Source organism: Salegentibacter haimaensis (genome assembly GCF_054121495.1).
Genome location: NZ_JBSYGH010000001.1, coordinates 648,903 through 693,085 on the forward strand (window position 1 = coordinate 648,903; position 44,183 = coordinate 693,085).

Sequence of the window (44,183 nt, forward strand, 5' to 3'; positions counted from 1 at the left end):
TTGTGGGCTCGCAGGCTCGCTTTTTAGTTGTGGGCTCGCAGGCTCGCTTTATAATTTTAATACCAATATATAATCTTACTGGCTGGTTTTTGCTAAGATCCCGATTGCATCGGGATGAGCGACTTCTACGTCGCCGCTGCGCGCCTCCTTGAATCTGCTCACATACTCAACTTCTTATACTTATTCATCATTTGAACCCCGTGTACCAGGCTTGCGCCTCCTTTAATGGCGGCGCCTACGTGAACGGCTTCCATCATTTCTTCTTTTTCAATGCCGCGTTCCAGGCCGTCTTTGGTGTAGGCGTCTATGCAATAGGGGCATTGTACAACGTGAGATACGGCAAGCGCGATAAGGGATTTTTCGCGGGCAGAAAGCGCGCCCTCTTCGAAGACTTTTCCGTAGTAATCAAAAAATTTTTTACCGAGTTCTTCACTCCATTCAGTGATTTCCCCAAATTTTCTAAGGTCTGCCGGGTCATAATAGGTTTTGGCCATAATTAGTTTTTAGGCTAAATATAGCGTCTTTAGGAGCTATTGCAAATGGGAATCTATTAAAAACTCAGAATTCCTGAGAAAACAAGGATAATGACCAGAACAATAATAGCAATCACTACGAGAAGTAAAGGATTGATATTGGATTTCTTACGTTCTACGGTTGTGGATTGATTTCTTAAATCGGCATCCTGTGCATCTTTCTTAGGTACAGGACTTGAATCTTCGGGTTTTTTGCTCATAATGTTTAATTTTGACCTTATAAGCTGAAGTTAAGCAATTTTTGCCGAAAAGCCTGGTAGATTAACCAGGTACAGGTAAGATTTAATTACTCTTTCGAATATACTTAAGAATTTTTCTGATTAGAAAAATCATCAATCCCAGAACCAGTAAAACTTGCAACCCCAATAAAATATATACAATCTCCATAAGAACAGAATTTTAGACGGGATTTTTAGAGTAACAAGTTGAGGAAATTCATTAAAAAATCTTACGGTTTTTAACACGATTTTTACGCTTTTTTAATATTTTTGAAAGATTGGTTTTTGTAACTAACTCTAACGTTTTTCAAACAGATTTTGCCGAAATTGCCACTATTAGCCACGCTTTAGCGGATTTTTTAAGATCAAATCTTACATTTACCTGACAGTTTTTTTTGTTAAAATATCCCAAAAGCTGTTAATGCTATTTTAATTAATTTATTCAATTGGTTTTCAGTTATTTAATTTGAAGTCCTTATTGTAGTATGAGAATAGACGTAAAAACATTACCTGTTAATGAAATTATACAGGATATTGCCCGGGCATTAAATGCTGAAATTCAAAATGGGGGTGGTGAATTATGGGTTGAAATCCCAGGTAAATCTGGAGAAGGATTTATTAGAGGTTCCAGCTTCGACTCCGGTATTGGTATTATCACCTATAATTGTAAATTCTATGAAGATGTAGAAATACATTTCAGCCTAAATACCGTGCATCCCTTAAAGTTTATCTTTTGTTCTGAAGGAAGCGTAGGTCACTCCTTTCAGGATACCGATGAAATAAACACCATTAATACTTTTCAAAATATCATTGTATCCAGTAGCGGTTACAATGGTCATGTTCTATATTTTAAGGCTAATGAAGCCACGCATGTATCCAGTCTTGAAATAATTAGATCTGTATTTACCCATAGATCCAATTACAATTTCCAGGACCTGGATGAGACTTTAAAATCTCTATTTAAAGATGAGGTTTCAAAAACCCAGTTTTTCTATCAGGGGAATTACAGTATAAAATCGGCCGATCTTATGGAAGAGATCGACACCAAAGATTTTACAGGCTTTTTAAGATCACTATTTCTTGAGGGCAAAGCCTTTGAGATGCTGGTGATTCAAATCGCTCAATATCAGGATGACGAGGCTGAAGATCGCCTGCCCCAGATTCTTCGGAAATCTGATATAGATAAGGTAGATTATGTGGTAAGGCGAATTCAGGGCGATCTGGCAGGTAATTTCACTGTGGAAGCTCTGGCCAAAGAAGCCGGGACCAATGTGAATAAACTTCAGGAAGGCTTCAAATATGTCTTTAATCTAACCGTGAACAAGTATATTCAGCATAAAAAACTGGAAGCGGCCAAGGAAATGTTGATGGATTCCGAAAAGAATATTTCTGAAATTGTTACAGCCATAGGTCTTAATAACCGAAGTTATTTTTCAAAGATCTTCAAGGAAAAATACGGGGTAAACCCCAAATATTTCCTAAAGGCCAGAAAAATGCAGGATTAAGTTTAGTTGGTTTTAAATATTTCAGGTAACGACCTGGGATCAAAATCCCAGATTACCGGAAGCGCAAAATATACGAGACTGCTAATTATAAGGATGGAGATGATATTCATCCAAATTCCCGATTTTATCATATCGGGAATTCGCAAATGTCCCGAACCAAACACCACGGCGTTCGGTGGGGTGGCCACCGGTAGCATAAACGCACAGGATGCAGCCAGGGTTGCGGCAATCATTAGTAAGTAAGGGTGTAGCTCCAGGCCCATAGCCATTGGCGCTAAAATGGGCAGAAGCATAGCGGTGGTGGCCAAATTTGAGGTTACTTCAGTTAAAAAGTTTACCGCCGCCACCAGGATTAAAATAAGGAGAAATAGAGGCAGATTTTCCAGGTTGGTGAGTTGACTGCCAATATACTGAGCCAGGCCTGTGCTGCCAAAAGCTTTTGCCAGGGCCATACCCCCGCCAAAAAGTAAAATGATACCCCAGGGAATTTTCACCGCTTCTTCCCATTTAAGCAAAGCATTATCAGTCTTACCGGCAGGAATGATAAACAAACTAATTGCAGCTGCTATAGCAATTATGGTATCATCTATAAAGGGTAAAAAAGGTTGAATGAGAAAGCTGCGGCTTATCCATAAAAATGCGGTAATAGCGAAAACAACCAGGACTCTTTTTTCCTGCAGACTAATTTTTCCGAGTTTTTCCAATTGTCTTGAAATTTCCTGCTTTCCGCCGGGGAATTTTTTTCCTTCCAGGTTAAAGGCGAAGCGGGTTAAGTATTTCCAGCAAATAAAAAGCAGTAAAACCGAGATAGGGAGACCCAACATCGCCCATTTTAAAAAGCTTATTTCAATTCCGTAGAGTTCTTCGACTATGCCCGCAAACACAAGGTTAGGCGGGGTGCCGATTAATGTTGCGATTCCGCCAATAGAAGCGCTATAGGCGATAGCCAGCATCAGGGCCTTTCCGAAGATTTTATTTTCGTCTTGCGGGGTGTTGGGGTTGTCTTTTAACTCACTAATAATTGCCATCCCGATAGGCAGCATCATTACCGAAGTAGCCGTATTTGAAATCCACATCGAGAGAAATGCTGTGGCGATCATAAATCCCAGAATGATGAACTTTATATTGCTGCCAATGAGATGAATTATATTCAATGCAATACGCCTGTGCAAATTCCATTTTTCAATAGCCACGGCAATGATAAATCCGCCGAGGTACAGGAATACATATTTATGACCAAAAGCCGCCGTGGTGGTTTCTATATCCAGGGCGCCGGTTAGCGGAAACATAGCGATGGGAAGCAAAGCAGTGACCGAAATCGGTATCACCTCGGTGACCCACCAAAGAGCCATCCATATAGTCACAGCAGCCACGTTCCAGGCTTCAGGGGTCATTCCCGAAGGCGGTTGCACAACCTGAAAGACAAAAAATATGAGCGGACCGGCAAGCAGCACTAAAGCCCGGGTAAGCTTATTCATTAATTGGATTTGTGCCGAAAGATATTAAAATATAAAGAAGAGGCGATTTTTAAACTAAAAAACCCGCTTCCATAAGGAAACGGGTTCAATACTAACTTTTAACTTCGTACTTCTAACTTCGTACTTTAGAATTACATCATTCCGGGCATACCTCCGCCCATTCCGGCTGGCATTCCACCGCCTTTTTCGTCTTCAGGAAGATCCATAAGAGCGCACTCGGTAGTAAGAATCATACCAGCAACAGAAGCGGCATTTTCAAGAGCTACACGGGTTACTTTCTTAGGGTCGATAATTCCGGCTTTCATCATATCTACGAAAGTGTCGGTTTTGGCATCGTAGCCAAAGTCTTTATCGCCTTCCATAACTTTATTGATCACTACCGAACCTTCACCACCTGCATTTTCAACGATGGTTCTAAGCGGAGCTTCGATAGCTCTGGTTACGATCTGGATTCCGGTAGCTTCATCGGCATTTTCAGATTTAAGACCTTCAAGGGCAGCTTTTGCGCGAACAAGGGCAACACCACCACCGGCAACGATTCCTTCTTCTACAGCCGCACGGGTTGCGTGAAGGGCATCATCTACACGGTCTTTCTTTTCTTTCATTTCAACTTCTGAAGCTGCACCTACATAAAGAACAGCCACACCACCAGAAAGTTTAGCCAAACGCTCCTGAAGCTTCTCCTTGTCGTAATCTGAAGTAGTAGATTCGATCTGAGCTTTGATTTGGTTAACGCGGTTCTGGATAGTATCATTATCTCCTGAACCATTTACGATAGTAGTGTTGTCTTTATCTATAGCTACTTTCTCGGCAGTTCCAAGCATATCTATAGTGGCATTCTCAAGAGTGAATCCTCTTTCTTCAGAAATTACAGTACCTCCGGTTAGGATAGCGATATCCTCAAGCATTGCTTTTCTTCGGTCACCAAATCCTGGAGCCTTAACTGCAGCGATTTTAAGCGAACCTCTTAGCTTGTTTACTACCAAAGTGGCAAGAGCTTCCCCGTCTACATCTTCAGCAATAATTAAAAGTGGCTTTCCAGATTGAGCTACAGGTTCTAATACCGGAAGAAGATCTTTCATAGCCGAAATCTTCTTGTCATAAAGAAGAATGTATGGGTCTTCAAGATCGGCAGTCATTTTTTCGCTGTTGGTCACGAAGTAAGGAGAAAGGTATCCGCGGTCAAATTGCATACCTTCTACCACGTCTACGTGAGTTTCGGTTCCTTTGGCCTCTTCAACAGTAATTACTCCTTCTTTTCCAACTTTTCCGAAGGCTTCGGCGATAAGTTCACCAATATGATCATCGTTGTTGGCAGAAATTGAAGCTACCTGCTTAATTTTTTCAGAAGAATCTCCAACCTCTTTGGTTTGGCTGGCAAGATTTTCGGTAAGGGCTTTTACAGCCTTATCGATACCTCTTTTAAGGTCCATTGGGTTTGCACCGGCAGCCACGTTTTTAAGACCTTCTTTAACGATAGCCTGAGCAAGAACAGTAGCGGTAGTAGTACCATCACCGGCAAGGTCGTTGGTTTTTGAAGCCACTTCCTTTACCATTTGTGCTCCCATATTTTCAAGAGCATCTTCCAGTTCGATTTCTTTTGCCACAGTTACCCCATCTTTAGTTACGGTAGGAGCACCGAATGATTTGCTGATGATCACATTACGACCTTTTGGCCCTAAAGTTACTTTTACGGCATTTGCCAAAGCATCTACACCACGCTTAATTCCATCGCGGGCTGCAATATCAAATTTTATATCTTTTGCCATTGTAATTAATTTTTGTTGTTTCTGCCTGGGCAGAAAACTTGTTAGTTAATTTTTTATGTATTGAAATTTTTTCCCGGGTGGGAAGAAGAATTAAACTATGGCCAGGATGTCATCCTCGCGCATAATCAAATAATCGGTACCTTCCAATTTAAGTTCGGTACCTGCATATTTTCCATAAAGAACTGTATCGCCCACTTTTACGGTCATTTCGTGATCTTTGGTTCCCTTACCTACGGCCACAACCTTACCTCTTTGTGGTTTTTCTTTAGCAGTTTCAGGAATGTAAATGCCGGAAGCAGTTTGAGTCTCTGCTGCAACAGGTTCGATAACTACCCTGTCTGAAAGCGGTTTAATGTTTAGTCCCATTTTTTAAAATTATTTTGGTTAATGTTCTTTTTAAAACTGGTACTGCCTATTTCTAAAATTATGCCACCCGGAAATTACTGACATTCCCAAACAAAAAATGCCAGCTTGTCATAAGCTGGCATGGTATATATTTTTAAACTAAACTTCTTAGTTTTCCTGATTGTCAGTTTGTGCAGGTTGTTGTTGTTGAACAGGGCTTTGTGTTTCAGGTATTGTGGTCTCTATCTGGTCGCCATCAAATACTCTGGAATCGGCAGTACCGGTACCATCCATAATAGTAACATTAGAAAGCAGGATTAGCACCAATAATAAGGTTGCCAGGGTCCAGGTGCTTTTATCTAAAAAGTCTGATGTCTTTTTTACACCTCCCATTTGCTGGCCTCCACCACCAAAAGAAGAAGAAAGTCCGCCACCTTTAGGGTTTTGAACCATAATTACCACCACCAATAGAAATGCTACGATGACGATTAATGCTAAAAAAATAGTGAATGTACTCATTCTGAATTTGTATTAGTATCCTGAATTTTTTCGATTGCCCGAATTTGGTCCGCAAAGAAACCACTTTTTTCGGGATTTTTCAAAATTAAAATTTTATAAGCCTGAATGGCTTTTTTATAATTTTTTTGCTCCAAATATACTCTGGCCAAAGTCTCGGTCATTAAAGCCTCGGGGGCGATTTTATTCTGTTCGGCCAGGTTGCCTCTGGTGGCTGAATCTCCCGGTTTTAATCTCGGATTTTTTGAAATGAATTCCTCTATTAACCTGAATTTCTCCTTTTGCGGCTCCTTTTTTTCTTCATCCCGCTCAACGGGTTTGGCCGAGGTTAACTTAAGCCATTCGGTGAACGAGTGTGCTTCAGAAGGATTGAAATCCAACGGTTTTCCCAGATTTAAATTCGCTTCGGAAGCAGATTTATCTTCAGGAATTTCTTCCGAAGATTTTTTAGGCTGCTGAAACAATCCGGGGTCCATCACCCGCTCCGATTCAGATTGTTTCATCTTAATCGCGTCGTCTATAGCAATGCTTAGCCTGCCCGAAACTTCCCGGGCATCGATAACTTCAATCTCGTTAATCCTAAGATTCTGGGCGTTGATCTCCCGCGCTACCGAATTTTGATTGAATTCTTTTGAGCTAATAAAATCAAAAAGCACCTCCCTGTCGGTAGTGTAGGCGGCGGTCTTTTTTAAAGCCGAATTATAGCTAAAACTTTCCTGTTCCTTTAATGCTTTTAACCGAATTGCCCTTGCCGCCTGAAAATAGGGCGCTTCCATAATGATTCGTTCCAAAGCCGAAATTTGGTTTGGAGAAACATTAGCCGGATTTTCAAGCAAGTCGAGAAATTCGTTTTTGTCCATAATTTTACCAGTTTGCCAGGGCGGCGTTAAAAACGTCCTGGGTTAGTCGGGTAAAGATTTCATCAAGAGCTGTGTCTAAAACGGGGCCTACGAGTTGAGCGTTGGCATCGTAATCGAAATAAAAGGAAAAGCGTCTTTCAAAATCTTTTTCAGGTTCCAGGTTGTTGTAATATCGCACATTTATTCCGATAGTAAGCCGGTTTTCAGCGGCCCGGTTATCGGCTGTGGCACTCATCGGGGAAATATAATAATTTATAATTTCCCCTTCGAAGATGAGGTCGGCATTATCGTTTACCAGACTAAGCCGGGTTTGGTTTTGAATGAGATCCTGAAGCCTGAGGGTAAAATCCCGGTCTATACCCGGCTCTACCAAATCGGCATTATTCTGAAAGAAATTTACCTGGAAAGTTTGAGCTGCTCCGGTGTCGGCACCGGTAAATGAATAAAATCCGCAACCTGAAAAACTAAAAGCTATCAGTAAAACCGCAAGAAAATTCAGGGTTTTTGTTCGCATCATAGATCGTATTGTTTGATTTTGCGATAAAGGGTGCGTTCGCTTATCCCCAATTCTTCGGCTGCTGCTTTTCGCTTTCCGTTATGGCGTTCCAAAGATTTTTTGATGAGTTCCAGCTCCTTATCCTGTAAAGACAGGGTTTCTTCTTCCTGTATTTCTTCAGCAAAATAATATTTGTCGGTTTCAGGATTGCGTGATGGCTGCGGATGGCTATCTGGAATCTGAAGCACTTCCATTTTATCTTCCAGAATATCTTCGGTCTCCACGTCTTCCTCCTCGTTTCCGTAGATTTTCCTGATTAAGCTCTCGTTTTCGTCCCGAACTTCCTGGACGTTACCGCTGTCGATTAATTTTAAAGTGAGTTTTCTAAGGTCGTTCAGGTCGTTTTTCATATCGAACAATACCTTATATAGAATCTCTCTTTCGTTGCTAAAATCGCTTTCACTCTTTTTGTCTGAAACCACCGCCGGAAGGTTGCTGCCTAGATTTGGCAAATAACCTTCGAGTTCTCTTGCCGTGATCGTGCGATCCTGTTCGAGTACAGAGATTTGTTCAGCGATATTTCTTAATTGTCTAATATTTCCGCCCCAGTGATATTTCTGAAGCACCTTTACCGCCTCTTCCTCTAACTTAATAGTAGGCATCTTGTATTTTAATGCAAAATCTGAAGCGAATTTTCGAAACAGCAGGTGAATGTCTTCCTGGCGTTCCCGTAGGGGAGGCAAGTTGATTTCAACCGTGCTTAATCTATAATATAAGTCTTCTCTAAATCTTCCTTTTTTGATAGATTCGGCCATATTCACATTGGTGGCCGCTACTATACGCACATTGGTTTTTTGAAGCTTAGACGATCCTACCTTCATAAACTCTCCGTTTTCCAGGATTCTTAATAATCTAACCTGGGTAGGCAGGGGGAGTTCGCCAACTTCATCGAGGAAAATGGTACCACCATCGGCTACTTCAAAATAACCGCTTCGGGTTTGTGTGGCTCCTGTAAATGCGCCTTTTTCGTGACCAAAAAGTTCTGAATCTATAGTACCTTCAGGAATGGCCCCACAGTTAACTGCAATGTATTTTCCGTGTTTTCTATGGGAGAGCGAATGAATAATTTTTGGGATGCTTTCTTTTCCCACCCCGCTCTCACCGGTTACCAAAACCGAAATATCGGTAGGGGCCACCTGTATTGCTTTTTCAATAGCGCGGTTAAGCTTGGGGTTATCCCCAATTATACCGAACCGCTGTTTTATAGCTTGAATTGATTCCATAAAAAGCCCCCTATCCCACGAAGGGTGAATTGGCCCCCCGGCTCCCGAAGGGGGAGTGAGGGCAATTAATATTTAAATTTAAGATTTTCATATTTTTTGTTTCAAAAAGAAACTTTTAACTGTGAGTTTGGTTTTAAAAACTCCTCCCCTTTGGGGAGGTTGGGAGGGGCTATTCTACTGCTTCTCCAATTAAGGTTGCGCTGGTACATTCGGTGATCTTCACATTTACAAAATCACCAACTTTATACTTTCCTTTAGGGAAAACGGCTACCGTGTTTTGTGTTGTTCTTCCGCTCCAGTGTTCAGCCGATTTTTTGGATTCCTTTTCGATAAGCACCTCTACGGTTTTGCCCACAAATTGCTGCGTTCTGTAAAGGCTATGCTTTTGCTGAAGGTTTACAATTTCGGTTAACCTGCGTTTTTTAATAGCTTCAGGAACATCATCTTCAAATTTTCGCGCAGCCATAGTTCCGGGTCTTTCAGAATAGGCGAACATAAAGCCGAAATCATATTTTACGTATTCCATAAGCGAAAGCGTGTCCTGGTGATCTTCTTCGGTTTCGGTTGGGAAACCGGTAATCATATCCTGGGAGATAGCACAATCGGGAATGATTTTGCGAATATTATCTATAAGTTCAAAGTATTCTTCGCGGGTATGCAGGCGATTCATTTTTTTAAGAATGCGATCGCTTCCGCTTTGTACCGGCAGGTGAATGTATTTACAAATATTTGGATAAGCCGCCATTACCTTAATCACATCCAAAGTCATATCCTGGGGATTGGAGGTAGAGAACCTTATTCTCATTTTTGGCTGTGCCTCAGCTACCAATCTCAATAAATCGGCAAAATTCGTAGCGGTGGCTTTTTGCATATCGGTGGCGTTTTTGAAATCCTTTTTGAGTCCGCCGCCATACCATAAATAACTATCTACATTTTGCCCCAGCAGAGTGATTTCTTTAAAACCTTTTTCGGCAAGATCATTTACTTCTTCCAGGATGCTTTGCGGGTCCCGGCTGCGTTCTCTTCCGCGGGTAAAAGGAACTACACAAAAAGTACACATATTATCGCAGCCCCGGGTAATCGAAACGAAAGCTGAAACCCCGTTGCTTTGCAAACGAACCGGCGAGATGTCTCCATAGGTTTCCTCTTTAGAGAGAATCACATTTACAGCGTTGCGGCCTTCTTCAACTTCATTGATAAGATTGGGCAAATCTTTATAGGCATCGGGGCCCACTACCAGGTCTACGATTTTTTCTTCTTCCAGGAACTGACTTTTAAGACGCTCGGCCATACAGCCCAGAACGCCAACTTTCATCCCCGGATTTATCTTTTTAACGGCATTGTATTTCTCCAGGCGTTTACGAACGGTTTGTTCGGCTTTTTCACGAATCGAACAGGTGTTTACTAAAACCAAATCGGCCTCTTCGAGGTTTTGAGTGGTGTTGAAGCCTTCTTTAGAAAGAATGGAAGCCACGATTTCACTATCGCTAAAATTCATTTGACACCCGTAGCTTTCGATAAAAAGCTTGCGGCTGTTTCCTTGCTGAGGCTCCATTACCAGGCTGTTTCCCTGTGACTTTTCGTCTATTATCTTCTCCATATTTCAATAAATTTCGCTGGACTTGCCAGGCCTGCAAAGATAGTTCGAAAGCTACTTCTGACAAAGTGACAGAAGATTTTTTTAATTTCCACGCAACCTTTTTGCATTTCGTGCGTCTAACAGGAAATGATTTAAATGAAATTAGCGCTTTCTATTATTGCATTGCTTGTACTTTTATTGCAAATCTTAATGGAAATTTTTCAATGAATTTTATACCCCGGTTTTAAGGTTAATAGATCAAACTTTAGGCACGTTATCACCTATGAGACCGCTAATTGTGCTTATGAAGACCGGGGTTTTTTTTAATAACCAAATATGCTATGAAAAAGAAAAAAGTCAATTGAATCCTTGATTGATTTTGTTTGGTTTTTTGGGACGCTTCGGTTAATCGCCGAAGCGTTTTTATTTTAAAAATTCTGAAAAATTTCGACCTGCTTATAGAAGAAATACCGTGAAAATCGCAGGATTTTGGAGCCTCAAATGTTTTTCTTTTGTTAATGCATGCAGGAGGGTACAAAAAAAATAATATACTTTTGCAGCTAGAAAACACAAGAATATGGCAAAGAATTTAGTGATTGTGGAGTCCCCTGCCAAAGCAAAAACCATCGAAAAGTTTTTAGGTAAAGATTATAAGGTGGCTTCCAGCTTTGGGCATATCGCCGATTTGCCCACCAAAGAGTTGGGAGTTGACACCGAAGGGGATTTTACACCTAAATATATAGTCTCCAGAGATAAAAAGGATGTAGTTAAGAAATTGAAAGGTCTGGCCAAAGATGCCGAATTGGTATGGCTGGCTAGTGATGAAGACCGGGAGGGAGAAGCTATTGCCTGGCATCTTGCCGAAGAATTAAAGCTTAAAAAAGAAAAAACCCGCAGAATTGTTTTTCACGAAATCACCAAATCGGCAATTCTAAAAGCTATAGATAACCCGCGAGGGATAGATTATAACCTGGTAAACGCCCAGCAGGCGCGTAGAGTTTTAGATAGACTTGTGGGTTATGAATTGTCTCCCGTGCTTTGGCGAAAAGTTAAAGGCGGCCTTTCGGCCGGAAGGGTGCAATCGGTGGCGGTTAGATTAATCGTGGAGCGGGAAAGAGAAATCCAGGATTTTACGCCTGAAGCTTCTTTTAGGATAGATGCTGAATTTTCAACCGAAGACGGGAAGAGTTTTAAGGCTAAATTGCCGAAAAACTTCGACACCCGCGAAGAGGCCGAAAAATTTCTTCAGCAAAATCTGGGTGCCGAATTTAAAGTAGGTGAACTAAGTACCAAGCCGGCAAAGAAATCTCCGGCACCGCCCTTTACCACGTCTACCCTTCAGCAGGAAGCATCGAGAAAATTATATTTTTCTGTTAGTAAGACAATGACACTTGCCCAGCGACTTTATGAAGCGGGGCATATCACTTATATGAGAACCGATAGTGTGAATCTTTCTGATGATGCGAGAAAGGGAGCCAAAGCCGAGATCATTAAAGCCTATGGTGAAAAATTCGCCAAATCAAGACAGTTTAAAGGAAAAAGCAAAGGGGCTCAGGAAGCTCACGAAGCCATTAGGCCAACCAGTTTCGAGAACCATAGCATAAACGCCGATCGTGATGAACAGCGGCTTTACGATTTAATCTGGAAAAGAGCGATTGCCTCACAAATGAGCGATGCACAATTAGAACGCACCAATGTAAAGATTGAGGCCAACAAGCACGATAAGTTTTTCACCGCCAACGGAGAGGTGATCAAATTTGAAGGTTTTTTAAAGGTGTATCTTGAAGGCAGTGATGAAGAAGATGAAGAGCAAAGCGGAATGCTGCCGGCTATGAAAGAGGGGCAGCCTTTGGATAATATTTTTATCTCTGCTACCGAAAGGTTTACCAGGCCGCCTTATAGATATACTGAAGCTTCTCTGGTTAAAAAACTTGAAGAGCTGGGGATAGGGCGACCTTCTACCTATGCACCTACCATTTCAACAATTCAGAATAGGAATTATATCGAAAAGGGATCGGTTGACGGGGTGGAAAGAGAATTCGTACAGCTTCTGCTGAAAAAAGATAAGCTCGCCGAAAAGACTTTAACCGAAACCGTGGGCAGTGATAAAGGAAAACTGGTTCCTACCGCCGTTGGGATGGTAGTGAACGACTTTTTAGTAAATCACTTCTCAAATATCCTGGATTACAACTTCACCGCAAAGGTCGAGCAGAATTTTGATGATATTGCAGAAGGCAAAGAAGAGTGGGCTCATATGATGAAAGAATTCTATCAGGACTTTCATCCGCAGGTGCAGGACGTTGCAAAAAATGCCGAAAGGGAAGTAGGGGAGCGAATTCTTGGAGAAGATCCTGAAACCGGAAAGCCGGTAAGCGTGCGCCTCGGGAAATTTGGACCTATGGTACAAATAGGTTCGGTAGAAGATGATGAAAAACCCAGGTTTGCCAGTTTAGGGCCAGATCAAACTTTAGATTCGGTGACTTATGAAGAGGCGATGGACCTTTTTAAACTTCCGAAGAAACTGGGAGAATATAAAGGAGAGGATGTAGAGGTAAATAATGGAAGATTTGGACCTTATGTTCGGTTCGGTAAAAAATTCGTTTCGCTGGCTAAGGGAGAAGATGCCTTAAGCGTAGACTTTGAGAGGGCTATGGAGCTAATCAAGGAGAAAGAAAAAGCCGATGCGCCCATTTATGAGTACGATGGCAAACCCGTTCAAAAAGGAGTGGGACGATTTGGTCCTTTCCTGAAATGGAATGATATGTTCATTAACGTGAACAAGAAATATGATTTCGATAACCTTTCTGATGATGACATTGAAACACTTATCGAAGAGAAGATTAAAAAAGAGCGCGAAAAGGTGATTCATAATTGGGAAGATGAAGGAATTCGCGTAGAAAAGGCCAGATGGGGGAGATCTAATATTATTAAAGGTAAAACCAAGGTAGAATTGCCAAAAACCGTTGATGCTGCAAAGCTGACTTTAGATGAGGTGAAGGAAATTCTGGAGCAGAATTCTTCCAAAAAGAAAAAAACAACGAAAAAGAAAACGACGGCTAAAAAAACTACTAAGAAAACAACGGCAAAGAAGAAAAATACTAAAAAGGCCTAATTTATGAATTTTGACTTTTTAAGTCCTTTACCTAACGATTTAATAAGCGACCAGGTCGAACATAGCCTTGGAGCTAAGCTTAGGCTGCATACCGAAAAAAGCGGGATTCCGGTTTTGGATAATGTGAAAGTTGCCATTATTGGAGTAAGGGAAAATCGAAGAGCCATAGATTTTGAAGAGAAGCTTGATTTTACTGGGGTAAGACAGGCTTTTTATTCCTTGTTTCCGGGCAATTGGCATTGGGAAATTGCCGATTTGGGCGATATTGAAGCCGGGGCCAGTGTTGAAGATACTTATTTTGCACTTCAAAGCTTGGTAGAAGGTTTGGTGAAAAACGATATTATTCCCCTTATATTAGGAGGAAGCCAGGATCTGATCTATGCTCAATACCGGGCTTATGATAACCTGGACCAGATGGTGAATTTGGTGAATATCGATAGTAGATTTGACCTGGGAGATGCCGAAAATGAGATTTCGAATCATTCCTATGTAGGCAAAATTGTGGTAAACCAGCCCTATAATTTGTTCAATTATTCCAATTTGGGTTATCAAACCTATTTCAACTCCCAGGAAGAAATAGAATTGATGGACAGATTATTTTTCGATGCTTATAGATTAGGAGAAATTAGCGGAAATTTAAGCCTGGTAGAACCCGTAATGAGGGACGCTAATTTGGTGGGAATCGACATAAGAGCTGTAGATGCCGTTAGTTTGGGTAGCAGGGAGCATTTGTCTCCCAATGGCTTTAACGGAAAGGAAATTTGTGCATTGGCCCGTTACGCCGGGATCAGCGATAAGGTTTCCTCATTCGGAATATTTGAATATCAGCCGTTTTATGGGGCCCAGGCCAATATGCTGGTAGCCCAGGTGATGTGGTATTTTATCGAAGGGGTTAATTACCGTTCAAATGAAAATACTATTTCGGCAAAAAAGGAGTTTATAAAGTATCAGGTGCCTATAGATGATGAGGTGCTGGTGTTTTATAAAAGCCCTACCAGTGGGAGATGGTGGATAGAAATACCATTTCTTGCGAATATGAATACTAAATTAAAAAGGCATACGTTATTACCTTGCAGCGAAGATGATTACCTGGAAGCTTGCAACCAGGTGGTGCCTGAAAGGTGGTATAAAGCTAAAAGAAAGAACGAAGTTTAAAGACAAATCAGGCATTTTTGCCATTGCGGTATTTTTTTTGAAATTATTGTTTTTTAAAAAATAAATAGATAGGTTTACTGCCGTAATGCAATATGTCTTAACCTAGGAGAAATTATGAAGAAGTTTATTTCGCTAATTGCTTTTCTTGTCCTGCTGGCAGGCTGTGGTCGTAGTGACCGGGGAGAGTTGGTAGGTGCGAAAGGGAAAAAGTGGAATCCGGAGAAACCTTACGGTATGACATTGATTCCTGGCGGTGCGTTCATTATGGGGAAATCTGATGATGATCTAGCCGACCAGAAAAATGCGCCGCCAAAAACGGTGACCGTTCGTTCCTTCTACATGGATGAAACCGAAATCACCAATGCCGAATACCGCCAATTTGTAGACTTCATAAAAGACTCCATAGTTAGGGTAAATCTCGCTATTATGGCCGAGGATATGGGTGAAACTCCCGGCGGGGGTGGAATTGGAGAATTTGCCTTTGCAGATGGCGATCCCGATAATCTTACTCCGTACCAGGAATATATGCTGAATACCTACGGTACAGGTGGCCCTTCTGATACTTATGAAAATCGCAGGCTTAATAAAGATGTGGATATTATTTGGGATACCGATGATTACCCAGATGTGTATTACGCCGAGGTGATGGATATGTTATACATCCCTATGGAAGAAGTTTATAATGGCCAGCGAACCATAGATGTAAAACAGCTTAAGTTTAAATATACCTGGATGGACATCCAGGCTGCGGCGCGTTCAGGTGGGAATCGCAGAGACCATATAAAAACCGAAGAAATCGCCATCTATCCCGATACTACAGTTTGGATTAAAGATTTTAACTATTCTTATAACGAGCCTATGCATAACGATTACTTCTGGCATAGTGCTTTTGATGAATACCCTGTAGTGGGGGTTTCCTGGAAACAGGCCAAAGCCTTTACCCAGTGGAGAACTATGTATAAAAACTACTTCCGTAGATCTAAGGGCGATCACGATGTGCCTTCATTCCGTCTTCCAACTGAAGCTGAATGGGAATATGCCGCCCGAGGTGGTCTGCAGGGGGCTACCTACCCCTGGGGAGGTCCTTATGCCAAGAATGACCGCGGATGTTTTATGGCAAACTTTAAACCTCTAAGAGGTGACTATGCTGCCGACCAGGCATTATATACCGTTGAAGCCAAATCTTACGATCCCAATGATTATGGCTTGTATAATATGGCCGGTAACGTGGCCGAGTGGGTGAACTCTTCTTATGATGCGGCTTCTTATGAATATATGTCTTCTATGAACCCTACCGTAAACAACCCCGATGATATGCGAAAAGTAGTAAGGGGTGGATCCTGGAAAGACGTAGCTTATTTCCTACAAGTAAGCTCCCGTGATTATGAATATGCAGATTCGGCCAGAAGTTATATTGGGTTTAGAACTGTTCAGGATTACCTGGGTACCGATGTGACTTTGAATCAATCCAACCGAAGACGATAACAATTTTATTTTTTGAAACTTAACCTATTTAAATAAACCTAAGAAAATCTAAATCTTATTAATTATGGCAAATTCTAGAGCAACAAAGAAAATAACCAATATGGTGTACGGTTTAGGTGCATCTGTTGTAATATTAGGTGCACTTTTTAAAATTATGCACTGGCCCCTTGGTAACGAGATGCTTATTATAGGTCTTGTAGTAGAGGCATTGGTATTTGCATATTCGGCTTTTGAGCCGGTAGATGATGACCTGGATTGGTCGTTGGTATATCCTGAACTTGCAGGAGGGGCTCCTGCAGCAAAAAGAGGGGCTACCGTAATCGAGCAGGACAAAGAAACCGAAGGAATGCTTTCTAAAAAGCTTGATGAAATGTTGAAGGAAGCCAAGATCGATTCAAATTTAATGAGCAGTCTTGGTGAAAGCATCCGTAATTTTGAAGGTGCGGCCAAAGGAATCGCTCCTACTGTAGATGCGATGGCTTCACAAAAGAAATACAGCGAGGAACTTAGTGTTGCTGCAGCTCAAATGGAGACTTTGAACAATATTTATAAAGCTCAGGTAGAATCGGCTTCAAGACAGGCAGAGATCAATAATGAGGTAGCTGCCAATGCCGATAAGCTTAACAAGCAAATGGGCTCCCTTGCCAATAATCTTTCTTCATTGAATGGAGTTTATGGTGGTATGTTAACCGCTATGAACGGGCAGAGAGTAACTACCAACTAATTAGTTTTTGAACTAAAAGTACAAACCAAAAAAACAAACTAATTAGCTTATGGCGTCTGGAAAACAATCCCCAAGGCAGAAGATGATAAACCTGATGTATCTGGTTTTCATCGCTATGATGGCCCTTAATATGTCTAAAGAGGTGCTTACTGCCTTTGGACTTATGAATGAAAAATTAACCGAAAATACCCAAACCACCGCTCAGCGAAACAGTGCGTTTATGGCCGGGCTTGCTGAAAAAGCAACCGAGCAGCCGGCTAAATACTCTCCTCTTGTAGAGAAAGCCGAGCAAATCGATGAGTTGTCTTCAAATCTGGATTCTTATATAGAAAATATTAAAAGCGAGCTTTTAGCTTCTGTAAATGATCCCCGCGATTATGAGACCATGGATAAATCTGTTACTATGGATGAAATGTTCTTCCAGAGTGGTAGAGTAAATCCAAGAGGACAGGAATTTTTAGATCAAATAGAAGCCTACCGCGAAGGTGTTGCTTCTACTATTGAAGAAGATTTTCCTGATATCGCGCAAAAGGTTAGAAATGAATTTGCCACTAATCCTGAAGAAACCCGCGATGGAATAGAAAAATCCTGGTTGGAATATCACTATCAGGGATATCCTTTAATCGCTTCGGTAACCAAGCTTACTCAGTTACAATCTGATATCAAGAATACAGAAAATCAGATTTTATCGGCAATGCTTTCTGGTCAACTTCAAAGTGAAGTTTCTCTTACGAATTATGAGGCAATCGTAATTCCCGATAAAACTGCATTTTTTAGCGGGGAGAACTTTACTGGTACTGTAGTACTCGGTAGAGTTGACCCTACTTTGAAATTTGAAAACGTAATCATCAACGGAAACGAAGTGGAATCTACCCAGGCCGGGCAGGTAAAACTTAATTTCCCTGCAGGTAATGTAGGGGAGAACGAGGTTACCGGTGAGCTTCAATTTAGAGAAAGTGACTCTATAGTAAAGATCCCGGTTAGAAGTTCTTATGCTGTAATTCCAAAACCGAATTCAGCAGTAATTTCTGCCGACAAAATGAACGTGGTATACCGTGGGGTTCAAAACCCAATGACTATATCTATTCCTGGAGTAGGAAACGTTTCTGCTAACGCACCCGGGTTAAGACCTGCAGGTGGAGCTGGTAGCTATGTTATGGATGTTACCACCTTACAGGCCAGAGAGGTTACCATTAACGTAAGCGGAAAATTACCCGGTGGTGAATCTGTTTCAGACAGCAAAACCTTCAGGGTAAAAGATATTCCAAGACCTTCTGGTACAGTTCGTGGAGAAGATGGTTCGGTCAAAATGCAAAGAAATGCATTGGAGATCTCTACCATTGGTGCCACTTTACCCGATTTCGATTTCGACCTGAATCTAAACGTAACCGGTTTTAGCTTTAAAGTACCGGGGCAGCCAACTGTTCAGGTAAATGGCAGCAGACTTGACGATAGGGCCAAGGCAGCGCTTAGAAGAGCCGGAAGAGGTGAAACTGTACAGATTTTTGATATTCAGGCAAGATTGGCCGGGAATTCAAGCTATATGCTTAAGAAAGTAGCTCCTGTAGTAATTGAGCTTACTAATTAATAAAATTTAATAACGATGAACTGGAGAGGATTTTTAGTATTTGGAGTGAGTTTATTGTTTGCCGGGCAAAGCATTGCGCAAACCAATATTCTTAACGCCAAAAAGCCGGAAGATATAGGGAAACCTACCCGGGCCCAGCAGGAAAATGTCATCAAAGACAAGCCTCTTGAATATGGATATGTTGAAGAAAGAGATATTCTTTGGTCTAAAAATGTATGGGAAATCATCGATCTTGATGAGAGGGTGAACTTTCCGCTTTACTATCCTATAGATACCAATAATATTGGTTCCTCCAGACGCTCTTTGTATGATGTTTTGATGAAAGGCATTAAAGAGGGTAAAATCGAAAATATCTATACCGATTCGTATTTCACAGAAAAGCGTACCCTGAAAGATATCGAGGCTACCATTTCTAAAGTAGATACTACAGATCTTGGGATCGAGCAGTATAATGCCGGAGAGCAGGTAGATCCGCAATTTATAGATCGTAGAGATCTTAGCGCGGCCGATATCGCCGAGTACCACATTCGCGGATTATGGTATTTCGACAAGCGCCAGGCCGAATTAAAGTATCGTATCTTAGGGATCGCCCCGGTGGCCCCCGATGTGAACTTTATCGATTCAGGACAAACCGATTTGGTTGAACTGTTCTGGGTTTGGTTCCCCGATGCCCGCGAATTGCTGCACGAAAACCACGTGTATATGGGAGGAAGTACCGCCCAAACTATTTCGTTTGATCACCTGCTGAATGCCCGGCGTTTTAACGGGATCATTTATAAGGAAGATAACGTGCAGGGAGATCGTCAAATCAACGATTATGTAGTAGACAATGCCTTTATGCAGCTGCTGGAATCGGAACGGATAAAAGAACAAATTCGAAATTTCGAACAGGATATGTGGAATTATTAATTTCCCTCGTTCAGAATATTTTAAAAGCGCCCAATTTGGGCGCTTTTTTTATTTTATAAAATTTATTTTTGACAAAAGCTTATTATGATCGATTCTATAGTGGTTGGCCTTGGCTTGAGCGGACTCGCAGTTTGTGAAAGCCTGGAAAGAAACAACAGGGAGTTTGTAGTTTTCGACGCCGATGCCAATGCAGCTTCAAAGGTTGCAGCGGGGATTTTTAATCCCGTTATCCTTAAACGGCTTAAACTGGCCTGGGACGGCAAAAGGCAATTTGAAACAGCCCTTGATTTTTATGAAAATCTGCAAGCCAAATTAGAGGTGAATTTTATTCATAGGCGGGAAATTTATAGGAAATTTCATTCTGTTGAAGAACAAAACAACTGGTTTGAAGCTTCAGATAAACCCGGCCTGGGCGAGTTTTTGGATGATAAAATCGAGCATAGGGTAAATTCAAATCTTAAAGCCGATTTTGGCTTCGGAAGGGTAAAAAATACAGGCAACCTGGATACCGTTTTAATGCTGAACAGCTATCGCCGTTATATGCTGGAAGCCGGGAAACTCCAGGAGGAAATTTTTGATCATAATTCGTTAGAAATCACAGCAGATTTTGTGAAGTATAATGGCATTAAAGCCAGGAATCTGATTTTCTGCGAAGGTTTTGGATTATCGAAAAACCCGTTTTTTAATTATTTGCCGCTTCAGGGGAATAAAGGGGAGTATATTGTAATTGCTTCCGAAGAATTGAAATTAGAACAGGCGGTAAAATTCTCAAATTTCATCATTCCGCTTGGTAATGATCTTTATAAGGTTGGGGCAACCTACGATCCCAGAGACAAAAAATTTAATACTACTGAAGCCGCCAAAGAAAAGATCCTGGGTCAATTAAAAGAATTTCTGAAATGCGATTTTCGGGTGGTGGGCCAGGAGGCGGGAATACGCCCAACAACAGGCGACAGGCGACCATTTGTGGGCCGGCATCCCGAGCATAGAAATTTATTTATTTGCAATGGTTTTGGCAGTCGCGGGATCATCATGGCGCCAAGCCTGGCGAATTATTTGTTTAATAGCATCGAGAAAGAAGAATCCCTGCCTGAAGAGATCGATATTAAGCGATTTCAAAGACGCTTCGAAAAACTTAAGAATGCGCCTTCGAAGGGTCGTAATGCAGGAAGAAATTAATCCAGATATTCCTGGATAAACGCATAATTACCGGGCCAAAAACTATTAGAGTTCCCATAATGGCAAAAAAGGTAGCTACCAGGCCCAGGCCGAGAAACAGGTGGCTTATGATGAAAGCCGCTACTGCAAAGGCCACTCCCACAGCATAACTCACATACATCGCCCCATAAAAAAAGGAAGGCTCAATCTTATATTTCACCCCGCAATTCGAACAACGCTCGTGCATTTTGAAAATTCTGGTGAGTTTATAGGGGTTGGATTCGAGGTACATACTCTCCTGCTGACAAACCGGGCAGGTACCGGTAAAAATTGAGTATAATTTCGTGCCTTTCAGGAACTTCATAGCATTTTTTTAGCACCGTAAATTTAGGCATATTTGCAAAAATTTTAAAGACTAATGCTGAACATTCATAATTTGTCGGTTTCTTTCCAGGGAGAATATTTGTTTGAGGAAATTGGATTTCGATTGGGAGCCGGCGATAGAGTTGGATTGATTGGAAAAAACGGGGCCGGAAAGTCTACTTTGCTGAAAATTCTTGCCGGGGAGCAGGAATACGACTCGGGACAAATTGCCAAAGAAAAAGATATCAAAATAGGTTTTCTTAAGCAGGATATCGATTTTGTGCAGGGGAGAACCGTACGCGACGAAGCCCAACAGGCTTTTGTTGAGATTAAGCGTATGGAAAAACAAATTGATGAAATTAACCATCAATTGGCCACCCGAACCGATTATGAGAGCGATTCCTATACCCAGCTTATTCAGGATCTCAGCGAACTTACCCATCAGTTTGAAATTATTGGAGGGTATAATTACCAGGGGGATACCGAAAAAGTGCTTCTGGGGCTCGGATTTAACCGCGAGGATTTCGATAAAATCACCGATACATTCTCAGGGGGTTGGCGTATGCGTATAGAGCTGGCCAAAATTTTACTTCAGAATAACGATATCTTACTGCTCGATGAGCCTACCAACCACCTCGATATTGAAAGTATTATTTGGTTGGAAAGTTTTTTGAATAATTACTCAGGTAGCGTGGTGATCGTATCTCACGATAAGATGTTCCTGGATAATGTGACCAACCGAACTATTGAAATTTCATTGGGTCGCATCTACGATTTCAAAAAGCCTTATTCCCAGTTTTTGGTACTCCGCAAGGAGTTAAGGGAGAAGCAAATCGCTTCGCAAAAGAATCAGCAAAAAGAAATAGAGCAAACCGAAAAACTGATTGAAAAATTCAGGGCTAAAGCATCAAAGGCCTCGATGGCTCAATCGCTTATCAAAAAACTGGATAAGATTGACAGGATTGAAGTTGATGAAGACGATAACGCGGTAATGAATATCACCTTCCCGGTTTCTGTACAACCCGGTAAGGTGGTTGTTGAAGCGCAAAAAATAAGCAAAAGTTACGGCGATCTCCAGGTTCTAAAAGATGTAAATCTTTTTATAGAGCGGGGTAGTAAAATCGCCTTCGTAGGACAAAACGGACAGGGGAAATCTACCCTGGCCAAAATCATTACCGGGGAGATCTCGCATAAAGGAGAACTCAAACTGGGGCACAATGTTCAGTTGGGTTATTTTGCACAGAATCAGGCCGAGTATCTCGACGGGGAGAAAAGTGTTCACGAGATCATGATAGATTCAGCAAATGAATCGAACCGAAGTAAGGTGAGAGATATGTTGGGGTCATTCCTGTTTCGCGGGGAAGAAGTAGATAAGAAAGTAAAGGTGCTTTCGGGTGGGGAGCGAAACCGCCTGGCACTATGTAAACTTTTGCTTCAGCCGTTTAATGTGCTGGTAATGGATGAGCCTACTAACCACCTCGACATTAAATCGAAAAATGTATTAAAGGAAGCTTTGAGTAGATTTGAAGGAACTTTGATCATCGTTTCTCACGACAGGGATTTCCTGCAGGGGCTCACCAATAAGGTTTACGAATTCAGAAATAAGAAAATAAAGGAATATCTTGGCGATATAGATTTCTATTTGGACCAGCGCAAGATGGAAGATATGCGTGCGGTAGAGAAGAAAACCGAGGTTGCGAAGGTGAAAGAAGATAAAACTGCTTCGAAAGGGCAGTTGAGTTACGAGCAGCAAAAGGAATTAAAATCTTTGAATAACAAACTCAGCACTACCGAGTCTAAAATTTCCAAACTCGAGAAGGAGATAAAGGAAGAAGACGTTGCCCTGGCTACTAATTATGAAGAAACCATGGCAAAGAATAATTTCTTTGAAAACTATTCAAAAAAGAAAAAAGAGTTGGAAAAATTGATGTTGCGCTGGGAAGAAATTCAGGAAAAACTGGAAGCTTTTAATTAAATCTTAACTTGCATTAAACTATTTGGGCAAATTTAAGTCCTAGGACCACGTATGAATACTAGAAAAATCGTTCTCTCCATCCTTGGAGTATTGCTCATCGCAGGCGCACTTTTTGGTGCCAAGCTTATAATAGACAGCAATGTTAAAGAAGTACCCGAGGTAAATAAAACCGTAAAAAGCGTCTTCGTAGATACGGTTGAAAATCGGCTTGTGCCTATTGTGGTTCCTGCCAATGGTAACCTAACAGCGCTGAATCGCACCGAAATTTTTTCTGAAGTTGAAGGGGTTTTTAGCGGAAGCAGCAAGGCTTTCAGGCCCGGCCAAAAATATTCGCGGGGACAGGTCCTGCTCAGAATAAATGCCGACGAATATAGAGCTACGGTGCTTTCTGCCAAAAGTGATCTATATAACTCGATCACCGCCATAATGCCCGATTTGCGATTCGACTATCCCGATATTTATGAAAAATGGCAAAGCTATTTACAGAATTTCGATGTAAACAAGGCGGTGCCTCCACTTCCGGAGACTGAGAATGACCAGGAAAAATTCTTTATTACCGGCCGCGGAATCGTTTCTGCCTACTATAACATAAAAAATATGGAAGAGCGGCTGGGCAAATTCGTGATAACCGCGCCATTTAACGGGGTTTTAACCGAGGCCCTGGTAAATCCCGGAACACTGATAAGACCCGGCCAGAAACTGGGAGAATTTATAGACCCGGGCGTGTATGAACTGGAAGTGGCAATTCCGAAGAAATTCAGCAATTTGCTGGTAGAGGGCGAAGAGGTAAGTATGTATAGCCTGGATTCGCAGGAAAAATATGTGGGTAAAGTAAGCCGAATTAACAGTAGGGTAAATCAATCTACCCAGAGCATACAGGTATTTATTGAAGTTGAAAACGAAAAGCTTAGCGAGGGAATGTACCTGGAAGCCCGTCTTAATGCAAAACAGGAAGAAAATGCCATTGAAATTCCCAGAGAATTGCTGGTAGATCGCTCAAAGGTCTATATAGTTCGGGATAGTCTTTTAGACCTGGTAGAAGTAGAGCCGGTTTATTTTGGAGATTCACGGGTGGTTATCAAAGGCCTGGAAGACGGTACTTCGATTTTATCGGCTACGGTGCCGGGTGCCTATTCGGGTATGCTGGTAAAAGTAGAGGGAGAAAAAGAAATCACAAATAGCAGCGCCGAGTGAGAGGATTAATCAATTATTTTATTCGTTACAGCGTTGCAGTAAATGTAGTTATTATTGCTTTTATCATATTTGGGATCGTTGGGATTCTTAATATGAAATCTTCTTTCTTTCCCCTTGAAGATTCCCGAATTATCAACATCAACATCGCCTATCCGGGTTCTGCACCCGAAGAGATCGAAGAAGGGATCATCCTTAAAATCGAAGACAATCTCAAAGGTCTTGAAGGCATAGACAGGGTAACATCGGTTGCTCGTGAAAGCGGTGGCTCAATTACGGTCGAGATCGAAATGGGCGAGAATATAGACGTGATGCTTACCGAAGTTAAAAATGCGGTAGATCGCGTTCCCACTTTTCCCGGCGGAATGGAACCCCTGGTGGTAGCCAAGCAGGAAAGGGTTCGGGAAACCATCAATTTTGCTATAAGTGGCGATAATGTACCGCTAGCTACCCTGAAGCGAATAAGCCAGCAAATAGAAAACGATTTACGAATGCTCGACGGCGTTTCGCAAATTGAAATTTCCGGCTTTCCTGAAGAGGAAATCGAGATCTCGGTAAGCCAGAACGATTTATTGGCCTATAATCTCACCTTTGAAGAAGTGGCCCAAAGAGTGGGCGCTTCCAATATTTTAACTACCGGTGGGACCATAAAAACCCAGGCCGAAGATTATTTGATTCGCGCCAATGCCCGTTCCTATTATGCCGATGCTTTAAATGATATCGTACTGCGTGCCGACCCGGGAGGCCAGGTAATTCGCCTGGGCGATATCGCAGTGGTAAGAGACCAGTTTTCTGAAACTCCTAATGCGCTTTATTTCAACGGAAATATTGCCGTAAATGTCGGGATTAGCAACACCAATTCTGAAGACCTGCTTTCTACAGCCGCGAAAGTCAATGCCTATATTGACGATTATAATGCAAAAAGCACCAATATCAAACTCGATGTAGTAAGCGACAGTTCGATAACCCTGGGTCAACGTACCAAACTTTTAGTGGAAAATGGGGTAATGGGGATGGTCCTGGTATTGTTTTTCCTTTCCTTATTTCTGAATACCCGTCTTGCCTTCTGGGTGGCTTTTGGATTGCCTATCGCTTTTCTTGGGATGTTCATCTTTGCCGGAAGTATGGGAGTGACCATCAACGTGCTTTCGCTTTTTGGAATGATTATCGTAATCGGGATTCTGGTAGATGACGGGATTGTAATTGCCGAAAACATTTATCAGCATTACGAAATGGGGAAACCCCCGTTTAAGGCGGCTATAGATGGAACTATGGAGGTTGTACCTCCAATTTTATCGGCGATCACCACCACGGTTTTGGCCTTTTCGACCTTTCTTTTCCTCGATAGTAGAATTGGAGAAATCTTCAGTGAAGTCTCTACGGTGGTAATTTTAACCCTGGTCGTATCGCTTGTTGAGGCGCTTATCATTTTACCGGCGCATATCGCCCATTCAAAAGCTTTAAAAAGAGAGCAGGAGAATGGAGAACAGAAGAAACGCGGAATGAGGCGCTTTTTCAGTAAAATGAGAGAGATAAACCATTATGGGGATAAGGTAATGCGCTTTTTACGCGATAAATTTTATAGTCCCATACTTAGGTTTACCCTGAATCAGCAAATTTTATCCCTGGGAATTTTATCGGCCGTGCTAATCCTAACTTTTGGAGCTATTGGCGGGAATTGGATTCGGGTAACGCTTTTTCCCAGTATTGCCAGCGACAGGGTGAGCATAGATCTTTTGATGCCTGAAGGCGTAAACCCCCAACGCACCGATTCGATCATCACTATGGTCGAGGCTGCTGCCTGGAGGGTAAACGAAGATTTTACGGCGCGCCAAACCGACAACAAACAGGTAGTTGAAAATATCATAAAACGTGTGGGGCCGGGTAATAATAAGGCCTCACTTCAGGTGAATCTGCTTCCGGGCGAGGAGCGTGATTTTAGCTCTCCTGAAATTACCAATGCGATTCGCGATGAAGTAGGGCCGGTATTTGGAGTGGAAAACCTCACTTTTGGCTCGGGAGGAAATTTTGGAGGTTCCCCGGTTTCAGTTTCTCTTTTAGGGAATAACCTGGCCGAACTGGAAGCCGCAAAGGAGGAGCTAAAGACGAATTTTGAGAACAATCCGCTGCTGAAGGATGTAAACGATAATGATCCCAAGGGAATTAAAGAACTCAATGTAAAGCTGAAGAGTTCGGCCTTTGCACTCGGCCTGGATCTTGGTGAGGTCATGCGGCAAATTCGAAACGCGTTTTTTGGAACCCAGGCGCAACGTTTTCAACGGGGACAGGATGAAATTCGGGTTTGGGTAAGATACGATCTTGCCAATCGAAGTTCGATAAATGACCTCGACGACCTTAGAATTGTAACCCCTTCAGGAAATAGAGTTCCTTTTGCTGAAATCGCCGATTATGAAATTATAAGAGGAACCGAATCTATTTCGCATCTTGACGGGCTTCGGGAAATACGGGTAAATGCCGATATGGAAGACCCAAATGGCTCTTCAACCGATATTCTTGCCGATATTCAGGAAAATGTTATGCCCGAAATTCTGGCAAAGTATCCGAGTATCGCGGTTTCCTACGAAGGTCAAAACAGAGAGGCCGGAAAACTGGCAAATTCAGCAAAAGCGGTTTTGCCCATAGTGTTATTTCTTATTTACGCCACGATCGCCTTTACCTTCAGAAGTTATAGTCAGCCGTTTTTATTGATGATTATGATCCCTTTTTCTGTAATTGGAGTAGCCTGGGGGCACTGGTTTCACGATTTCCCTATAAATGTGCTTTCGGCGCTGGGAATTATTGCCCTGGTAGGAATTATGGTGAACGATGGGCTGGTGCTTATTAGTAAATTCAATAGCTACCTGCGGGAAGGTATGGAATTTAAAACCGCCCTTTATGAGGCCGGAAGGGCCAGGTTTAGAGCGATCTTCCTTACCTCTCTTACCACTATTGCGGGACTCGCACCTCTCTTGCTTGAAAAAAGCCGGCAGGCACAGTTTTTAAAGCCTATGGCGATTTCCATTTCCTACGGGATTGCGATTGCCACGGTGCTAACGCTTTTATTATTGCCGCTTCTGCTTTCTATAAGCAATAATATCAAAACAGGTACGATTTGGCTGGCCTCAGGCAAAAAGGCATCCAGCGAAGATGTTGAGCGGGCTATTAAAGAACAAAGAGAAGAAGAATTGCATGAAGAATCGAGATAAGTTTTTCAGCATTATCCTGATTTTGATTACCGGAATACTTTCGGCTCAGGATACTTTGCTTACCAAAGAAGAAGTAATCGCGAGAGCCTTGAATGAAAACTTCGGAATACGTATAGCCAAAAACGAGGTTGAAATTGCCGAAAATAATCAGAGTATTCTCAACTCGGGTTATTTGCCGCAGGTGAGTGCCCAGGCCGGGGCAGTTTACGATCTACAGGATCGTGTGACCGAACCTGAAGGCGGCGAGATCTTTGAGCAGGAAGGCATCGAAAATAACCGCTATAATGCCGGAATCAACGTAGACTACACCCTTTTCGACGGCTTGGGCCGTCTTTATAATTTTAAGAGTCTAAAAGAGCAGTATAACCTTTCGCAGCTTGAAGCCCGGGAAACCATAGAAACCGGAATTTTGCAAATAATGAGCGTGTATTACGAGATCGCGAGGTTAAGTGAGAACATTCGGGTGCTGGAAGATGGGCTGGAGATTTCGGCCGAGCGGGTGACCAGGGCCACCTATCAGTTTGAATATGGGCAGAGCAATAACCTGGCGGTTTTAAATGCAAAAGTAGATGTGAATAACGACAGCATAGTGCTGCTGGAAACCCGGCAGCAGCTCGCCAATACCAAGCGAGATCTAAATGTGCTTTTAAACCGGCCTGTGACTGCCAGAGATTTTGAGGTAGATACCAGCCTGGGTTTTATTTCTCCATTGCTAATCGAGGAATTCGTAGGAACAGCTGAAGAAAATAACGTATCGCTTTTACAGATTGAGAGAAGCCTTGCGATTAGTGAGTATGATATTAAGGTGAGTAAATCGGGTTATTTGCCAACTGTGGGGCTAAACGGTTCTTATGGCTGGAACTGGAACAGGAGTGCGGCCACGGCTTTCTTTCCCGGCTCTTTTCAAACCACCACCGGACTTTCGGGGGGGGGTGAGCCTTAGATGGGATTTATTTGATGGCGGGGGTCGTGAGGTAAGAGTTCAGAATGCCAAAATTCGCTATGAGAATCAGGAGATTATAAGAGAACAATTACGCGCCGAGATTCGCCGAGATATAGCCAATGCCCTGGGGAACTATGAGAATAGACTTTTTATTTACAGGGTTCAGGAAGAAAACGTGGCGACCAATCGAAATAACTTTGAGCGCAGCGAGGAGCAATTCAGGTTAGGGAGAATTACGGGGCTGGAATTCAGGCAGGCACAAATTAACCTGCTCGATGCCCGAACGAGTCGCAATCTTGCAAAATACGATGCTAAGATGGCCGAGATGGAATTGCTTCAGTTAACCGGGCAGTTATTAAACGTAGAGTTATGATCGAGCATTTTTTTCAATGTCCTTATTGTTGGGAGGAGATTTCGGTATTGCTCGACCCTTCCATAAGAGAACAAGGCTACATCGAAGATTGCGAAAACTGTTGTAATCCTATCGAAATTAGTGTAGAATTCGAAGCAAATGAACTTCGGAGTTTTGAGGCGCAGAGTATAGAACAATAATTTTTTGGCATAAGCATCTGAGCTTCAGATGGCTTTAAAGCTTAAAATTTTCCTCAGAATTTTTTTCAGAAAAACTTTGGTGGGAACTTAAATTCTACCTTATATTTGCAGTCCAATATCGCGGGATAGAGCAGTAGGTAGCTCGTCGGGCTCATAACCCGAAGGTCACTGGTTCGAGTCCAGTTCCCGCTACTAGCAAAGACAAGGCTTCACAGAAATGTGGAGCCTTTCTTTTTTACAGTGGGTACAGAATAGGTACAGAATAGATCTTTTTTCGATTTGACATTTATTTTAGCTTCAACTGATATTATTTTATAGCAAGAAATTAAATTTATCCCAAATCAATTAAGACAGCTGGTTTGCTTTTAACTGAGACCTGTTCAAGTAGAACTCTAAAAACTAACTATGCGAATCGTTTTAAAAGTAATTCTGGTAATTTTTATAATCGGCATTGTTGCGTGTGGCAAGGAGGATGTAGAACCACCTGTATCCCCCTTATCTGGGATATTACAAAGTGGTTTTGTTAACTTCAGATGTAGCAATGGATATCAATCAAGATGGTAATGCTGAATATGATTTTTTTAAAGAACTGGATAAAGCCTGGTTTGAGAAAGATATGAATATGATGGGAGATCATCATATATCAATTCGGTCATCTAGTCAGGGAGCTGATGTATTATTTGTAATGAGTAATGGTATGCCTTTTGACGGATACAGACATAATTTACCGTATTTATTCATGAGATTTGGCCCCGAAGGCACTGGGAAATATTTGACAATAAAAGATGGCCAGGTGGTTTCTTTTGAGGTCCAGGATCCGCCAAATGATATAGATAGACCTGATTGTGCTGAAGCATTTCCCAGGTACACCTCTTTTAAATTTTTGGATGAGAATACTCTTGAGACCAAGATGGATCAAAAATTTTATGATGAGGAGGAAGAAGTATGGAAGGATGTTAGTCTTATCGCTGTTTTTTCAAAAATAACTGATCCTGATTATAGACCCGTAAATTATTGACCTTTCTAAAACAGGAACTATTAATATGGATTTATAGATCTTGAAAAGATATTCTGAATTAAGGTAGGGTATGTAATTAGAGGCACGATTTATTAAAAATGCGATAATTTTTAATGGAATGTGAGGGAATAAATCCTTAAACCTTACTCAAGGCAAATGTCGCTTTTTAGATTCATTTCTAAGTAAATTGAATTGAGGATTGACTTTACCACATAGTTGCGCAAGCCTTTCAGAAGCTTTTTGAGAAAAGATAGTTCCTGCTTTTACCATTTTATCAAAAATCTATAGATGCCCGTGTACTTCTACCGCTTCTTCAGTAGAGTATTTCCGTAAATTTTTACAGATCAAGAACATTTTCTTTATTGAGTATATACACTTTGCTTGAGGTTATGGAAATTGCTATTATGTCCTTTTTAACCTTCCTCTAAGATTTTTCTATAATTACTGCTGGCTGGAAAACTTCCCTGCAATTATTTCAATTATTGGACTTTACTAATACAGAAAGAAGAAATCACCTTAAAACAATTTGAGCAATATTTATCTAAAGCGGACTGAGTCCTTAAGGGTCTGGTAGATGCTTCAGATTTTAAAGTTTATAACTTCCCACTGCTTTTTTTAGACGGATATTCGATGTTTATGATGAATAGTATTTTTGATCGCAGTTCAGAAAAATACTTTTCTCAATTCGCGATTCGCGAATCGCGAATTGAGAAATAATTACTACTTTTGATTATAATTAAATAGCAGTGCTATGAAAAAACATAGCGGAATGAGACCGCACGATATAGTGATCCTTCTCAAAATTGCTGCAAAGCAAGATAGAAGTTGGTATATGAAAGATCTTTCATATGAGCTTGGTATAAGTGGTAGTGAAGTGAGTGAAAGCATTAATAGGTCGGTAATTGCAGGATTAATTTTTCCGGATAAAAAACGATTAATGAAGACAGCTATTCTAGACTTTCTTCAATATGGTTTGCCATATGTATATCCTCAGCAACCCGGAGCATTGGTACGAGGAGTTGCAACGGCACATTCGGCACCGCCCCTAAATGAGGTTATTGAAAGTCAGGAGGCCTATGTATGGCCATATGGAAAAGGAGATATACGTGGGCAATCCATTGAGCCATTACATCCAAACATACCGGAAGCATGTTTAAAAGATGAGAAGTTTTATGAGCTCATGTCTCTTTGTGATGTATTACGAGTAGGAAGAGCACGTGAAAAGAATTTTGCAATTGAAGAATTAAAAAAGCGTTTATGCTAAAGAATACTTTAATAAATCGCAAAGCTACCAGTAGGGTTGCGGTCGCATTAGGTGACCTGAATAAAGAGGTAGTTTATGTAGGCGGTGCGATGGTTAGTTTATATATAGATGATCCGGCAGCTGAAGATGTAAGACCAACAAAAGATATTGATATTACTTTAGAAATTGCAAATGTCGGAGAGCTCGAAAAACTCCGTATAGCTCTTGAAGACAAGGGGTTTGTCCAGTCTTCCGAAGATGATGTAATTTGTAGATTTCGTTTAAAGGAGATTAAAGTAGATGTCATGTCGACTACCGAAGTAGGATGGGCGCCAGCAAATCCCTGGTTTGAATCTGGATTTGAAAACTCTATAACTATAGAAATCGAAAATGTAGAGATCAGGATTCTTACCTTGCCTTATTTTTTAGCTACCAAATTTGCGGCGTTTGAAGGTCGAGGAGGAAGAGACCCCAGGATGAGTCACGATTTTGAAGATATTGTCTACCTTCTTAACTATACCTCTAATTTTAGAGAACAAATTCAGAAATCTAATCCGGAAGTTCAACAATTCCTGAAAGTACAATTTGCATCAATTCGGGAAAAGGCGAACATGCAAGAAGCTATTATTGGAAATTTATATCACGAGGACCAACAGGTGCGGTTTGATCGTATAATGAACGAGATTAAAGAACTAACTAATGGCCTTTAACGAGCTTAATAGCGTAGAACATTAAATAGTCCGCTGGACATTTAAGGAAAAAGTAGATCCTCACGGATTTAAAGCTATGATAGTTACTCCAGACCGTTATGCTTGTATGCAATAGAAAGATAATTTTGTCCGAGGTTTTAAACACCTTTCAAAAGCATAGTTTTGATTTTTACTATTGATAATAAATTTCTTTAAATAAATAGTCTTCCTAACTTTTATAACGGCTGCCCATAATTTTTATGCTTCCCAGTATACAGGTGGTCCAGATTTTGGACAAGTCGCTTAAACCTTTTAGTTTTCTCTATTTCGTCAGCCTTAAGCATCCATTTTTCTGCATAGGCTTGCCAATTGGTAATCGGTATATTTCCGTTTATTTTCCAATTTATATTTTTATAAAAATTATAAAATTCTTTAGCTTCCAATAGACTTCTATTTTTTTCTTCAAAAAACTTAAAAACTATTTGTTCATTTTTTGGACCTATACGTTTAAAAGAGTTTATAATATGTTTATCTTTTTCTTTATTAAAAGAGACCATTTTTTGAACAGGTAGTTGTTCAGAAACTGGATAGGTTCTGTTCATTTTTTGATCAGGTAGTGTATCAAATCTGGACATCTTAATGAGAGAACCAATATTTGGATTATTGGATGGACGGTATTGGAGGTATCCCCAACTTTCGAGCTCACCAAGCAGTTTGTGATAGGTAGTTCTGGAGCGTATTTTGGCCAGACCCATTACTTGTTTACTATTAAGCATTATGGTTTTGGGGAAATGCTTTTGATTCCACAGCTCAAAAAAGGCCAGATACAGGCTTCGATGCGAAGAAGTGATTCGGTCGTCCTGGGAAAATTCCCGTAGAACTCTGTTCAGATGACGTATGTAATTAACTTGACTCATTTTTTCTGGTTTTAGATTTTTAATATTCCAGATAGCTCAGATATTTGGAGATGCATGTACAATAGTTGGCACCTGATTTCTCCGGACTACTGTTTATGTACATGATATTTGGCTTTAAGCAATTGAAATTTATTGCGGGTAATATTTAATCTCAGATAAGGACGGCCCAGCGCCGGAGTGATGTATTCGGTGTTCTCGAGCAGGTTTATTAAATCTGAATTTATAGAAGAGGTCTGTTTAGGCTCTATAGTGTGAGAAGAGAGCTCATGAGCTTCCAATAGCTTATCGATATCAATAGTGGGTTTAGAAGATCCCGGCGTGGCGGTTGCTTCAAAAAGAGCTTCAAGCATTGCCTGGGTAGGTTTGGTTTGAGTTTTTTCAATATCCCTTAGGATAGCACTAAAGCCATCGATTCTTTTTTTGAGGCTGTTCTCCAGGGAACTCATATTAGGTCCCAGGTCCTGGGTAGGAGAGAGCCTGTTCTGCTCAAAAAAGTCCAACATAAGCTGGAGGCAATTAGATTGAGATTTGGCTAAAGCTCTGGCAAATTTTCTAAAACGTTTGGCCACTGAAGCTTTTATTTTAAGACCCTCAAATTTTTGATTTTTAAATTCTTTATCCATTTTTTCATAATTTTTTCCTCGTAAATACTAGGCTCCCAAAGTTTTTTATGAAAAAACTCATAACCCCCTAAGAGGGATCATTTAATTCTCTATCAAACCAAGGCAATTGATATAAAATTCAATGAAATTGTGGCCTTAACATCGCGCAGCGTGTTACCCTCTTGCTCTACATTTTTGTGCACAGCACAAAATTTTGAACCCTTCGATACCTGGCAGCTTTTGCCTGTATCGATTTTAAAATAAAAAATGGAAAGTCAAATCAGATAGCCGGAAAGTCAAAAATTTGCTATCAGATTTAAATATAAGTAATTAGAAGTGATTTTCTGAAAAATTGGCTCAAAAAAGTTCAAACAATTCTAGAGGATAGGTCCCTCTCAGAGGAGCTAAAAATTGCTTCTGGAAATACCTATAATAACTAGTAGTAGGACCTCAAACAGAACTTATGAAAAAATTGATTTACTTTTTATATCCGGAGCTTTTCCCTTTTTTGACCTATCGTTCCGATTGCAGATATGGTGCTATTTAGTGATTTCGTGAAATTTCTAATTGATTTACTTCTTATAGAGCCGTATGCTATTTCCTTTTTTGATGCAGATTCCTTACAGGATATAGAATTAGAGAGGGATTATAAAAGGGAGTGCGCAGCCGACCGGCTTATGCAGCCCGGCTAACTTCTATATCCTGTATCCTTGCATAAGAAAAAGGAATCTATGTGTGCAATTAATATCTTAGAAAGAAGAATGAGTAAATAAATACCAGGCTAAAATTTGAATATTTTAGAGTTACCCGATGTTTCGAATAAACAAATTGAAAGTAAATCTCACTAACCTGGTAATTGTCCCATTAGTTCATATAGCGCCTCATTAAAACCAAAAGACGATTCAATTGGAACCCAGGCGGACTTCATCGAAAAATTTAGAACTGGAATGTAGCGATCCGATTTTTCATCGGGTTAGCGCAATGGAAGTCTAAATTTCTTCGATGGTGTCCAAGACCTTTGTAGAGAAGCGCATTCACCGAAATGAAGCTTTAGCGGAATAAAGAGGGAATGGGCTGAACGGGTTTATAGTAAACTGCAATTAATGCCAAATGAAGAAGATTTTGCAACACTTCCAGGTAAAGACCCCAAACATATGGGGGAGGTTATAAGTTTGAAGGTAATTATTCTGAATTATTGAAAAAATTCTATACTGCCTATCGTATGGAAATTCCTAAATTATTTAAACTTTTGGTATTTAATTATTTTTTTTCCAATGGTAATACCCATCTGAAAAAACTTCGCCATTCTAGAAATACCTTATGGAGATTACTCGCAGTAAAAAATACTATTCTATAAGGAGAGTGGATGCAAAATAAAAATCCCATTTCCCGTCACCCTTCTTATAAACTTCGAGGCCTTCATAACCCTTTGAAATTATAAAGATAACAGCTCTGTTATGCGCTTTATTGAATATGGGTTGAGTGATGACCGGAAAATCCTCTGAATTTTGAAGACTTAAGTTTTTAATATTAAAATTTCTAAGATCCAGAGACCTTAAATTTTCTAATTGAGCCAACATATACTCCCTATCTTCAGGCTTAAAAACTTGCTCTGGCTGTATTTTATATTTCTTTGCAATTTCATCTTTCGACTCCTTCGATTTGGCAGTATCAGACTCTTTTTTCCATTGTGCTATATATCCTTCGTTGTACTGATTAATCATAATGCTACCCGGCTCAGAAATCACCTGAAAAGGTTTTTTATAATAAGTATTGGTATTTTGAAGAGTGCGAAAAAAAAATTCTCTTTGTGTGGTGCTTTTGGAAGCAAACGCCTCCAAAACATTATTAATCTCTGTAGAACTTGAAAGCCCAGATTGATTTTTGCAGGCAGATACAAGGAAAATTGAGATTAGAAATATGATTTTTATTCCTAGCATCCGGTATTTTTGTTAAATGGTGAATTATAGAAGTGAATTTTTAGGAGACCTCTACATTCTTTTTATAAATGATTTTCCATCTTTCATTTTCTTTTTGTAAAAGGTAGAGATTTAAAAAGCCAGATAACCTTCCTGTTGCATGACCTGCAAATAAAAATGCTTTAGTTAAGTCATCATTAAATGCAATCCGAGATATGAAAACCATTTGAGGGTAATCACCTATAAAATCCTCCAAAGAATTTCCATAGATCAACGAATGGCCTTCTTTTGATTTTAAAAGGTCTTTATTAACAACTTTTGCTGGCAAATTAATAATTTTAGCATTTAATTCTTCAAACTCTGAATGTTTTTGGGGAAGTGAAATTCTTTTCTCTACACGAAACATAACTGTATCTACTACTAAAGTAGTTTTAACAGACTTTATTGAGTCCCAATTTGTATTATCTATGGCTGCTTCTAAATCATCTTGTGAAGGCATAGGAGGTAAAGGAAATGCTATCGCCAACTCATCGATCATTAGGGAGTATATTTCAATTTCTTCTTTAGATTGATTGTGGATATTACAAGAAATCAAAAAAAATATGGACAATAAAATACCAAAACTTTTATTCATCACATTCGATTGAGAAATTATCCGAAACTTCATTCCTATACTGGGAAAAATTTTCATTAATCAATTCATTTTCCTCAAGTCCCCAACTTCCAATACCATCTAACGCAAAAATTTTATAATAATTCTCCTCATATTGAAAATTATCTAATGCTCGGAGGGCTTTGGCAATTGGTTCAATATAATATTCTGCCATATATGGGTGGTCAATATGCTTTTCATCAACCGCAAGTTTGTAATACTTATAATATTCGAAAAGTCTAGGTTTGTCATTTGGATCGACATTACCTTCATGATGTTCTTGAACATATCTGAAAATTTCAGCGTGTACACCTTCGTGCAATATATTCGCAGCCAAATCAATAGGATTTAAGTCAAGGTTGTCAAATTTTATAAATATTTCTCCAGTCGTTTCAATATTATCTGCATTCGTACATGCATCTGCAGTACCTGAACAATCACCAAGTGTAAATGTGAGATCGTATTTGGGATTATCAATAAATTGACCTACGGTTTCCTTAAATAAAGCACTGTTTGAGGAGAGAACCCTATTTAATACCTTATCCAAACAAGGATGCTCGGAAATTGTTGAATCAATTAGAACCTCCACTGGATGATTATTTGTTCCTACCGACGGGCCATGAGGATGATCAACATGATTATGCGGCGTATTTTCAATTCCTGGTGGAGGAGCAGTGAAATCCCCAGGAACCCAAACCCATTCATAACTAGAACCTTCATATCTAGAACTTGTATAATGCCAGTCACGAACATCAGAGTAAAGACATCAAAACCCGGCTACAGAGCATCAATGGACAAATAAATGGTCTCATAAAAATGCTTGATGAAAATATCAATCCCGAGAAGATTCTCACTACAGAAAAAGTTACCACGGTAAATGGAAAATAAAGATTAGGGAAGTGCTTTAAAACTTTATTTACGAAGAACGATAAAAAGCATCAATAGAGTCCTTACAAGGGTGAAAAATTATCGCAGTCTTTGGTGATATTAAGGTTCGCCGAGATGCCGCTCAAAGAGTTCCAGTGTAATGAAATTAAAAACGCTTATTTCAGTTATCCGATTAGTATAACATTTTTCCATAATAGTATAACTCTGACTGCTTTTTTTTTGGTAATTTCGCTATTTATACGAAAAAATCACGAGATCATTTCTGTTATGGCAATGTTTTCTCCATTGACGATGAAAAGAACATTTCATAATACTATTTCTGTTCTAATGGCACTTACAGTGTTGCTGTCTACTTCGTCCTTTACCGTAGACAAACATTTCTGTGGGGGACTCTTAATGGATATGGCTGTCTATTCTGAAGCTAAAAGTTGCGTAATGGGAATTCATGATCATTCCGATAGGGGCACTTCCATAAACAAGGATCATTGTTGTAGTAACGAAAAAATTTTGGTTGAAGGTCAGGACGAGTTGAAAAATTCATTTTTATCTCTGGATCTTGAGCAACAGGTGTTTTTAGGAGCACTTGCGAATTCCTATGTTGCTCTATTCAATGGCATACCTCGGCAGGTGCCAGCCTATAAATTCTATTCTCCCCCTTTGCTGATCCATAATATTTATCTTCGGGATCAGGTTTTCCTTATTTGATTGAAACCTTTTTGTCAGTGCCGGTTAGTTAATAGCTGGTGGTAATATCTGTTATAGGAGTGAGTAGAAATATTCCTGCAGATTACACTTTAGAAGTGAGGTATTCCTTATAATTGCTTCATATTCAACTGATAATTAATTGTTTAAATTAAAATGAAATGAAAAAATATCTTTTTTCGGTATTGCTGGTAGTTATAACTATAAATTTTGCACACGCCCAAAAACCTCCATCGGTAGAGGGAAATGTTAATAACTTACCTGTAAGAGAATATACTATAACTATTGATCAGGAAGTGGTAGATATAGGAGGTAAAGAAAAAACGGGAATGACTATAAATGGTGGTATTCCTGGTCCAGCTTTGAGATTTAAAGAAGGAGAGTATGCTGTTATCCACGTAAAAAACGAAATGGATGTTGAGACTTCGGTTCATTGGCATGGTCTGCTGCTTCCAAACTTTCATGACGGAGTACCTTATTTAACAACTCCACCTATTAAAGCAGGAGAAACGTTCACCTATGAATTTGAGCTAAAGCAGGCAGGAACTTACTGGTACCATTCCCACACAGCCTTACAGGAGCAGGATGGTGTTTACGGTTCTTTTGTGATTGAAGACCCTGAGGAGGATCTGGATTATGACACAGATTTAGTTTTGGTCATAGCTGACTGGACGCATGAAAAGCCGAGCGAGGTTTTAAGAACTCTAAAACGAGGATTAGAATGGTACGGGATAAAAAAGAAAACAGTTGTTCCTTTAAGTGAAGCAATTGGGAGAGGAGCTTTGGGAGCCCAGCTTAATTTTTGGAAACAGCGCATGGAAGGGATGGATATATCTGATGTGTATTATCCTGCTTTCATTACAAACGGAGCGACGAGCCAGGAATATCCTGAGTTTGAACCGGGAGAAAGGGTAAGATTAAGATTTATAAATGCAGCGGCCTCTACCCAGTTTTGGTTGACATTTGGAGGAGAAACCCCGTTATTGGTAGCTGCAGACGGATTGGACGTAGTACCTATAGAGCGTAACAAAACATTCATTGCCGTAGCTGAAACTTATGACTTTATTGTTACCATTCCCGAGAGCGGAAAACTGGAAGTTCGGGCTACTGCGCAAGACGGTACCGGCCAAACCTCGGCATTCCTTGGCCAGGGGTCAGTAATAAGTGCACCAGAGGTGCCCAAACCAGACCTAATTGGGATGATGAAACAAATGGCAGACATGGACATGAAAATGGGAGCCCCTGCAATGAAATTTAACCCGGGTAAAGAAACACCGCACGAAACGGCAGAAAAATACGGTATGCAGATGGACGGAATGGAAGGTATGGACCACGGTGAAATGGAAGGTATGGATCAGGAAGGAATGAACCATGACATGAATGAGATGGATGGAATGAAAAAGTCCAACGACACGATGATGATGGACCACGATAATATGGATGAGGAGGAGATGGAAAAAATGAAGATGGATAAAGATGCTGGAGAAGAAATGGATCAGGAAATGGACATGCAAGGCGGCATGTTTTCGGAATTTAATTATGATTACCTGGAAGCCCCTGAAAAAACCGATTTTTCTGAAAATAAACCCGTTAAGGAGATCCTCCTGAATTTAACCGGTAATATGGAGCGTTATATATGGAGTTTAAACGGTGTCCCCTTGTCTGAAGGTGATAAAATAAAGATAAAACAGGGAGAGGTAACCCGTATAACCCTAAACAACCTTACAATGATGCACCATCCCATGCATTTACATGGGCATTTTTTTCGGGTCATAAACGAACACGGGGAATACTCCCCGTTAAAACACACGGTGAATGTGGCACCTATGCAAAAAGTGGTGATTGAATTTGATGCCAATGAATATGGCGACTGGTTCTTTCATTGCCACATTCTTTATCACCTGGATGCCGGGATGGCGCGAATCTTTAGTTACGGAACCCCAAGGGATGAGCGGCTGGAAGATCATCCCCTCAAGACCCTCACCAATACGAGCAATCACTTTTTTACCTGGGGATTGGTGGATGTCGCTTCCCATATGACGGGATTCAATTTAATTTCTTCGAACATTCGCAACCAGTTTACTGTCCGTGGGGAATATGGCTGGAATCAAAATTTGGAGGCAGAACTTACGTATGAACGTTATTTAAACGACTGGTTTAGGGTTTTTGGTGGGGTAAATGTGGAAAATGAAGGTGCCAATAGCCTGGATGAAATTGCTACTACCGCTATAGCAGGGATTAGGTATTTCACTCCTTACATGTTCAATTTGGATGTGCGCCTGGACAATAAGCTGCGCCCACAAATAAGCCTGAGCAGGGAAATTCTGCTTTTCCGAAGGATTGCAATCTTTGGAGAATATGAATTCCAGGCAGATTTTGGCTGGGTAAATGAACTTCCCGAAGGGGAAAACTTTGAAAAAGAAGAAGTCCTTACCGTGGGGGCCGAATATTTCCTGGCAAAAAACTTTTCCATCATGGGAAGCTATGACAATCGGTTTGGTGCAGGGGGTGGACTTAGTATAAGATTTTAACAAGTAATCAATATAATTTAATAACCATTAACACAAATTAAAATGAAAAATTTAAGAGTAAATTTTGGAATTGCAATGTTAGTATTTGCAAGCTTAACAGTAGTATCCTGTAAGAACAACAATGAAGAAGGGAGCGTTGACCATTCAACAATGGATCATGAAAATATGAACACCGATTCAGATAAGATGGAAGGTGGGTCACAAGCTTCAGAAGATATGTCTGGCAGTGAAATCCAGGATTCACAAACCGAACGTATTGTTAATGATTATATGGAATTAAAAGATGCCCTGGTAGACGATAATTCGGAAGGGGCTGCGCAAGCTGGTAAAAATCTCGTAGCAGCTTTTGAAAACTTTGATATGAGCGGTTATGAAGCCGGAGATCAGCAGGAACTTACCGAAATTATTGAAGATGCCAAAGAACATGCGGAGCATATTACTATGAGCGATATGGCGCACCAAAGGGAGCATTTTGACATTTTGAGCGTTGACCTGGTAGATTTATTGGAAATAACAGGTTCTCCCGGGACACTTTACCAACAGTTTTGCCCCATGTACAATGACAATAAAGGTGCAATTTGGTTAAGTACCAGTGAAGAAATAAGAAACCCTTATTTTGGACAAAGTATGCTTGATTGTGGGGAGGTCCAGAAAGAAATTTAATAAAATGAAATTTCTGAAGATCATCGGCCTGGCTTTATTAGTTGCGTTTGTGGGAATACAGTTTATTCCCACTAAACTCAATCAGGATGATTATATACCTAAATCAGATTTTACGGTAATTTACGAGGTGCCGGAAAGCATTAATAAAATCCTGCAAACCTCCTGTTATGACTGCCATAGCAATAACACCGATTATCCCTGGTATAATAAGATCCAGCCGTTTACCTGGTATTTGAACGATCATATTGAAAAAGGCAAGGCAGAATTGAATTTTAGTGAATTCGGGGAGTATTCCTCCCGGCGGCAAAGCAGCAAATTGCGCTCTATAAGCAGCCAGGTGGAAGATGGAAAAATGCCGTTGCAATCCTATACCCTGGTGCATTGGGATGCGAAACTTTCGGCTCAAGAAAAGGAAGTATTCATTGCCTGGATGGATTCTTTGGCCATGGAAGTAAGGTAAAGAGAGTTACACTATGCCCCCTGTGCCTGTAAATTTGTTTAGTTGGTTAGTTAGTATTTCAGGTGCAGGGTTTTTATAAAAAGTTTTAGAAATATAAATTATAGTGGTCAAAAGAAAAACAGCATTAAAATTAAGAAAAGCCCATCGCTATCTGGGGCTATTCATTGGGATCCAATTTATTATGTGGACAGTAAGCGGAATGTATTTTAGTTGGACAGATATTAATGAGATCCACGGCGACCACTTCAGGAAACATCATGTGGAACAGGCAGTCTTCAGTAATTTAATAGCTCCTGCAGAATTGCCCGGGGGTGTGAAATCCCTTCAGCTTAAAGATATAGCTGGAAAACCTTTTTATCTGGTAAACGAGGAAAAATTGATAGACGCTGAAACCGGGGAGGAAAAACAAGGAATAACTGAAGGAGAGGCTCTCGCAATCGCCGGAAAGTATATGCGAGAAGATCTTAGAATAGCTGGAATTGAAATGATTGAAGAAACGGGAGATCATCACGAATACCGGGGCGGGCCTTTGCCTGCCTATGTGATTTCTTACGAAACTGCAGGGAACATTAAAGCTTATGTTTCGGTCTCCGATGGTTCATTTCAAACCGTAAGGCACCGGGATTGGCGCTGGTTTGATTTCTTGTGGATGACCCACACCATGGATTACGAAGGTAGAGATGATTTTAACAACCTTGTGCTGCGTATCTTTTCCCTGTTAGGACTTGTAACGGTGCTGAGTGGTTTTGTACTATGGTACATCTCCTCTCCTTCGGTTAGAAAAATGCTTAAAAAATTTTAAAATGAGAGTACCTAAAATGAAAAACTTGTGTCGCAAAAATCCTGTCCAAACTGCTATACTGGTTTCAGTATTATTGCTGTCTTGTGGCACTTCCGAAAAGAAATCAGAAGGTGAGAAAATTATTGAAAAAAGTATAGAGGTCTCCGGTGGGGAAAATTATGAAAATGCTGAAATCGATTTCACTTTTAGGAACAGGAGATATAAGAGCAAACGCAGTGGAGACTTGTTCCGGCTGGAGCGCATCGTAAAGGATTCCACCGGTAAGATCACACATGATGTTCTCAGCAATGAGGGTCTGAAGCGCTTTATAAACAATAAAGCTGTCACTGTTCCAGATTCTATGGTTACCAGGATAAGTGATGGGGTAAATTCTGTCCACTACTTTGTGCAGATACCTTACGTACTCAATTCCCCGGCCGCGATAAAAAAACTGTCAGGAGAGGATGAAGTAGAAGGTGAACCCTATTATGAAGTTGAAGTAAGTTTTCGAAAAGAAGGCGGCGGGACAGATTATCATGATAAATTTATGTACTGGATCCACAAAGAAAATTTCACGGTTGATTATCTGGCGTATCAATTTTTCACCAACAATGGCGGGATAAGGTTTAGGAAAGCGATAAACCCAAGGGTCATAGAAGGTATTCGGTTTGTAGATTACCAAAACTATGAAACCAAAGAGCTTTCCACCTCGTTAAATGCCCTGGACTCCCTTTATGAGAATGGAGCCCTAAAATTTTTCTCAAACATCAATACAGAAAATATTGATGTAGTAATAAATAACAATTAATCTTTAAAACCTGAATTATGAAAATCACCAATTCCATTTTTTACATACTGTTTGCTTTGTTTGCCTTAGAGGGAATGCAAGCCCAACATGAAAACCATCAACAGGAAAAAAGTAACACCAACAAGAAAGTCTTAAGCCCACATACCAGTGCTATGGCCATCATTAATGGTGCACATATCCACATAGATTATTCTTCACCGAGGGTACGGGACAGGATAATCTTTGGCGGACTTGTTGGCTATAATACGGTTTGGCAGGCCGGTGCTCACAAAGCCACCTGGATAGAAACCAATAAAGATTTGGTAATTGGGGGTGAAACATTGCCTGCCGGGAAATATGCTTTTTTTACAATACCCGGAAAAGAAAATTGGAAGGTTATGTTCAATTCCCGATGGGACCAACATGGAAAGGATGAATATGATGAAAAAGAAAATGTAGTTGTTCTGGAAGTTAAATCTGAGACGTTGGAGAATATCCAGGAGGCGCTGACTTATGAAGTTCAAAAAAAAGAAAATGATGAAGGAGTTATTTCTCTCGCTTGGGAAAGAAAGAAAATTAATATTCCTTTCGAAGTCAGTGCAGATTGACGATGGATAAATGACTAAGCATGCAACCTAAAGAACTAATAAACCAGCAACAATGAAAAAGGAAATTTTAATTGACAGGAATTCGAACAATATTGAAAATCATAATATAATTCAAATTAAAAATGTAGTTTGTCAGCGATGTAAAGGGAGCGTAAGAGAGATATTGACTGCATTAAAAATTCCTTTTAAAAGAGTGTCTTTGGGGGAGGCAGAATTGGAAAGGGCTTTTTCTGACCAGGAATTTCAGCTGCTCCAGGAGGAGTTGCTTAAGGTGGGATTTGAGCTTATTTTTGAAAAAAATGAGCGACTGGTGAACCAGATTAAATCTATTGTTATTGCAAAGGTTTATAAAGAAGAGAATTTTGGGGACCAGAAACTTTCAAAAATTTTAACCGACCGTTTACACTATGACTACAGCCATCTTACCCATATTTTCACTAAACTCGAAGGTAAGAATATTCAAAAGTTTTACAGTGAGATAAAAATAGAGAGAATAAAGGAATTACTGGAGTATGATGAACTGACTATCCTAGAAATCTCGCAAGAGATGGGGTATAGCTGTGCTACCTACTTGTCTACACAGTTCAAGAAGGCTACAGGCCTTAGTCCATCAGAGTATAAGACTCAGAAGGAGAAACGGGAAACCGATCTGAACGAATTCTGATTTGAACATGAAGTAATAAGAATTTTGTAAAGGAATAACTGAAATAGACACGATAAAATCTGACAGTTAAGGATTATATTTAAAGAGTTGAAACAAGAAATATTAACCCTTAAAAC

At 40.5% G+C, this 44,183-nt stretch carries 42 protein-coding genes and 1 tRNA gene; 27 read left to right on the top strand and 16 right to left on the bottom strand.

All coding sequences use genetic code 11. The features are described 5' to 3' along the window. Window positions 1-158: 158 nt before the first annotated feature. A complete protein-coding gene (locus ACW6QP_RS03085) occupies window positions 159-494 on the bottom strand; it encodes an arsenosugar biosynthesis-associated peroxidase-like protein (RefSeq protein WP_457909367.1) in 336 nt (111 codons plus the stop codon). 56 nt (window positions 495-550) lie between these two features. Further along, the gene (locus ACW6QP_RS03090; protein ID WP_457909368.1) at window positions 551-733 is read right to left on the bottom strand and encodes a hypothetical protein; all 183 of its coding nucleotides are present in this window, start codon (window positions 731-733) and stop codon (window positions 551-553) included. A gap of 503 nt (window positions 734-1,236) precedes the next feature. On the opposite strand from ACW6QP_RS03090, the gene ACW6QP_RS03095 reads away from it, so the two are divergent. Next, window positions 1,237-2,256 carry a helix-turn-helix domain-containing protein gene (locus tag ACW6QP_RS03095; RefSeq protein ID WP_457909369.1) on the top strand — a complete coding sequence of 340 codons (1,020 nt, stop codon included), beginning with the start codon at window positions 1,237-1,239 and terminating at the stop codon, window positions 2,254-2,256. A gap of 2 nt (window positions 2,257-2,258) precedes the next feature. Here ACW6QP_RS03095 and ACW6QP_RS03100 read toward each other — a convergent pair whose 3' ends face one another. The 8 genes from ACW6QP_RS03100 to miaB form a co-directional block, all read right to left on the bottom strand. Next, complete coding sequence (locus ACW6QP_RS03100) at window positions 2,259-3,734, bottom strand: SLC13 family permease (protein ID WP_457909370.1); 1,476 nt, start codon at window positions 3,732-3,734, stop codon at window positions 2,259-2,261. A gap of 131 nt (window positions 3,735-3,865) precedes the next feature. Next, window positions 3,866-5,503 (bottom strand): chaperonin GroEL, encoded by a 1,638-nt coding sequence (gene groL, locus ACW6QP_RS03105; RefSeq protein ID WP_457909371.1) that lies wholly within the window; start codon window positions 5,501-5,503, stop codon window positions 3,866-3,868. Window positions 5,504-5,593: 90 nt separating this feature from the next. Then, complete coding sequence (locus ACW6QP_RS03110) at window positions 5,594-5,869, bottom strand: co-chaperone GroES (protein ID WP_457909372.1); 276 nt, start codon at window positions 5,867-5,869, stop codon at window positions 5,594-5,596. 147 nt (window positions 5,870-6,016) lie between these two features. Further along, window positions 6,017-6,367, bottom strand: a complete 351-nt coding sequence (gene secG, locus ACW6QP_RS03115; protein WP_457909373.1) for a preprotein translocase subunit SecG — start codon at window positions 6,365-6,367, stop codon at window positions 6,017-6,019. After that, complete coding sequence (locus ACW6QP_RS03120) at window positions 6,364-7,224, bottom strand: hypothetical protein (RefSeq protein ID WP_457909374.1); 861 nt, start codon at window positions 7,222-7,224, stop codon at window positions 6,364-6,366. The genes secG and ACW6QP_RS03120 overlap by 4 nt, the downstream gene beginning before the upstream one ends. Before the next feature lie 4 nt (window positions 7,225-7,228). After that, window positions 7,229-7,738 carry an LptE family protein gene (locus tag ACW6QP_RS03125; RefSeq protein ID WP_457909421.1) on the bottom strand — a complete coding sequence of 170 codons (510 nt, stop codon included), beginning with the start codon at window positions 7,736-7,738 and terminating at the stop codon, window positions 7,229-7,231. After that, window positions 7,738-9,003: a sigma-54 interaction domain-containing protein gene (locus ACW6QP_RS03130; protein WP_457909375.1), complete on the bottom strand. Its 1,266-nt coding sequence runs from the start codon at window positions 9,001-9,003 to the stop codon at window positions 7,738-7,740. The genes ACW6QP_RS03125 and ACW6QP_RS03130 overlap by 1 nt, the downstream gene beginning before the upstream one ends. A gap of 169 nt (window positions 9,004-9,172) precedes the next feature. After that, entirely contained in the window at window positions 9,173-10,603 is a 1,431-nt protein-coding gene (gene miaB, locus ACW6QP_RS03135) for a tRNA (N6-isopentenyl adenosine(37)-C2)-methylthiotransferase MiaB (RefSeq protein ID WP_457909376.1), read from the bottom strand. Window positions 10,604-11,159: 556 nt separating this feature from the next. Here miaB and topA point away from each other — a divergent pair. The 7 genes from topA to ACW6QP_RS03170 all read left to right on the top strand — a co-directional run bounded on the left by topA (window position 11,160) and on the right by ACW6QP_RS03170 (window position 20,734). After that, window positions 11,160-13,694: a type I DNA topoisomerase gene (gene topA, locus ACW6QP_RS03140; protein ID WP_457909377.1), complete on the top strand. Its 2,535-nt coding sequence runs from the start codon at window positions 11,160-11,162 to the stop codon at window positions 13,692-13,694. Window positions 13,695-13,697: 3 nt separating this feature from the next. Next, window positions 13,698-14,849 (top strand): formimidoylglutamase, encoded by a 1,152-nt coding sequence (locus ACW6QP_RS03145; RefSeq protein WP_457909378.1) that lies wholly within the window; start codon window positions 13,698-13,700, stop codon window positions 14,847-14,849. A gap of 114 nt (window positions 14,850-14,963) precedes the next feature. Further along, complete coding sequence (gene porK, locus ACW6QP_RS03150) at window positions 14,964-16,334, top strand: T9SS ring complex lipoprotein PorK/GldK (RefSeq protein ID WP_457909379.1); 1,371 nt, start codon at window positions 14,964-14,966, stop codon at window positions 16,332-16,334. A 64-nt stretch (window positions 16,335-16,398) separates the two neighbouring features. Beyond that, on the top strand, window positions 16,399-17,058 hold the full coding sequence (porL, locus tag ACW6QP_RS03155; RefSeq protein WP_457909380.1) for a type IX secretion system motor protein PorL/GldL: 660 nt from the start codon (window positions 16,399-16,401) through the stop codon (window positions 17,056-17,058). Between the two features lie 49 nt (window positions 17,059-17,107). Continuing rightward, on the top strand, window positions 17,108-18,646 hold the full coding sequence (gene porM, locus ACW6QP_RS03160) for a type IX secretion system motor protein PorM/GldM (RefSeq protein WP_457909381.1): 1,539 nt from the start codon (window positions 17,108-17,110) through the stop codon (window positions 18,644-18,646). Between the two features lie 15 nt (window positions 18,647-18,661). Further along, entirely contained in the window at window positions 18,662-19,555 is an 894-nt protein-coding gene (gene porN, locus ACW6QP_RS03165; RefSeq protein ID WP_457909382.1) for a type IX secretion system ring subunit PorN/GldN, read from the top strand. Window positions 19,556-19,639: 84 nt separating this feature from the next. Further along, complete coding sequence (locus ACW6QP_RS03170; RefSeq protein ID WP_457909383.1) at window positions 19,640-20,734, top strand: NAD(P)/FAD-dependent oxidoreductase; 1,095 nt, start codon at window positions 19,640-19,642, stop codon at window positions 20,732-20,734. Here ACW6QP_RS03170 and ACW6QP_RS03175 read toward each other — a convergent pair. Further along, on the bottom strand, window positions 20,691-21,077 hold the full coding sequence (locus tag ACW6QP_RS03175) for a DUF983 domain-containing protein (RefSeq protein WP_457909384.1): 387 nt from the start codon (window positions 21,075-21,077) through the stop codon (window positions 20,691-20,693). The two genes, ACW6QP_RS03170 and ACW6QP_RS03175, sit on opposite strands and share 44 nt — an antisense overlap. Before the next feature lie 54 nt (window positions 21,078-21,131). Here ACW6QP_RS03175 and ACW6QP_RS03180 point away from each other — a divergent pair, with 54 nt between their 5' ends. The 10 genes from ACW6QP_RS03180 to ACW6QP_RS03225 all read left to right on the top strand — a co-directional run bounded on the left by ACW6QP_RS03180 (window position 21,132) and on the right by ACW6QP_RS03225 (window position 31,914). Beyond that, the gene (locus ACW6QP_RS03180) at window positions 21,132-23,051 is read left to right on the top strand and encodes an ABC-F family ATP-binding cassette domain-containing protein (protein ID WP_457909385.1); all 1,920 of its coding nucleotides are present in this window, start codon (window positions 21,132-21,134) and stop codon (window positions 23,049-23,051) included. A 51-nt stretch (window positions 23,052-23,102) separates the two neighbouring features. Continuing rightward, the gene (locus ACW6QP_RS03185) at window positions 23,103-24,245 is read left to right on the top strand and encodes an efflux RND transporter periplasmic adaptor subunit (protein ID WP_457909386.1); all 1,143 of its coding nucleotides are present in this window, start codon (window positions 23,103-23,105) and stop codon (window positions 24,243-24,245) included. Beyond that, window positions 24,242-27,448, top strand: coding sequence for an efflux RND transporter permease subunit (locus ACW6QP_RS03190; RefSeq protein ID WP_457909387.1), 3,207 nt, complete (start codon window positions 24,242-24,244; stop codon window positions 27,446-27,448). Before ACW6QP_RS03185 ends, ACW6QP_RS03190 begins: the two co-directional genes overlap by 4 nt. Then, window positions 27,432-28,391 (top strand): TolC family protein, encoded by a 960-nt coding sequence (locus tag ACW6QP_RS03195; RefSeq protein WP_457909388.1) that lies wholly within the window; start codon window positions 27,432-27,434, stop codon window positions 28,389-28,391. The genes ACW6QP_RS03190 and ACW6QP_RS03195 overlap by 17 nt, the downstream gene beginning before the upstream one ends. After that, complete coding sequence (locus ACW6QP_RS03200; RefSeq protein ID WP_457909389.1) at window positions 28,381-28,764, top strand: TolC family protein; 384 nt, start codon at window positions 28,381-28,383, stop codon at window positions 28,762-28,764. Before ACW6QP_RS03195 ends, ACW6QP_RS03200 begins: the two co-directional genes overlap by 11 nt. Further along, on the top strand, window positions 28,761-28,943 hold the full coding sequence (locus ACW6QP_RS03205; RefSeq protein ID WP_457909390.1) for a CPXCG motif-containing cysteine-rich protein: 183 nt from the start codon (window positions 28,761-28,763) through the stop codon (window positions 28,941-28,943). Before ACW6QP_RS03200 ends, ACW6QP_RS03205 begins: the two co-directional genes overlap by 4 nt. A 119-nt stretch (window positions 28,944-29,062) precedes the next feature. Continuing rightward, window positions 29,063-29,135: transfer RNA gene (locus ACW6QP_RS03210), tRNA-Met, on the top strand. A 349-nt stretch (window positions 29,136-29,484) separates the two neighbouring features. Then, window positions 29,485-29,961: a hypothetical protein gene (locus ACW6QP_RS03215; RefSeq protein ID WP_457909391.1), complete on the top strand. Its 477-nt coding sequence runs from the start codon at window positions 29,485-29,487 to the stop codon at window positions 29,959-29,961. Between the two features lie 751 nt (window positions 29,962-30,712). Next, entirely contained in the window at window positions 30,713-31,225 is a 513-nt protein-coding gene (locus tag ACW6QP_RS03220) for a hypothetical protein (protein WP_457909392.1), read from the top strand. Beyond that, the gene (locus tag ACW6QP_RS03225; protein WP_457909393.1) at window positions 31,219-31,914 is read left to right on the top strand and encodes a nucleotidyl transferase AbiEii/AbiGii toxin family protein; all 696 of its coding nucleotides are present in this window, start codon (window positions 31,219-31,221) and stop codon (window positions 31,912-31,914) included. Before ACW6QP_RS03220 ends, ACW6QP_RS03225 begins: the two co-directional genes overlap by 7 nt. A 215-nt stretch (window positions 31,915-32,129) precedes the next feature. On the opposite strand, the gene ACW6QP_RS03230 is transcribed toward ACW6QP_RS03225, so the two are convergent. The 5 genes from ACW6QP_RS03230 to ACW6QP_RS03250 form a co-directional block, all read right to left on the bottom strand. Beyond that, window positions 32,130-32,810, bottom strand: coding sequence for a hypothetical protein (locus ACW6QP_RS03230; RefSeq protein ID WP_457909394.1), 681 nt, complete (start codon window positions 32,808-32,810; stop codon window positions 32,130-32,132). A gap of 86 nt (window positions 32,811-32,896) precedes the next feature. Continuing rightward, window positions 32,897-33,433 carry a BfmA/BtgA family mobilization protein gene (locus tag ACW6QP_RS03235; RefSeq protein ID WP_457909395.1) on the bottom strand — a complete coding sequence of 179 codons (537 nt, stop codon included), beginning with the start codon at window positions 33,431-33,433 and terminating at the stop codon, window positions 32,897-32,899. Window positions 33,434-34,758: 1,325 nt separating this feature from the next. Continuing rightward, window positions 34,759-35,352, bottom strand: coding sequence for a hypothetical protein (locus ACW6QP_RS03240; protein ID WP_457909396.1), 594 nt, complete (start codon window positions 35,350-35,352; stop codon window positions 34,759-34,761). 40 nt (window positions 35,353-35,392) lie between these two features. Beyond that, window positions 35,393-35,965, bottom strand: a complete 573-nt coding sequence (locus ACW6QP_RS03245) for a hypothetical protein (protein ID WP_457909397.1) — start codon at window positions 35,963-35,965, stop codon at window positions 35,393-35,395. Continuing rightward, entirely contained in the window at window positions 35,958-36,572 is a 615-nt protein-coding gene (locus ACW6QP_RS03250; RefSeq protein WP_457909398.1) for a hypothetical protein, read from the bottom strand. The genes ACW6QP_RS03245 and ACW6QP_RS03250 overlap by 8 nt, the downstream gene beginning before the upstream one ends. Window positions 36,573-36,712: 140 nt before the next feature. On the opposite strand from ACW6QP_RS03250, the gene ACW6QP_RS03255 reads away from it, so the two are divergent. The 9 genes from ACW6QP_RS03255 to ACW6QP_RS03295 all read left to right on the top strand — a co-directional run bounded on the left by ACW6QP_RS03255 (window position 36,713) and on the right by ACW6QP_RS03295 (window position 44,067). Continuing rightward, window positions 36,713-36,871, top strand: a complete 159-nt coding sequence (locus tag ACW6QP_RS03255) for a metal-sensing transcriptional repressor (protein WP_457909399.1) — start codon at window positions 36,713-36,715, stop codon at window positions 36,869-36,871. Between the two features lie 291 nt (window positions 36,872-37,162). Continuing rightward, window positions 37,163-37,576, top strand: a complete 414-nt coding sequence (locus ACW6QP_RS03260) for an HYC_CC_PP family protein (protein ID WP_457909400.1) — start codon at window positions 37,163-37,165, stop codon at window positions 37,574-37,576. Between the two features lie 158 nt (window positions 37,577-37,734). Then, window positions 37,735-40,104, top strand: coding sequence for a multicopper oxidase domain-containing protein (locus tag ACW6QP_RS03265; protein ID WP_457909401.1), 2,370 nt, complete (start codon window positions 37,735-37,737; stop codon window positions 40,102-40,104). 42 nt (window positions 40,105-40,146) lie between these two features. Further along, window positions 40,147-40,767 carry a DUF3347 domain-containing protein gene (locus tag ACW6QP_RS03270; RefSeq protein ID WP_457909402.1) on the top strand — a complete coding sequence of 207 codons (621 nt, stop codon included), beginning with the start codon at window positions 40,147-40,149 and terminating at the stop codon, window positions 40,765-40,767. A gap of 4 nt (window positions 40,768-40,771) precedes the next feature. Next, window positions 40,772-41,227 (top strand): heme-binding domain-containing protein, encoded by a 456-nt coding sequence (locus ACW6QP_RS03275; protein ID WP_457909403.1) that lies wholly within the window; start codon window positions 40,772-40,774, stop codon window positions 41,225-41,227. Between the two features lie 103 nt (window positions 41,228-41,330). Beyond that, on the top strand, window positions 41,331-42,029 hold the full coding sequence (locus tag ACW6QP_RS03280; RefSeq protein WP_457909404.1) for a PepSY domain-containing protein: 699 nt from the start codon (window positions 41,331-41,333) through the stop codon (window positions 42,027-42,029). Window positions 42,030-42,045: 16 nt separating this feature from the next. After that, window positions 42,046-42,816: a DUF6503 family protein gene (locus ACW6QP_RS03285; protein ID WP_457909405.1), complete on the top strand. Its 771-nt coding sequence runs from the start codon at window positions 42,046-42,048 to the stop codon at window positions 42,814-42,816. Between the two features lie 17 nt (window positions 42,817-42,833). Further along, on the top strand, window positions 42,834-43,403 hold the full coding sequence (locus ACW6QP_RS03290) for a DUF2911 domain-containing protein (RefSeq protein WP_457909406.1): 570 nt from the start codon (window positions 42,834-42,836) through the stop codon (window positions 43,401-43,403). Between the two features lie 52 nt (window positions 43,404-43,455). Further along, window positions 43,456-44,067: a helix-turn-helix domain-containing protein gene (locus ACW6QP_RS03295; protein ID WP_457909407.1), complete on the top strand. Its 612-nt coding sequence runs from the start codon at window positions 43,456-43,458 to the stop codon at window positions 44,065-44,067. Window positions 44,068-44,183: the final 116 nt, after the last annotated feature.

Coding starts and splice junctions, on each gene's coding strand:
- ACW6QP_RS03085 (WP_457909367.1), bottom strand. CDS start 494: ATGGCCAAAACCTATTATGACCCGGCAGACCTTAGAAAATTTGGGGAA.
- ACW6QP_RS03090 (WP_457909368.1), bottom strand. CDS start 733: ATGAGCAAAAAACCCGAAGATTCAAGTCCTGTACCTAAGAAAGATGCA.
- ACW6QP_RS03095 (WP_457909369.1), top strand. CDS start 1,237: ATGAGAATAGACGTAAAAACATTACCTGTTAATGAAATTATACAGGAT.
- ACW6QP_RS03100 (WP_457909370.1), bottom strand. CDS start 3,734: ATGAATAAGCTTACCCGGGCTTTAGTGCTGCTTGCCGGTCCGCTCATA.
- groL (WP_457909371.1), bottom strand. CDS start 5,503: ATGGCAAAAGATATAAAATTTGATATTGCAGCCCGCGATGGAATTAAG.
- ACW6QP_RS03110 (WP_457909372.1), bottom strand. CDS start 5,869: ATGGGACTAAACATTAAACCGCTTTCAGACAGGGTAGTTATCGAACCT.
- secG (WP_457909373.1), bottom strand. CDS start 6,367: ATGAGTACATTCACTATTTTTTTAGCATTAATCGTCATCGTAGCATTT.
- ACW6QP_RS03120 (WP_457909374.1), bottom strand. CDS start 7,224: ATGGACAAAAACGAATTTCTCGACTTGCTTGAAAATCCGGCTAATGTT.
- ACW6QP_RS03125 (WP_457909421.1), bottom strand. CDS start 7,738: ATGCGAACAAAAACCCTGAATTTTCTTGCGGTTTTACTGATAGCTTTT.
- ACW6QP_RS03130 (WP_457909375.1), bottom strand. CDS start 9,003: ATGGAATCAATTCAAGCTATAAAACAGCGGTTCGGTATAATTGGGGAT.
- miaB (WP_457909376.1), bottom strand. CDS start 10,603: ATGGAGAAGATAATAGACGAAAAGTCACAGGGAAACAGCCTGGTAATG.
- topA (WP_457909377.1), top strand. CDS start 11,160: ATGGCAAAGAATTTAGTGATTGTGGAGTCCCCTGCCAAAGCAAAAACC.
- ACW6QP_RS03145 (WP_457909378.1), top strand. CDS start 13,698: ATGAATTTTGACTTTTTAAGTCCTTTACCTAACGATTTAATAAGCGAC.
- porK (WP_457909379.1), top strand. CDS start 14,964: ATGAAGAAGTTTATTTCGCTAATTGCTTTTCTTGTCCTGCTGGCAGGC.
- porL (WP_457909380.1), top strand. CDS start 16,399: ATGGCAAATTCTAGAGCAACAAAGAAAATAACCAATATGGTGTACGGT.
- porM (WP_457909381.1), top strand. CDS start 17,108: ATGGCGTCTGGAAAACAATCCCCAAGGCAGAAGATGATAAACCTGATG.
- porN (WP_457909382.1), top strand. CDS start 18,662: ATGAACTGGAGAGGATTTTTAGTATTTGGAGTGAGTTTATTGTTTGCC.
- ACW6QP_RS03170 (WP_457909383.1), top strand. CDS start 19,640: ATGATCGATTCTATAGTGGTTGGCCTTGGCTTGAGCGGACTCGCAGTT.
- ACW6QP_RS03175 (WP_457909384.1), bottom strand. CDS start 21,077: ATGAAGTTCCTGAAAGGCACGAAATTATACTCAATTTTTACCGGTACC.
- ACW6QP_RS03180 (WP_457909385.1), top strand. CDS start 21,132: ATGCTGAACATTCATAATTTGTCGGTTTCTTTCCAGGGAGAATATTTG.
- ACW6QP_RS03185 (WP_457909386.1), top strand. CDS start 23,103: ATGAATACTAGAAAAATCGTTCTCTCCATCCTTGGAGTATTGCTCATC.
- ACW6QP_RS03195 (WP_457909388.1), top strand. CDS start 27,432: ATGAAGAATCGAGATAAGTTTTTCAGCATTATCCTGATTTTGATTACC.
- ACW6QP_RS03205 (WP_457909390.1), top strand. CDS start 28,761: ATGATCGAGCATTTTTTTCAATGTCCTTATTGTTGGGAGGAGATTTCG.
- ACW6QP_RS03215 (WP_457909391.1), top strand. CDS start 29,485: ATGGATATCAATCAAGATGGTAATGCTGAATATGATTTTTTTAAAGAA.
- ACW6QP_RS03220 (WP_457909392.1), top strand. CDS start 30,713: ATGAAAAAACATAGCGGAATGAGACCGCACGATATAGTGATCCTTCTC.
- ACW6QP_RS03225 (WP_457909393.1), top strand. CDS start 31,219: ATGCTAAAGAATACTTTAATAAATCGCAAAGCTACCAGTAGGGTTGCG.
- ACW6QP_RS03230 (WP_457909394.1), bottom strand. CDS start 32,810: ATGAGTCAAGTTAATTACATACGTCATCTGAACAGAGTTCTACGGGAA.
- ACW6QP_RS03235 (WP_457909395.1), bottom strand. CDS start 33,433: ATGGATAAAGAATTTAAAAATCAAAAATTTGAGGGTCTTAAAATAAAA.
- ACW6QP_RS03240 (WP_457909396.1), bottom strand. CDS start 35,352: ATGCTAGGAATAAAAATCATATTTCTAATCTCAATTTTCCTTGTATCT.
- ACW6QP_RS03245 (WP_457909397.1), bottom strand. CDS start 35,965: ATGAATAAAAGTTTTGGTATTTTATTGTCCATATTTTTTTTGATTTCT.
- ACW6QP_RS03260 (WP_457909400.1), top strand. CDS start 37,163: ATGAAAAGAACATTTCATAATACTATTTCTGTTCTAATGGCACTTACA.
- ACW6QP_RS03265 (WP_457909401.1), top strand. CDS start 37,735: ATGAAAAAATATCTTTTTTCGGTATTGCTGGTAGTTATAACTATAAAT.
- ACW6QP_RS03270 (WP_457909402.1), top strand. CDS start 40,147: ATGAAAAATTTAAGAGTAAATTTTGGAATTGCAATGTTAGTATTTGCA.
- ACW6QP_RS03275 (WP_457909403.1), top strand. CDS start 40,772: ATGAAATTTCTGAAGATCATCGGCCTGGCTTTATTAGTTGCGTTTGTG.
- ACW6QP_RS03285 (WP_457909405.1), top strand. CDS start 42,046: ATGAAAAACTTGTGTCGCAAAAATCCTGTCCAAACTGCTATACTGGTT.
- ACW6QP_RS03290 (WP_457909406.1), top strand. CDS start 42,834: ATGAAAATCACCAATTCCATTTTTTACATACTGTTTGCTTTGTTTGCC.
- ACW6QP_RS03295 (WP_457909407.1), top strand. CDS start 43,456: ATGAAAAAGGAAATTTTAATTGACAGGAATTCGAACAATATTGAAAAT.